59 protein-coding genes and 2 pseudogenes (1 of these 61 only partly in view) are annotated in these 54,609 nt (G+C 65.7%); 21 read left to right on the top strand and 40 right to left on the bottom strand.

The genetic code is table 11. The features are described 5' to 3' along the window. The 14 genes from EV671_RS14510 to EV671_RS14445 form a co-directional block, all read right to left on the bottom strand. Window positions 1–1,161, bottom strand: the 5' portion of a protein-coding gene (locus tag EV671_RS14510; protein ID WP_132572847.1) for an MBL fold metallo-hydrolase. It extends 201 nt beyond the left edge of the window; only the first 1,161 of its 1,362 coding nucleotides appear in the window; its start codon is at window positions 1,159–1,161; its stop codon lies beyond the left edge, outside the window. Beyond that, window positions 1,158–1,823, bottom strand: a complete 666-nt coding sequence (locus EV671_RS14505; RefSeq protein WP_132572844.1) for a methyltransferase family protein — start codon at window positions 1,821–1,823, stop codon at window positions 1,158–1,160. The genes EV671_RS14510 and EV671_RS14505 overlap by 4 nt, the downstream gene beginning before the upstream one ends. A gap of 21 nt (window positions 1,824–1,844) precedes the next feature. Beyond that, on the bottom strand, window positions 1,845–2,147 hold the full coding sequence (locus tag EV671_RS14500; protein WP_132572841.1) for a DUF2933 domain-containing protein: 303 nt from the start codon (window positions 2,145–2,147) through the stop codon (window positions 1,845–1,847). Between the two features lie 45 nt (window positions 2,148–2,192). Beyond that, window positions 2,193–2,642, bottom strand: a complete 450-nt coding sequence (locus tag EV671_RS14495) for a MerR family transcriptional regulator (RefSeq protein ID WP_132572838.1) — start codon at window positions 2,640–2,642, stop codon at window positions 2,193–2,195. Window positions 2,643–2,813: 171 nt separating this feature from the next. Beyond that, window positions 2,814–3,323 (bottom strand): hypothetical protein, encoded by a 510-nt coding sequence (locus EV671_RS14490; RefSeq protein WP_132572835.1) that lies wholly within the window; start codon window positions 3,321–3,323, stop codon window positions 2,814–2,816. A gap of 123 nt (window positions 3,324–3,446) precedes the next feature. After that, window positions 3,447–5,135 (bottom strand): DUF3141 domain-containing protein, encoded by a 1,689-nt coding sequence (locus tag EV671_RS14485; protein WP_132572832.1) that lies wholly within the window; start codon window positions 5,133–5,135, stop codon window positions 3,447–3,449. 12 nt (window positions 5,136–5,147) lie between these two features. Beyond that, entirely contained in the window at window positions 5,148–5,936 is a 789-nt protein-coding gene (gene ppk2, locus EV671_RS14480) for a polyphosphate kinase 2 (protein WP_132572829.1), read from the bottom strand. Window positions 5,937–5,959: 23 nt separating this feature from the next. Continuing rightward, window positions 5,960–6,277, bottom strand: a complete 318-nt coding sequence (locus tag EV671_RS14475) for a heavy-metal-associated domain-containing protein (RefSeq protein WP_132572826.1) — start codon at window positions 6,275–6,277, stop codon at window positions 5,960–5,962. A 34-nt stretch (window positions 6,278–6,311) separates the two neighbouring features. Next, window positions 6,312–7,457, bottom strand: coding sequence for a S1C family serine protease (locus EV671_RS14470; RefSeq protein ID WP_132572823.1), 1,146 nt, complete (start codon window positions 7,455–7,457; stop codon window positions 6,312–6,314). Window positions 7,458–7,484: 27 nt separating this feature from the next. Continuing rightward, window positions 7,485–8,207, bottom strand: a complete 723-nt coding sequence (locus EV671_RS14465) for a copper resistance protein B (protein WP_132572820.1) — start codon at window positions 8,205–8,207, stop codon at window positions 7,485–7,487. A 2-nt stretch (window positions 8,208–8,209) separates the two neighbouring features. Next, window positions 8,210–9,973: a copper resistance system multicopper oxidase gene (locus tag EV671_RS14460; protein WP_132572816.1), complete on the bottom strand. Its 1,764-nt coding sequence runs from the start codon at window positions 9,971–9,973 to the stop codon at window positions 8,210–8,212. Between the two features lie 27 nt (window positions 9,974–10,000). Next, window positions 10,001–10,285, bottom strand: coding sequence for a DUF2933 domain-containing protein (locus EV671_RS14455; RefSeq protein WP_132572813.1), 285 nt, complete (start codon window positions 10,283–10,285; stop codon window positions 10,001–10,003). A 38-nt stretch (window positions 10,286–10,323) separates the two neighbouring features. Continuing rightward, on the bottom strand, window positions 10,324–10,626 hold the full coding sequence (locus tag EV671_RS14450; RefSeq protein WP_132572810.1) for a hypothetical protein: 303 nt from the start codon (window positions 10,624–10,626) through the stop codon (window positions 10,324–10,326). Window positions 10,627–10,786: 160 nt separating this feature from the next. After that, a complete protein-coding gene (locus tag EV671_RS14445; protein WP_132572807.1) occupies window positions 10,787–11,179 on the bottom strand; it encodes a hypothetical protein in 393 nt (130 codons plus the stop codon). Between the two features lie 421 nt (window positions 11,180–11,600). On the opposite strand from EV671_RS14445, the gene EV671_RS27015 reads away from it, so the two are divergent. From EV671_RS27015 to EV671_RS14435, 4 genes and pseudogenes are all read left to right on the top strand, one after another. Further along, complete coding sequence (locus tag EV671_RS27015) at window positions 11,601–11,918, top strand: hypothetical protein (RefSeq protein ID WP_207911164.1); 318 nt, start codon at window positions 11,601–11,603, stop codon at window positions 11,916–11,918. Window positions 11,919–11,930: 12 nt separating this feature from the next. Continuing rightward, window positions 11,931–12,287, top strand: a pseudogene (locus EV671_RS27425) (DUF4396 domain-containing protein); the annotation flags it as partial. Next, on the top strand, window positions 12,279–13,742 hold the full coding sequence (locus EV671_RS27915; protein ID WP_338139939.1) for a multicopper oxidase family protein: 1,464 nt from the start codon (window positions 12,279–12,281) through the stop codon (window positions 13,740–13,742). The pseudogene EV671_RS27425 and the gene EV671_RS27915, both read left to right, overlap by 9 nt. A 65-nt stretch (window positions 13,743–13,807) precedes the next feature. Then, the gene (locus tag EV671_RS14435) at window positions 13,808–14,218 is read left to right on the top strand and encodes a DUF305 domain-containing protein (RefSeq protein ID WP_132572804.1); all 411 of its coding nucleotides are present in this window, start codon (window positions 13,808–13,810) and stop codon (window positions 14,216–14,218) included. A gap of 178 nt (window positions 14,219–14,396) precedes the next feature. Here EV671_RS14435 and EV671_RS14430 read toward each other — a convergent pair whose 3' ends face one another. The 13 genes from EV671_RS14430 to EV671_RS14370 form a co-directional block, all read right to left on the bottom strand. Then, entirely contained in the window at window positions 14,397–17,564 is a 3,168-nt protein-coding gene (locus EV671_RS14430) for an efflux RND transporter permease subunit (protein WP_132572801.1), read from the bottom strand. After that, window positions 17,561–19,045 (bottom strand): efflux RND transporter periplasmic adaptor subunit, encoded by a 1,485-nt coding sequence (locus EV671_RS14425; protein WP_132572798.1) that lies wholly within the window; start codon window positions 19,043–19,045, stop codon window positions 17,561–17,563. The genes EV671_RS14430 and EV671_RS14425 overlap by 4 nt, the downstream gene beginning before the upstream one ends. A gap of 11 nt (window positions 19,046–19,056) precedes the next feature. Continuing rightward, window positions 19,057–20,385, bottom strand: a complete 1,329-nt coding sequence (locus EV671_RS14420) for a TolC family protein (protein WP_243655721.1) — start codon at window positions 20,383–20,385, stop codon at window positions 19,057–19,059. A gap of 74 nt (window positions 20,386–20,459) precedes the next feature. Then, window positions 20,460–20,912 carry a hypothetical protein gene (locus EV671_RS14415; RefSeq protein ID WP_132572795.1) on the bottom strand — a complete coding sequence of 151 codons (453 nt, stop codon included), beginning with the start codon at window positions 20,910–20,912 and terminating at the stop codon, window positions 20,460–20,462. 77 nt (window positions 20,913–20,989) lie between these two features. Then, window positions 20,990–21,361, bottom strand: a complete 372-nt coding sequence (locus EV671_RS14410; protein WP_132572792.1) for a hypothetical protein — start codon at window positions 21,359–21,361, stop codon at window positions 20,990–20,992. Between the two features lie 71 nt (window positions 21,362–21,432). Then, window positions 21,433–23,856: a copper-transporting P-type ATPase gene (locus EV671_RS14405; RefSeq protein ID WP_132572789.1), complete on the bottom strand. Its 2,424-nt coding sequence runs from the start codon at window positions 23,854–23,856 to the stop codon at window positions 21,433–21,435. A 171-nt stretch (window positions 23,857–24,027) separates the two neighbouring features. Beyond that, window positions 24,028–24,387 (bottom strand): copper-binding protein, encoded by a 360-nt coding sequence (locus tag EV671_RS14400; protein WP_132572786.1) that lies wholly within the window; start codon window positions 24,385–24,387, stop codon window positions 24,028–24,030. A 10-nt stretch (window positions 24,388–24,397) separates the two neighbouring features. Continuing rightward, window positions 24,398–24,877, bottom strand: a complete 480-nt coding sequence (locus EV671_RS14395; RefSeq protein ID WP_132572783.1) for a DUF411 domain-containing protein — start codon at window positions 24,875–24,877, stop codon at window positions 24,398–24,400. Next, window positions 24,858–25,382 (bottom strand): cupredoxin domain-containing protein, encoded by a 525-nt coding sequence (locus EV671_RS14390; RefSeq protein WP_132572780.1) that lies wholly within the window; start codon window positions 25,380–25,382, stop codon window positions 24,858–24,860. The genes EV671_RS14395 and EV671_RS14390 overlap by 20 nt, the downstream gene beginning before the upstream one ends. Before the next feature lie 55 nt (window positions 25,383–25,437). Continuing rightward, window positions 25,438–26,847 carry a multicopper oxidase family protein gene (locus EV671_RS14385; RefSeq protein WP_132572777.1) on the bottom strand — a complete coding sequence of 470 codons (1,410 nt, stop codon included), beginning with the start codon at window positions 26,845–26,847 and terminating at the stop codon, window positions 25,438–25,440. A gap of 16 nt (window positions 26,848–26,863) precedes the next feature. After that, a complete protein-coding gene (locus EV671_RS14380; RefSeq protein ID WP_207911162.1) occupies window positions 26,864–28,261 on the bottom strand; it encodes a TolC family protein in 1,398 nt (465 codons plus the stop codon). 11 nt (window positions 28,262–28,272) lie between these two features. After that, the gene (locus EV671_RS14375; RefSeq protein WP_132572771.1) at window positions 28,273–28,680 is read right to left on the bottom strand and encodes a hypothetical protein; all 408 of its coding nucleotides are present in this window, start codon (window positions 28,678–28,680) and stop codon (window positions 28,273–28,275) included. 115 nt (window positions 28,681–28,795) lie between these two features. Then, window positions 28,796–29,215: a hypothetical protein gene (locus EV671_RS14370; protein WP_132572768.1), complete on the bottom strand. Its 420-nt coding sequence runs from the start codon at window positions 29,213–29,215 to the stop codon at window positions 28,796–28,798. Window positions 29,216–29,417: 202 nt separating this feature from the next. Between EV671_RS14370 and EV671_RS14365 the strand changes: the two genes are divergently transcribed. Both EV671_RS14365 and EV671_RS14360 read left to right on the top strand, forming a co-directional pair. Further along, a complete protein-coding gene (locus EV671_RS14365; protein WP_132572947.1) occupies window positions 29,418–30,098 on the top strand; it encodes a heavy metal response regulator transcription factor in 681 nt (226 codons plus the stop codon). 10 nt (window positions 30,099–30,108) lie between these two features. Next, on the top strand, window positions 30,109–31,464 hold the full coding sequence (locus EV671_RS14360; RefSeq protein ID WP_243655720.1) for a heavy metal sensor histidine kinase: 1,356 nt from the start codon (window positions 30,109–30,111) through the stop codon (window positions 31,462–31,464). 9 nt (window positions 31,465–31,473) lie between these two features. On the opposite strand, the gene EV671_RS14355 is transcribed toward EV671_RS14360, so the two are convergent. Continuing rightward, complete coding sequence (locus EV671_RS14355; RefSeq protein ID WP_132572765.1) at window positions 31,474–32,736, bottom strand: type II restriction endonuclease; 1,263 nt, start codon at window positions 32,734–32,736, stop codon at window positions 31,474–31,476. Window positions 32,737–32,911: 175 nt separating this feature from the next. Here EV671_RS14355 and EV671_RS14350 point away from each other — a divergent pair, with 175 nt between their 5' ends. Further along, entirely contained in the window at window positions 32,912–33,208 is a 297-nt protein-coding gene (locus tag EV671_RS14350) for a CopK family periplasmic copper-binding protein (RefSeq protein WP_132572762.1), read from the top strand. Window positions 33,209–33,353: 145 nt separating this feature from the next. On the opposite strand, the gene EV671_RS14345 is transcribed toward EV671_RS14350, so the two are convergent. Then, the gene (locus EV671_RS14345) at window positions 33,354–33,608 is read right to left on the bottom strand and encodes a heavy-metal-associated domain-containing protein (RefSeq protein WP_132572759.1); all 255 of its coding nucleotides are present in this window, start codon (window positions 33,606–33,608) and stop codon (window positions 33,354–33,356) included. 169 nt (window positions 33,609–33,777) lie between these two features. On the opposite strand from EV671_RS14345, the gene EV671_RS14340 reads away from it, so the two are divergent. From EV671_RS14340 to EV671_RS26780, 3 genes are read left to right on the top strand one after another with little or no spacing between them, the layout of a single operon-like run. Beyond that, window positions 33,778–36,180 (top strand): heavy metal translocating P-type ATPase, encoded by a 2,403-nt coding sequence (locus EV671_RS14340; RefSeq protein ID WP_132572756.1) that lies wholly within the window; start codon window positions 33,778–33,780, stop codon window positions 36,178–36,180. Between the two features lie 38 nt (window positions 36,181–36,218). Next, complete coding sequence (gene cueR, locus EV671_RS14335; protein WP_132572941.1) at window positions 36,219–36,677, top strand: Cu(I)-responsive transcriptional regulator; 459 nt, start codon at window positions 36,219–36,221, stop codon at window positions 36,675–36,677. Between the two features lie 38 nt (window positions 36,678–36,715). Further along, window positions 36,716–36,883 carry a hypothetical protein gene (locus EV671_RS26780; protein ID WP_165917577.1) on the top strand — a complete coding sequence of 56 codons (168 nt, stop codon included), beginning with the start codon at window positions 36,716–36,718 and terminating at the stop codon, window positions 36,881–36,883. Between the two features lie 13 nt (window positions 36,884–36,896). Here the strand turns inward: EV671_RS26780 and EV671_RS14330 are convergent, their stop codons facing one another. The 10 genes from EV671_RS14330 to EV671_RS14285 form a co-directional block, all read right to left on the bottom strand. Further along, on the bottom strand, window positions 36,897–37,448 hold the full coding sequence (locus EV671_RS14330) for a hypothetical protein (RefSeq protein WP_132572753.1): 552 nt from the start codon (window positions 37,446–37,448) through the stop codon (window positions 36,897–36,899). A 124-nt stretch (window positions 37,449–37,572) separates the two neighbouring features. Then, window positions 37,573–39,396: a 2Fe-2S iron-sulfur cluster-binding protein gene (locus tag EV671_RS14325; RefSeq protein WP_132572750.1), complete on the bottom strand. Its 1,824-nt coding sequence runs from the start codon at window positions 39,394–39,396 to the stop codon at window positions 37,573–37,575. Further along, window positions 39,393–40,085, bottom strand: coding sequence for a PepSY domain-containing protein (locus EV671_RS14320; protein WP_132572747.1), 693 nt, complete (start codon window positions 40,083–40,085; stop codon window positions 39,393–39,395). Before EV671_RS14320 ends, EV671_RS14325 begins: the two co-directional genes overlap by 4 nt. 79 nt (window positions 40,086–40,164) lie before the next feature. Then, window positions 40,165–42,876 (bottom strand): TonB-dependent receptor, encoded by a 2,712-nt coding sequence (locus EV671_RS14315; RefSeq protein WP_132572744.1) that lies wholly within the window; start codon window positions 42,874–42,876, stop codon window positions 40,165–40,167. 235 nt (window positions 42,877–43,111) lie between these two features. Next, the gene (locus tag EV671_RS14310) at window positions 43,112–43,537 is read right to left on the bottom strand and encodes a hypothetical protein (protein ID WP_165917576.1); all 426 of its coding nucleotides are present in this window, start codon (window positions 43,535–43,537) and stop codon (window positions 43,112–43,114) included. A 323-nt stretch (window positions 43,538–43,860) separates the two neighbouring features. Continuing rightward, window positions 43,861–44,160, bottom strand: a complete 300-nt coding sequence (locus EV671_RS14305) for a BPSL0761 family protein (RefSeq protein WP_132572738.1) — start codon at window positions 44,158–44,160, stop codon at window positions 43,861–43,863. 109 nt (window positions 44,161–44,269) lie between these two features. Next, complete coding sequence (locus EV671_RS14300; RefSeq protein ID WP_132572735.1) at window positions 44,270–44,542, bottom strand: hypothetical protein; 273 nt, start codon at window positions 44,540–44,542, stop codon at window positions 44,270–44,272. Window positions 44,543–44,601: 59 nt separating this feature from the next. After that, entirely contained in the window at window positions 44,602–45,189 is a 588-nt protein-coding gene (locus tag EV671_RS14295; RefSeq protein WP_132572732.1) for an RES family NAD+ phosphorylase, read from the bottom strand. A 7-nt stretch (window positions 45,190–45,196) separates the two neighbouring features. Then, window positions 45,197–45,511, bottom strand: a complete 315-nt coding sequence (locus EV671_RS14290; protein WP_132572729.1) for a MerR family transcriptional regulator — start codon at window positions 45,509–45,511, stop codon at window positions 45,197–45,199. A 168-nt stretch (window positions 45,512–45,679) separates the two neighbouring features. Further along, window positions 45,680–46,204: a hypothetical protein gene (locus EV671_RS14285; RefSeq protein WP_132572726.1), complete on the bottom strand. Its 525-nt coding sequence runs from the start codon at window positions 46,202–46,204 to the stop codon at window positions 45,680–45,682. 249 nt (window positions 46,205–46,453) lie between these two features. On the opposite strand from EV671_RS14285, the gene EV671_RS14280 reads away from it, so the two are divergent. After that, the gene (locus EV671_RS14280) at window positions 46,454–46,786 is read left to right on the top strand and encodes a helix-turn-helix domain-containing protein (protein ID WP_132572723.1); all 333 of its coding nucleotides are present in this window, start codon (window positions 46,454–46,456) and stop codon (window positions 46,784–46,786) included. Continuing rightward, window positions 46,783–47,049, top strand: a complete 267-nt coding sequence (locus tag EV671_RS27975; RefSeq protein WP_165917575.1) for a helix-turn-helix domain-containing protein — start codon at window positions 46,783–46,785, stop codon at window positions 47,047–47,049. The genes EV671_RS14280 and EV671_RS27975 overlap by 4 nt, the downstream gene beginning before the upstream one ends. Before the next feature lie 21 nt (window positions 47,050–47,070). Here the strand turns inward: EV671_RS27975 and EV671_RS14270 are convergent, their stop codons facing one another. Further along, window positions 47,071–47,406 carry a helix-turn-helix domain-containing protein gene (locus EV671_RS14270; protein ID WP_132572720.1) on the bottom strand — a complete coding sequence of 112 codons (336 nt, stop codon included), beginning with the start codon at window positions 47,404–47,406 and terminating at the stop codon, window positions 47,071–47,073. A 137-nt stretch (window positions 47,407–47,543) separates the two neighbouring features. On the opposite strand from EV671_RS14270, the gene EV671_RS14265 reads away from it, so the two are divergent. From EV671_RS14265 to EV671_RS27910, 9 genes and pseudogenes are all read left to right on the top strand, one after another. Continuing rightward, window positions 47,544–48,050, top strand: a complete 507-nt coding sequence (locus tag EV671_RS14265) for a hypothetical protein (protein WP_132572717.1) — start codon at window positions 47,544–47,546, stop codon at window positions 48,048–48,050. 2 nt (window positions 48,051–48,052) lie between these two features. Further along, the gene (locus EV671_RS14260) at window positions 48,053–48,424 is read left to right on the top strand and encodes a hypothetical protein (RefSeq protein WP_132572714.1); all 372 of its coding nucleotides are present in this window, start codon (window positions 48,053–48,055) and stop codon (window positions 48,422–48,424) included. Between the two features lie 32 nt (window positions 48,425–48,456). After that, window positions 48,457–49,137: an antitoxin Xre/MbcA/ParS toxin-binding domain-containing protein gene (locus EV671_RS14255; RefSeq protein WP_132572711.1), complete on the top strand. Its 681-nt coding sequence runs from the start codon at window positions 48,457–48,459 to the stop codon at window positions 49,135–49,137. 180 nt (window positions 49,138–49,317) lie between these two features. Beyond that, the gene (locus EV671_RS14250; RefSeq protein ID WP_132572708.1) at window positions 49,318–50,664 is read left to right on the top strand and encodes a hypothetical protein; all 1,347 of its coding nucleotides are present in this window, start codon (window positions 49,318–49,320) and stop codon (window positions 50,662–50,664) included. Further along, the gene (locus EV671_RS14245; protein WP_132572705.1) at window positions 50,661–50,981 is read left to right on the top strand and encodes a hypothetical protein; all 321 of its coding nucleotides are present in this window, start codon (window positions 50,661–50,663) and stop codon (window positions 50,979–50,981) included. Before EV671_RS14250 ends, EV671_RS14245 begins: the two co-directional genes overlap by 4 nt. A gap of 243 nt (window positions 50,982–51,224) precedes the next feature. Beyond that, the gene (locus EV671_RS14240; RefSeq protein WP_132572702.1) at window positions 51,225–51,728 is read left to right on the top strand and encodes a hypothetical protein; all 504 of its coding nucleotides are present in this window, start codon (window positions 51,225–51,227) and stop codon (window positions 51,726–51,728) included. 305 nt (window positions 51,729–52,033) lie between these two features. After that, window positions 52,034–53,080, top strand: coding sequence for a DNA-binding protein (locus tag EV671_RS14235; protein WP_132572699.1), 1,047 nt, complete (start codon window positions 52,034–52,036; stop codon window positions 53,078–53,080). A gap of 265 nt (window positions 53,081–53,345) precedes the next feature. Then, a complete protein-coding gene (locus EV671_RS14230) occupies window positions 53,346–54,350 on the top strand; it encodes a hypothetical protein (protein WP_132572696.1) in 1,005 nt (334 codons plus the stop codon). Window positions 54,351–54,515: 165 nt separating this feature from the next. Beyond that, window positions 54,516–54,609: pseudogene (locus EV671_RS27910) on the top strand (AAA family ATPase); the annotation flags it as partial.

The following is a 54,609-nucleotide window of genomic DNA, read 5'->3' as shown; positions in this document are numbered from 1 at the left end:
TACCACTTCCGCGTTCACTGGAACATCCTCGCCATGGATGCGCAGACTGCGCTCGCCGTTCTGCAGCCGCGCGCCGCGTGTCCCGCCGGCCTGGTACCCCGCGAGCACGACTGTGTTGCGGCGTTCGGGCGCCAGCGTCTTGAGGTGATGCAACACGCGTCCACCGGTGGCCATCCCGCTCGCGGAAACGATGACGGCCGGGTAGCGCAGCGTGTTGAGCGCGCGCGACTCCTCGACGGTTCGCACCATCTTCGCCACCTTGCACATGCCATCGCACTCCTCGGGCGACAGCCGGTGCTCGACACGGTGCCGGTGGTAGATCTCGGTCATGTCGATCGCCATCGGACTGTTCAGGAACACAGGCAGATTGGGAATCGCACCGCGTGTCTTGAGCCGGTAGAGCATGTACAAGAGCAACTGGGCTCGTCCGACCGCGAACGCCGGCACCACGACAATGCCGCCGCGCGAGGCAGTGCGCGTGATGGTCTCCGCCAGCACCGCCTCGGTGGCATGCGCCTCGTGCAGGCGGTCTCCGTAGGTGGACTCGACGACGACGTGATCGGCAGCGCAGATGTCCACGGGGGCGCGCATGATCGGATCGTCTGGCCGGCCGAGATCTCCCGAGAACAGCAGCGTCTCACCGCCGACCTTCAGTTCGATCGATGCTGCCCCGAGGATGTGACCGGCCGGTCGCAGCGTTACGGCAATACCGGGAATGACCTCGCGGGATTGCTCGAACGGCAGCGGTTCGAAGCGGCGCAGCGCACGCTCGGCGTCCTCCTCCGTGTACAGCGGCATCGCCGGCTGGTGCTTCGAGGTCTGGTGGCGGTTGGCGTATTCCGCATCCTCCTCCTGGATCCGCCCGCTGTCGGGCAGCAGCAGCTGGCACAACTCGATGGCCGATGGCGTGGCGAACACCGTCCCGCTGAATCCGCGCTTCACGAGCAGCGGCAACGCGCCGGAATGGTCGAGATGGGAGTGGGTCAGCACGACGGCATCGACATCGCGCGGCTCGAAGGGCAGCGCCTCCCAGTTCATCAAGCGCAACTGCTTGTAGCCCTGGAAGAGGCCGCAATCGACCAGCAATTTGCGGCCCTCGTGCTCGACGAGGTACTTGGAACCGGTGACGGTGCCGGCGGCACCGAGAAAGCTGAGTTTCATCCTTGCACTCCCGAGGCGGGCGCCGTGCCGAAGCGCGGGATCCAGCGCGGCGTCCGGGCCGCGTAGCTCTCCCACCCGGCGCCGAAGACACGCTGCGCGTCCTTCTCCTCGTTGATGGCGAGGCGCACATACATGAAGCACAGGATCGGGAACATTGCCAGCGTCAGGATCGTCGGCCACTGCAGCAGGAAGCCGAACATGACCGACACGAAGCCGATGTACTGCGGGTGGCGCACGCGCGCATAGGCGCCCGTCGTGGCCAGCGTGCCGCGTTTCTGGTTCGCGTAAAGCACGGCCCAGGCCGCCGACAGCAGCCAGAAGCCGCCGCCGATGAACACGAAGCTCAGCATGTGGAAGGGCCCGAAGTGCGGGTTAGCGCGCCAGCCGAACATCACCTCGAGCAAGTGACCGGCGTCGTGCGACAGAAAGTCGACGCCGGGGAAGCGCGTGCCGAGCCAGCCCGACAGCAGGTAGATGGTCAGCGGGTAGCCGTACATCTCCGTGAACAGCGCGACCAGGAAGCCCGAGAAGGCGCCGAACGAGCGCCAGTCGCGCGGGCTCTGGGGCTTGGCGAAGCTGAACGCGAAGATGATGAACACCAGCGAATTGATGATCACCAGCGACCACAGCCCGTAGGCCGGCGTTGAGGTGGAATGCTCCATGGCTATCCTCCTTGGGGAGATTCAGTGATGGTGATGGGCGGCCGGCGGCGTGCCGGTCGATGCGGGCGGCGGATCCTTGGCCGGTGCCGGCGCCGGGGCGTCGTCGGGTGCGTGCCCGGCATGACCGCCATGGTCGCCATGGCCATGGAACATGTGCAGCAACGGGCACGCGGCCAACAGCAGGAATGGCAATGCGCCCAGCAGATGGGCCCGGTGCTCGGTCAGCAAGAAGTACAAGGCGATGGCTGCGAAGCCACCCAACACCCAGGGCGCGGCTGCGCCGCGCATGTGGCGACCGGTGGGATGAGATCGATTTCGTTTCATGGTCGGCTCCTTGAAGTGGTGGAACTTGCTTGGGAAAGCCTGCGATCAGCGCCGTGGCGCTGCGGCGCGCCTGGCGCGATCGGGCGGCATATCTGCGGCCACGCCTTCGATCAGGCCGCACACTAGGGTCCCATCGGGCGCCCCGTCGGGCATCTGCTGCCATTCGTGCAGCGCCCGCTGCATGCGCATGTACAGATCGGCCATCGCGTCCAGTTCTTGTCGATGCCGTGCGATGCGCTCGCTGAGAAGCTCGCGCGCCCGGGGGCAGGGCAGATGGCCTTGCTCGCTCATGCTTAGCAGTTCCGCAACGTCGCCGAGCTTGAAGCCGAGCCCGACCGCGCTGCGGATGAAGCGCACGCGCGCCAGGGCGTCGTCGCCGAAGCGGCGATAGCCATTGGCCGTGCGAGCTTGCGGCTCGATCAGTCCGAGCCGCAGGTAGTGCCGCAGCGTGTCCGCCGTGATGCCCGCCATGCGGGCGCATTCGTTCAGTTTCATCGTCGTCTCGTGTGCGTGCGGTGGGGCGCAATACCCAACCTAAGCAAGCCTGTAAGCTTGGACCCAGGTGCGACACACAGGTCAAGCAGGCACCAGCGCCGGCCAGCCCGATGGGTTCGCGCAAGGCTCGGCCGACCGCATGCGGTGGCCGTCAGCGCGTCGAATGCCGTGTCAAATGCGCAGGCGCGCCGAGACGGAGAACAGGTTTTGCGGGGGCGGGGCCGCCGCAGCGGGTGGCGCATGCAGCCAGCGCTCATCGGGCGCAGCGGCCCGGACCTCGAGCACCCACTGAACAGGGACAACATCGAGTTGCACCGACGACCCAGGGTCGATCTGTTTGGTACCGTCCGCTGCCGTGGTTGCCGTGACGTAGACGGGCGGGTTGCAGCCCGCGTCGCAATCGTCATCGTCGGATGACGGGTCGCCTGCCTGCTCTGTGCTCGTATTGGTAATCGCACCCGCAGCGCCGTCCTGGCGTGCGCTGGCTGCGATGCGATCCGGTTCCGCATGCGAATGCTGCGCCTCGGACGAATGCGATGGAAGCGACATCCAACCGTGCGCGTGCGAGGCATGCGGCGCGATGTGTCCGGTGCACACCGTGCCGCCAATCACGCTCGCCGTGAAAAGCGCGAGGATCACGCTGCAAGCGATTCGTCGCCAGGTCGACTTCATCGTGCTCATGATCGGTGGGTGCGCCAGTGGTCCGTGTGGTGGATGTGCTCTAAGAACCAGGTTAAGCGTTCATGGGAACAAACCCTTGACGGAGATCAACCCAGCGACGAGATGCCGACATGCGTGTGCCCATCACGCCGGGTAGAGGCGCCTGAAGGCCGCCTCGGCCCATTGGTCGCGGGCGACGCGCCACGATTCGATCGCCTGCTCGGTCGCATGTGCAACAGCGCGCTCGGCGACATACCACGGATTGGCGTCGCGCTGCACGTCGCGCATCCCGCTGGCTTCGATCGCCGTGCGCAGCCACGGCAGCAGCGCGAGCACCGGCACCACGTGCTCGGACCAGACGATGCGGCTGGTTCGCATCGGGTGTAGCCGCTCCATGCCGAGCGCCAGCAGCGGAGCGGCCAGTTGCTGTACCAGCGGAGACAGCCACGTGCCGTAGAGCGCATCGAGCCGCTCTGACAGCGCCTGCACGCGCTCGAACCCGGGCGGGTTCGCCTCGAAGTGGATCTGCTCCAGCCGGCGCGGCTCGAACTGAGCGCCCGGCACGTCGTCCGGTCCAGCCGGGGCGTTGAGCTTCATTTCGTACAGGCCAGGTGGCAACGCCTCGATTGCCGCGCTGTGGTGCAGGATCGCTCGGTGCTCTCGGCGCGCCACGTCGGCCGATACGAAGATGCCCAGGTGCCCGACCTTGGGGTTGATCAGGTAGACGATGCGCTGCCCGGCCGCGACGAGCGCCTCGGTCGACGGATACACCGCGCGCAGCCAGCCCAGCGCCTGGTGAGGCGGCGTGATGTTGTCGCCCTCCGAGCTGAAGATGAGCATAGGCGTCCGGATGCGCGTCAGGTCAGCGCGGCAGCCGTGGTCGACGACGACTTCACCCTTCTCGAGTCGATTGCCGATGAACAGGTCTCGCACGATCGAGAGGATCTCTTCGCGACCGAGAAAGTAGTAGCCGTTCCACCAGCGCTCGAACTCGAGGAAACGCTCGCGCTCGGCATCCGGGCGCGCGAACAGCGTGTCGTACTTCTTGAACACGCCTTCGGGGCGCAAGGTCTCGAAGTTCTGCACCAGCCAGGCACCGTCGAAGCGCCCGCCTTCCAGGTCGGCGAGAAGATGCGTCGCCCACGCACCACCGGTGAAGCCGCCGGCCAGGCGCATCGGGTTGACGCCCGCCTCGCCGGCCCAGTACGACAGCGGCGAGCCGTTAAGCACCGCCAGGCCCGCGCGGCGCTCGCAATGCGACAGCGCCATCGTCACCGCCCAGCCGCCCTGGCAGTTGCCGTAGACGATCGGCGGCTTGCCACGGTGCCGTTGCGCGACGATGTCGATGAAGCGCGCCAGCGATCCGATGACGGCGCCGAGCGTCTGGCCTTCGACGGGTTCGGGGTCGAACACGACGAAGTAAACCGGGTGGCCTTCGAGCAGCGCCATCCCGACCTCGGAGTCGCGCTTGAAGCCGCCAATGCCAGGGCCGTGGCCGGCGCGCGGATCGACCACCAATACTGGCGCAGCGCCGCGCTTCACATGCTCCTCGAAGTGGTCGCTGCCGCAGCGCGTGACGCGCAAAAGCCGGTAGTTTGATGGTGGGTCGAACGTGTGGGCGTCCGCCGCCACCTCGGCCTCGAAGTGCAGCAGCGGCGGCATCCCGGCCGCCTCGTGCGCCTGCATGTTGTCGGCGCGCTGGCGCAGCGTGTCCATCGCCGCGACCCCGCGCCACCACGCATCGGCCGCGTAGCGTGTCCAGGCATCCAGTGGCCAAGGCGAAGGCTCGGGTGCGGGCGTGGACGGGTTGCTATCGATCAGGCGTGTATTCATGGTGTTCTCGCATCAGGCCAAGGCAGGTGGCGCCGCATCGACGGCCCAGTCGAGGACCACCGCCTCGTCCACCGCCAGCAGTTCCGGGTTCTTGTCGGGGTAGTGCAGGCGCCGCAGCACGTGCCGCATGAGGTTCAGCCGCGCCTGCTCCTTGTCGTCGGCGCGCACCACTGCCCACGGTGCGGCCGCGTGGTGGGTGTGGCGCAGCATCGCGTCGCGCGCCTTGCCGTAGGCCTTCCACTTCTTCTGCGCGACTTCGTCGATGGGGCTGAGCTTCCACTGCTTGAGCGGATTGCTGCGCCGGTCCTCGAGGCGCCGGGCCTGTTCCTTGCGCGAGATGTCGAGGTAGTACTTCAGCAGCTTCACGCCGGATCGCACCAGCATCTGTTCGAAGGCCGGTACGGTCTGCATGAACTCCTCGTACTCCTCGGCGGTGCAGAAGCCCATCACCCGCTCGACGCCGGCGCGGTTGTACCAACTGCGGTTGAACAGCGCGAACTCGCCGCGCGTCGGCAGCAGCGGCACGTAGCGCTGGAAGTACCACTGTCCCTGTTCGCGATCGGACGGCTTGCCCAGTGCGATGAAACGGGTCTCGCGCGGACTCAGGTGCTCGACAATGCGCTTGATGGTGCCGTCCTTGCCCGCCGCGTCGCGTCCCTCGAGCAGCAGCAAGATGCGGTCGCCGCAGCCGATGAAGTGACGCTGCAGCTTCACCAGCTCGATCTGCAGCAGGTGCAGTTGCGCGTCGTAGTCGGGCGCGTCGTTTCTCGCCTGGGCCTTGCTCTCGTTCTTCTTGTTCATTTCGATGTTCCTGGTGGCGCGGCTCAGCCGCAGCAGCAGCCGCCCGGCTTCTTCGGACCTGCGGCGTGACCGCAACCGCCGGCGTGCGCGTGGTCAGATGACGGCGGGCCCCCTGCTGCGATGGCCGCAGCAGGGGCGGCCGGATAGCCGGCTGCGTCCAGGGCCGCAGTCAGGGCGGCGAGCGTCGCAGCAGTATTCGCGGTCGTGGTCACGCGCGCGCGGCCGAGCGACAGGCTCACATCCACGCCACTGACACCCGGGACACGCTGCAGCACGCGCTTCACCGAGTCGACGCATGAGCCGCAGGTCATGCCCTTCACTTCGAGTTCAATCGTTTCCATGTCATGCCCTTTCGAGGTTGGAGCGGGAGTTCCTTCAGTCTTCAATGCGCCGCAGCGCCGGGCGCTGGCCGAGCGTGACGGCCAGCGTCACCCTCGCGCCGCGTCGTTCGATGTCCAGCTGTATCGAGCTGCCGGGTTTGCCGGCCGCCGCGAGTTGCGTCAGCGCGGCGCTGTCGGTCACGGGTCGGCCGTCGACCGCCTTGATCACGTCGCCCGGCCGCAGGCCACCACGATCCGCGGGGCCACGCGGCTCCACGGCCGCCACCAGCACGCCGCCGCGTACCGGCAACGACAGGTTGTCGGCCAGCGCTGTATCGACGTCCTGCGCCTGGATGCCCAGCCAGCCACGGCGCACGCGGCCGCCGGCCATCAACGCCTCGGCCACTGTGTCGACCAGATCGACAGGAATCGCGAAGCCGATGCCCACCGACCCTTCTGATCGGGTGTAGATCGCGGTGTTGATGCCGACCAGCTGTCCCGCCGTATCGACCAGCGCGCCGCCGGAGTTGCCGGGGTTGATCGACGCATCGGTCTGCACGAAGTTCTCGAACGTGTTGATGCCCAGGTGGTTGCGGCCGGTAGCGCTGACGATGCCTTGTGTGACGGTCTGGCCGACGCCAAACGGGTTGCCGATGGCCAGAACCACGTCGCCGATGTCGAGCGAGTTGCCGCCGCGGCGCTGGATCGCTGGCAGCTCGCGCGCCTCGACCCGCAGCACCGCGAGGTCGCTCTCAGGGTCGGCCCCGACCACACGCGCACGCAGCGGCGCGCGCTGGGGCAGCACGACCGCGATCTCGTCCGCTCCTTCGACCACATGGTAGTTGGTGACGATGTAGCCGTCGGGACGCCAGATCACGCCCGAGCCCAGGCTGGTGGCACGCTGCGGCACGCCTTCGCCGTAGTCGTGGCGCCGCTGGTCGAGCCACCCGCGGCCGCGCGGCATCTGCTTGGCGGTGTAAATGTTGACCACCGACGGCATCGCGATGCGCACTGCTGCGCTGTAGCTGGCGTGGGCGTCCGACGCGGGCATGGGCTGCTGCGCGACCGGCGACGCCACGGGTAGGCTCAGGTCGACCGCAGGGCCGGCCGGTGGTGCGTCCGGCCGGGTCAGCCACAGCAGGCTCCAGGCGAGGACGCCGGCGGCCACGGTCTGGCCGGTGAACCGGATCCAGCGTTGCATCACGTTCCTCCCTTTGCCGCCGCGTGTTCAGAAGACCAGCCGCACGCCGGCACGCACGACGGTCTCGTTCGCGCGTTCACCTGCGCTGCGCGCCGCATCTGCTGCGCCGCCATGCAGGTTGACGCGGCTGAGCGCGACGAAGGGCGCGACCTGGCGCGTGAACTCGTAGCGGGAGCCGAGACCGAACTGCGTGCGGTTGATGCCGCTGCCCAGGCCGATCGGCGTATCGCTGCGCGATGCCGCACCGAGCGCCGCAAACGGATAGACGATCCAGCGCTGCGTCAGCAGCATCTCGTGCCGGCCTTCGATGTCGAACAGCGCACGACCATCGCCAACGCTCAGCGTCGCGTCGAGGTCGAACAGGTACGGCGCCAGGCCGTTGAAGCCGAACACGGCGTAGTTGCGCGACACGCCGCCGATCGCGCGATCGACACGCACGCCGGCCACTGCGTCCCAGTAGTCGGCGATGCGGTAGCCATACATCAGGCGGCCCGAGGTCGGCTCGGCCACCGAGCGCGGCGACTCGCCCAGCAGTTGCCAGCGCAGGCGATGGGTATCGCCGCCCACGTAGCCTTCGGCCTCGACCGAGCGCTGGCTTTCGCCGCCAGCGCGACCGAAACCCGCCTCGATGCGCGTGTAGCTGAGCCAGTCGGCGGCCCGCGCGCCTGCAGCCACGGCTGCGAGCGACAGCCCTAACAAGACGGGCAAGACTGGCGCAAGCGTGCGCCCTACCGATTTGGAAAGACGCATGTTCAGCTCCTCGCCGGCAGGCCGTCGACGAGGAATGCCATCCCCATGCCGGCCATCGCGTGATAGAAAAGGTGGCAGTGGAAGACCCAGGCACCGGCCTCGTCGGCGGTGAAATCGGCCACTACCGTCTGCCCCGGGTTGACGATGAAGGTGTGCTTCAGCGCGCCCCGATCGCCTTGCCCGTTGACGAGACGGGCGAAGAAGCCGTGCAGGTGCATCGGGTGCTCCATCATGGTCTCGTTGACCATCGACAGGCGCACGCGCTGCCCGCGCTTGAGCTTGACCGGCTGCGCCTCGCCGAGCTTCTCGCCGTTGAGGGTCCAGATGTAGCGCCACATCACGCCGGTCAGGCGCACGCCCACTTCCAGCGGCGCCTCAGCAGATTCGTGACTGGAGGCTAGCGAACGCAGATCGGCGTAGGAGAGCTTGCGATACGCGCTTTGCGCGGCGGGCGGCATCGCGTGAGCGGGCTGCATCGTGTCGCCCATCACCATTGGCATGTCGTGACCGGCATGTGGGTCGGTCGCACCTGTTGGCGCGGTCTTCGCTCCGGGGCCGGCATGCGGTCCGGTGGCGGCCGGCGCTACGCCCGACGCCTCTCCATGCCCGGTGTGGCCCGCCATGTCCGCCAGCGTGCGCAGCGGCCGCTCGCGCAGCGGCGGTGCCTCAGCACGCATGCCCGCGCGCGGAGCCAGCGTGCCCAGCGCCATGCCGGTGCGTGCCATCGCCTCGGCAACGATCGGGTAGGCGCGCATCTCATAAGGCTGCACGATCACGTCGTAGGTCTCGCCGTTGCCGATGCGCAGTTCGTCGACCACCACCGGCTCGATGTTCTGGCCATCGGCCTGCACCACCGTCATGCGCAGTCCCGGAATGCGCACGTCCATGAAGGTCAGCGCGGTGCCGTTGATCAGGCGCAAGCGCACCCGCTCGCCGGGTTCAAACAGCGCCGTGTAGTTCTGGTCTGCGTCGTTGCCCTGCAGCAAGAACACCGTGTCCTCGGGACCGTCCGAGAGGTCGGTCGGATCCATGCGCATACGCATCCAGGCGAGTCGCTCGTCCATCACACGACGGCGTGCCGCGTTATCAGGAGCGTTCTGCAACTCGCGGTAGAAGTCGATCAGCGTGCGCTTGTGGTAGTTGTAGTAGCCGTCGATCTTCTTTAGGTTCCGGTACACGGCAGGCGGTGCGTCGGGCGTCCACTCGCTGATCAGGATTGCGTAGTCGCGGTCGAACTGGAACGGGTCGCGATGGCGCGGCAGGATCACCAACGGCGCATACATGCCCTCCGGTTCCTGCAGGCCCGAATGACTGTGGTACCAGTAGGTGCCGCTCTGCTGCACCGTGAAGCGGTATTCGAAGGAATCGCCGGGCTTGATCCCCGCAAAGCTGACACCGGGCACGCCATCCATGTTCGCCGGCACCTTCAGGCCGTGCCAGTGGATCGAAGTGTCCTCGCTCAGCTTATTGGTGACGCGCACGGTCACGGCGTCGCCTTCGTGGAAGCACAGCGTCGGCCCGGGCACCGTGCCGTTGATGGTCTTGGCCTTGCGGCGAATGCCGCCGAACTCAAGGTCGGTCTCTTCGATCGTCAGCTCGACCACCGTCTGAGGCACGAGCCGCGTGAGGTCGAATACGGGCATGCCGAAGGCGCGACGCGGCAGCGCGGCGAGCGCCACCAGCGAGCCGGCGCCGAGTCCGCCGAGCAGCGTGCGGCGGCTGAGCGTGGGCGGCGTCAGGGTCGCCGCAGCAGGGGAAGGTTTCATGATGTTGTCCTTGTGGTTGGACGGCGCTCAATGCATATGGCCGCCGGGGTCCTGTTTTGGCTCGGCGCGTGTGGGCGGTACGGGCTGTTCGTCGGATTGATGCCCGCCGTGGCCGTGGCCGCCGTGCCCGAAGAGGTGCATCAGTGGGCAGGCGAGCAGGATCAGGAACGGCGCGATCTGCAGCAAATGCGCGCTATGGCCGAAGAACAGCCAGCCCACCGCGACTGCGAGGCCAATCCATAGCAGCCATTGGTTGATGCGCGACCAGTTCGGCCCGCCTGGGGACTCGGGGTGTTGGTGATGCGTGGTCATTACGTTGCTCCTTGGGAAGCCGAGGACGGACCTCTGGCTCACCCCTGGTTCTTGTGGAACTTGGCGTGGTCGTGCCCCGCCTTCTTCTTGCTCGTGCTTGCCGAGGAAGCGGCACCATCCGCGGCGCAAGGCATCGTCGTGGCGGTCGCGCTCGTGCCCGTGTTGCGCTCGGCGCCGTGATCGTGTCGCTTCATCGCGCTCTTGGCGCAGTCACCTGACGTCATCGGCATCGACGCGGCCATCGCCGGCATGGGCGCGGACGCGGCGCGTTCCTGGGCCAGAGCCGGCACGGCAAACGCAGCGACAGCAAGGACGAACGAAAGAGTGTGAAGGTTCTTCATGGTTGATCTCCAAAGGACAAGCGATGTCGATGCGACTGCATACGCAGCACGCCGACGGTTGGGTGGGCTTCTTTGTCGGTCACGCACGTGGCGCGCAGCCACGGGTGCCTGTGCGGCGCAGCCCCAAGGGCAGTCCGCGAGGAAATGGACCTCGGAGGCGCTATAGCGCCAGTCGCAGGAAGAGGATCGAGATTGGCGGCGCGCCTTGCCGGTCGGGCGGCATGGCCGGCCAGAAGGCGGAGATCTGCGGCAGCACGGGCGCCGGCGCGATGCTCGCGAACAAGGGCAGTGCCGCCAGAGTCACCTTGTCGGGCGCGGACTGCGCACTCGGCACGGTGACCGAAGCCTTCTGGCAAAAGTCCTGGCAATTTCCCTTGGCGTGGTCGCCTTCATCCCCATCGTGATGATGCGACGACGCAGTTTGGGCTACCGCTTCAGCTCCCGGAGAGAAGCCCATTGCACACGCGTTCGCCACACCCGTCGCCACGCCGAACAGCCACACCAGCAGCAGGCGGGCTGCCCAGCGGCGTAGCTGTCGTCGGTGGCTAAACATGGAAGTCTCGTGGCAAATCAGGTGAGCATGGGACCGAGCTTAGGAGGCACGCTGGTTCCCGACGTTGATGAAGATCAACTCGCGTCGAATGCCTGCAGGCCGGTATGCGGCTCCGGCTGTCGTGCCCGCTTGACCAACGTGCTGACCCATGGGTTCAGCTTCCTTTCGCGCTTGGTGCGCCGGGGCCCGAACGAGATCGCCCATGACAAGCGGTTACCCGAGTCGTTGCACCCGTGGCATTAGTACAAGAACCAGTTTCGACCTGCTGTCCGCGCGAGCGCGTATCAATGAACTGTCTTTCGCGTCAGCTGAGGCGACGCATCAGTCATTTCCTACATGGCCGTAGCGCGTTCAACACCTTGGTGCGCGGGACCCGACTCCTAGCATTGGCGGCAGTTTGCGAGACCCCGCGCTTGAAGACGTGACGCTCGCGCCTCGCATCGACGTCAACGCGCTCGTGCAGACGGACCGCCGACACATGCTTATTCAGCCGATCGACTACTTCCTCGTTGTCTGGTTTCTTCTGGCCGGTGCGTCCACGCTCTTCGTGGCGTACGACCAGTTCCGCAACAACCCCGAGCCGACCGTCATGCGGTGGGGCTTCATCCTCGTCACGCTGTACATGGGTCCCTTCGGCCTGTTGCTGTACGTGATGTCGGACAAGGAGCCCCGGCCTGGCACGCACGAAACCTTCGTGGCCCCTCTATGGAGACAGGGTGTCGGATCGACGATCCACTGAGTCGCCGGAGACGCCACCGGCATCATCCTCGCCGCCGTCATCACCGCCGCCCTTGGCTTGCCGATGTGGGTCGATCTGATCGTCGAGTATGTCGCCGGCTTTGCATTCGGCCTTTTCATCTTCCAGTCGCTTTTCATGAAAAGCATGATGGGCGGCACCTACTGGGAGAACGTCCGCAAAAGCTTCGTCCCTGAGTTCATCAGCATGAATTTCATGATGGCCGGGATGGCGCCAGTCATGAGCCTGCTGATGATGGGCCGCGACATGCGCGCGATGGAGCCGACTGAGCTGCTGTTCTGGGGCGTTATGTCCCTGGGCGTGATGGCCGGCTTTGCCTTGGCCTACCCGGTCAATGTCTGGATGGTCGCCCAGAAGATGAAACACGGCCTGATGACCGAGCGCAAGCCTGGCAGCCGGTTTGAGGTGGGCGAGAAGGCCGGCGAGAGTGCGGGCAAGATGGCCGAGCACGAGGACCACTCTGCCCATGGGCACCAGGGCGCCATGCCCGCCCACGCGGCTCACGACGCTGCGAGCGCCGCTCCTGCGCCGCACTCGGCCGATCACGGTCACTCGGGCGCGCCCGCCATGGCCATGGCCGAGGCTGACAAGCCGCACGACGGCGCAGATAAAAGCAAGCCTGCTGGCGGGCACGCAGGCATGAAGCACGGCGGCGGCAAGCATGGCGGGCACGATGGCGCCATGTCCACCGACTTGACCCGCCCACAACTCGCGGCGGTGGGCGGGATCTCCGTGTTGCTGCTCCTCACAGGCATGGCGGCTCCAGCGAACTTCGTCAACATGAGCCTCAGTGCGCGCGACGTGGGCGGCGCCATCATGCCGCCGGGCATGATCATGGACCGCGACACGCCGGGCGAAGCGATGCGCGACATGGCCGCTGTGCCGCCGCGCTTCGTGACGGCAACCTACGGTCTCGACAAGCGCGGTGACCAGGAACTCACGCCTCGCATCGAGGACGGCGTCAAGGTCTTCGACCTGGAGACCTCCGTCATCCGATGGCAGATCCTGCCGAACGTCTCGATGGAGGCCTTCGCCTTCAACGGCCAGGTCCCGGGCCCGCGACTGCGCTTCAAGCAGGGTGACCGGGTACGCATCAACGTGACCAACCGCTTGCCCGAGTCCACCACGGTGCACTGGCACGGACTGGTGCTTCCCAATGTCATGGACGGCCCGGCGCGCGTCACGCAAATGCCGATCGGGAACGGCGAGCTCTACCGCTACGAGTTCACCGCCGTCCAGTCCGGCACCTACTTCTATCACTCGCACGACCACGTGGACCGGCAGCAGGCGCTGGGTCTGTATGGCGCGCTCATCATCGACCCGGCAACCCCCAAGGACGAGATCCCCGCGGACCACGAGTACACGCTGATGCTGCAGGAATGGCTCAAGCGCGAAGGGCTGACCTACCCGGCGATGCCGATGGAAGGTGGCATGCCGAACTACTTCACCATCAACGGGCGCGCCTTTCCCGAGACCGACACGATCAAGATGAAGGTCGGCGAGACGCTCAAAGTGCGCTTCATCGGCTCGAACAGCGGCTTCATCCATCCGATGCACATCCACGGCGGGCCGTTCGTCGTCGTGGCTCGCGACGGTGAAACACTGCCGCCTGCCGCCCGCTACAAGGCCGACACCGTCAACGTCGGTCCCGGCCAGCGCTACGACGTGATCTGGACGGCGCTCAAGCCGGGCAAGTGGATGATCCATTGCCACATCTCCCACCACACCACGAACAACAACGTGGAAACGAAAGGCGGTGGCGGTTTGATGATGCACATCGACGTCGAAGGCGATCCCGCCAGCTGAGCATCCCGGCCAGGCTGCGCAGCAGGTTCCTGGCCAAGTTTTTCCAACCACCCCAGGAGAGCACCATGAACCCGACCCGCCGTTGTATCCGCCTTGCCGTCGGCCTGAGCGTTTCAGTTCTCGCAACCCTGTCCGCTGGCAGCGCCAGCGCACAGAGCACCGCCTCGCCGGCAGCATCCGCCAGCGCACCGATGGACAAGAAGCCCATGACGGGCTCTCACGCGGACGTGTCCAAGGAGATGCACGGCACCATGATGAGCGGCATGGAGAGCATGAAGAACATGCCGATGAGCGGCGACCTCGACAAGGACTTCGCCATGATGATGAAGATGCACCATCAGCAGGCCATCGACATGGCCAAGCCCGAAGCAGAGCATGGCAAGTCGCCGGAGCTCAAGGCGATGGCGCGCAAGATCATCAAGGATCAGACCAAGGAAATCGCGCAGCTCGACGCGTGGATGAAGAAGCATCCGTGACGCACTAGCCGGCTTGCACTCATCCATGCCAGCCCGCTGAAATATCATTCGCCATCGGTCAGTCGACCCTCCGTCTAGCGGAGCGCGACCCGGATGGCAGATGCAGCTCCACGCTGCCGACGCCGGATGGCTCAAGCTCCCAGTTCTTCGAAGCCCTGCGCCGCAGGGCTTCTTCCTTTCAGGCGGCGGGGCCTTGCCCGGCCGGCGCGCCGGCCATGGCTGCTTTCCTGCGCGGCCGACGCATCAGCAGGTAGGCCGCTGGAATGACGAACAGGGACAGCAGCGGCGCCGTCACCATGCCGCCCAGCATGGGCGCTGCGATGCGGCTCATCACCTCCGAACCTGTTCCGCTGCCCCAGACGATGGGCACCAGGCCGGCCAGGATCACCGCCACCGTCATGGCCTTGGGTCGCACCCGAAGCACCGCGCCCTCGCGGATCGCATCCAGCAGTTCAGCCAACGTCAGCGCCGCGCCGTCGGGGCGCCGGTCCGCGACGGCATGCTTGAGGTAGATGAGCATGACGACGCCGAACTCGGCCGCCACGCCCGCCAGCGCGATGAAGCCGACGCCCGTCGCGATGGAGAGGTTGTAGCCCAGCAGGTACAGGAACCAGATGCCGCCCGTCAGCGCGAACGGCAAGGTCGCCATGATCAGTGCCGCCTCGTCCCATCGGCCGAAGGTCAGGTACAGCAGCACGAAGATGATCAGCAGCGTGGCCGGCACGACGACCTTGAGCCGGGCGTTGGCTCGCTCCAGGTACTCGAACTGGCCCGAATAGGCGACGCTGACACCCGGTTCCAGCTTCACCTGCCGGGCAACGGCGGCCCGCAGTTCGTTCGCCACTGACGCCAGGTCCCGGCCACGCACGTCGACGTAGACCCACCCGGAGGGCCGCGCGTTCTCGCTCTTGAGCATCGGCGGACCGTCCGTGATGACGACGGTCGCCACGGTCCCCAGCGTGATCTGCTGGCCCATCGGCGTGGAGATCGGCAGTTGCGTCAGCCGCTCGGGCGAGTCCCGCCACTCCCTGGGGTAGCGGATGTTGATGGGGAATCGCGCCAGGCCCTCGATAGTCTCCGAGACGTTCTCGCCGCCCACTGCACCCGCGACCACTGACTGGATTTCGGCGATGTTGAGCCCGTAGCGGCCAGCCGCCACGCGGTCGATACGCACGTCGATGTAGCGCCCGCCCGTGAGCCGTTCCGCCAGGGCCGACGTCACACCGGGGATGCCCTTGGCCACCTGTTCGACCTCGCTCGCAATCCGGTCGATGACGCGCAGGTCGCTGCCGGTCACCTTCACGCCGATGGGACTCTTGATCCCGGTGGCCAGCATGTCGATGCGGTTGCGGATGGGCGGGATCCAGATGTTGGACAGGCCAGGAATCCTGACCGCCTTGTCCAACTCTTCGACCAGACGGTCCGGCGTCATGCCGGCGCGCCACTGTTCGCGCGGCTTGAGCTTGACGGTCGTCTCGAACATTTCCAGGGGCGCAGGGTCGGTCGCGGTTTCGGCGCGGCCGGCCTTGCCGAAGACTCGCTCCACCTCAGGGACGGTCTTGATCATGCGGTTGCTCAGCTGCAGCAGCTCGGTGGCCCGCTGGGCGGACAGGCCCGGCAGCGCCGACGGCATGTAGAGCAGATCGCCTTCGTCCAGCCGCGGCAGAAACTCTCCGCCCAGTTGGCTGAGCGGCCAGGCCGTCGTCAACAGTGTCAGCACAGCGACGATCAGCGTCGTCTTCGGACGCCCGAGCACCCATTCCAGGCACGGCCGGTAGACGGCAATCAACGCCCGCGTGATCGGGTTCTTGTGCTCATTGGGGATGCGGCCGCGGATCCAAAAGCCCATCAGCACCGGTATCAGCGTGACCGACAGGCCCGCCGCCGCCGCCATCGCATAGGTCTTCGTGAACGCCAGCGGCCCGAACAGGCGCCCCTCCTGGGCTTCCAGCGTGAACACGGGCACGAAGGACAAGGTGATGATGAGCAGCGAGAAGAACAGCGCCGGCCCAACCTCCTCGGCCGCCTGCGTGATGACCTCCCAGTGCTCGGCGCCTTGGAGCGTTTTCCCAGGGTTCTGGTGCTGCCAGGCTTCCAGCTTCTTGTGCGCGTTCTCGATCATCACGACGGCCGCGTCCACCATCGCGCCGACGGCGATGGCGATGCCGCCCAGCGACATGATGTTGGCGTTGATGCCCTGGTACCGCATCACGAGGAAGGCCGTCATCACACCCAGCGGCAACGAGATGATGGCGACCAGCGCCGAGCGCAAATGCCACAGGAAGATGGCGCAGACGATCGCCACCACCAGGAATTCCTCGCCCAGCTTGGTCGTCAGGTTGCGAATGGCGCGCTCGATGAGCGCGCTGCGGTCGTAGGTCGTGACGATCTCGACGCCCTTGGGCAGGCTGCTCTGCAGTTCTGCAAGCTTGGCCTTGACCGCGGCGATGGTCTCCTGGGCGTTCTTGCCCGAGCGCAGGATCACCACGCCGCCCGCTACCTCGCCTTCGCCGTCCAGCTCCGCGATGCCGCGGCGCATCTCGGGTCCCTGCTGTACGACCGCGACGTCACCCAGCCTGACCGGCACGCCGCCACGCGACACCAGCGGGATCGCGCGGAAATCATCCAGCGTCTTCAGGTAGCCGCTGGCCCGCACCATGTACTCGGCGCCGGCAAGCTCCAGCACAGAGCCGCCCGACTCCTGGTTGGCCTGCATCACCGCGTCGCGGACCTGCGCCTGGTTCAGGCCGTAGCCCGCCAGCTTGATCGGGTTCACCACGACCTGGTACTGCTTGACCATGCCGCCGACGGAGGCGACCTCTGCCACATTGGGCAGGCTCTTCAGTTCGAACTTCAGGAACCAATCCTGCAGCGCACGCAGCTGTGCCAGGTCGTTCTTGCCGCTGCGGTCGACCAGCGCGTACTGGAAGATCCATCCCACCCCGGTCGCATCGGGCCCGAGGCTGGCCTTGGCCGTGGCAGGCAGCCGGCCCTGCACCTGGTTGAGGTATTCCAATACGCGCGACCGTGCCCAGTACAAGTCCGTGCCGTCTTCGAACAGCACGTACACGAAAGAGTCGCCGAAGAACGAGAAGCCGCGCACCGTCTTCGCGCCCGGCACGGACAGCATCGTCGTCGCCAGCGGATAGGTCACCTGGTTCTCGACGATCTGCGGCGCCTGCCCCGGGTAGGTCGTGCGGATGATGACCTGGACGTCGGACAGGTCGGGCAAGGCGTCGACGGGCGTGCTGCGCACCGCCCAGATGCCCCAGGCGGTCAGCATCAGCGTCGCCAGCAGCACGAGGAAGCGGCTCTTGACCGACCAGCGAATCAGGCGGGCGATCATCGCGACACCTCCTCGATGCGCGTGATGACGTAGTCGTCCCCCCGCTGCTCGAATGTGAACCGGACTTTCTGTTCGGGCTTGCGGCCTTGGGCCAGCTTGGGATCCGCCAGCTTGAAGGCCATGGTCATCGCCGGCCACTTCAAGCCAGGCACAGCCTCGTGCGCCAAAGTCATCTCCGTCGGCGAGACGTTCTGGATGACACCGGTCACCGAGAACGCCGCCGGCACCGTGGCGGCCGATGCCGCACCACCTGCCGCCGACGCGGCAGCCGCTGCGGGCAGGATGCCCTTGAGGCTGGCCTCGGAGTCGATCAGGAACTGCGCGGAGGCCACCACCTGCTGCCCGGCCGTCAGCCCTCCCAGGATGGCCAGCTTGTCGTCGACCTCCGCGCCCAGCTGCACCTCGACCGGGTGGAACTTGCCCGGCGCGTCGACGACATAGACGACTGCGCGCCGCCCGGTACGGATCACGGCTTCGCTCGGAACCAGCAGGGCTTCAAGCTCGCGGCCCTGGAGGCTCACCTGACCGGTCATGCCGGCCTTCAGGCGCTGCCCCGGATTGGGAACCTCCAGGCGCACCCGCACCGTGCGGGACTCTTTGTTGGCTTCGGGCAGGATGCTCACGACACGCGCCCGCCAGGTCTCGCCCGCGAACGCCGCCAGCCGGACCTCGGCGGATTGCCCGACCTGGGTGGTCCCGCTTTGCGCCTCCGGCACGGCCGCCTCGAGCCAGACCGTCGAGAGTCCGTTGATGCGCGCCAGGCTCATGCCGGCAGACACCGTCATGCCCTGGCGAACCATCAGTTCGGCGATCAGGCCACCCTGGGGCGCCGTCACCGTGTACCGGCCCTGGACATCCCCGCTGCGCTCGACCTGGTCGATGACCGTCGCCGGCATGCCGAGCAACTGCAGGCGCTGCCGGGCCGCTGCCAGCAGGGTTTCGTCTTTCAGGGCGCGCACGGCGAGGAACTCTCGTTGCGCGCCGATCCACTCCGGCAAGAGCAGGTCCACCAGGGGCGCGCCTGCCGCGATGACGTCGCCGGGCGCCCGGGCGTAGACGCGCTCGACGAAGCCGCCGGACCTGGCCTGCACGATGCTGACATCGCGGTCGTTGAGCTGCACCGTGCCCACCACATCGACGCTGGCGGCGAACCGGCCGCGCTCGACAGGTGCAGTGCGCAGGCCCAGCGACTGAATGGTCTGCCCGGACACCGTCACGCCGTTGTCGGCCTGACCGCCTTCGTCGGCGTACTTGGGCTGCAACTGCATGTCCATGAAGGGCGACTTGCCGGGCTTGGCGAACTTCTGTGTCGGCTGCATGGGGTCGTACCAGTACAGCACCTTGCGGTCAGGGGTTTCCGAGGCGCCCGGCCCCTGGGTATCGCCCGTCGAGTGTGAGCTGCGCCACTGTGAGGCGCCATAGCCGATCGCGATGCCGGCGGCCAGCAGCGTGAGCCCGGCGATGATCTTCTTCGTGTTCATGGTCGTGCTCCTCAGGGCGCGGTCAGGCTGTTCAGGCGGGCGATGAGGACATCGCGCTGCGCGGTCAGGTCAATCAGCCGCAGTCGGCTCTCCAGCACCTGGGCTCGCGCGCCGAGCACGTTGCTCAGGTCACCCTTGGCGGTTTGGTAGTTGGTCAGTGCCAGCGAGGCGCGCTCACGGCTCAGGCTGATGCCGGTGGACACCAGCCGTTCGATCTGGCGCTCCAAGGTGGACAGCTCTGCAGCGGCGTCATCCAACTCCTGCAGGTGGCGACGGGCCACGTCTTCCTGCTCCGCCTCGACACGCTGCGCCTCCAACTGCTTGGCCCGGATCTGCGGCTGCTGCCGGCGCTCCTTCTGCCACGGCAGGTCGAAGCTCAACTGCACCGACACCATGTCACCCCATTGCCGGCCGCGCCGGCTGTAGGCCACCTCCCAGCCCCAATCACCGCGGTTCTCCGCCTGTGCTTCGCTCATTTCGGCCTGCGCCATCTGCCGCATCGCCGGGTACAGCGCCAGCTCGGCGTGCCGGTCGAGATTGGCACGCAGCTGCTCCAAAGGGATGCGCAGGGTTGGCGGCGGGTCCGCGAGCGGTTCGTCGGCGCGGGCGCCCAGCCAGCGGCGCAGCGCGGACCGCGCCTTGAGGCGATCTCGTGCCAGCTCGTCCTGCCGATCCTTGAGGCCCAGGGCTTCCTGACGTGCCATCAACAGGTCCGTCGCTTGGGCGCTGCCGGCGGCGATGCGCGCGGGCAGGCTCTCCTGAAGTCGCTGGTTTTCGGCCAGCAATTCATCCAGCAGCGACTTGCGCTGGTCGGCCGACTGCGCAGCGATCCATGCCAGGCTGAGATCGAGCTGAAGCTGCAGCCGCTGAATCACCAGCAAGGCCCGTTCGCGTTCGGTGCGCGCCTGGGCGGTCTGCCGCTGCGCCTCTCGCTTGGCCGCGTTGGGCACGTCCTGCATCAGCGCAATGCGCTGCATCGTCATGAAGTCCCGCGTCAGGCTCCAGCGATCCATGCCGCTGACCGGCAGGCTCTCGACGCCGACCGACAGCTTCGGATCAGGCAGAGCGCCGGCTGACACCTGAACCGAGGCCGCTGCAGCGATCTGCAGCTGCTGTGCCGACAGTGCGGGGCTCTGGCCCTGCGCCAATGCGACCGCCTCACTGAAGCTGAGAGCTTGGGATGCGGCCGGTAAACATGCCAGAAAGGTGGCCAGCAGCAGGCCCGGGACTCGCCGCGCACGGGTAGCTGATGGGCACGTGGACGGGAACGCAGGCGGGAACGGTTTGGCCCGTTGGCCGCAGCACCGCCGCGCCATCGCAGCGGGATAAGAGATGTTCATGGTGGTCCTCGAAACTGAAAGCCGCAAACAGCCCGCCTACCGCGACAACGGCGCGGCAGACGCGTCTCAAGGCGTCAATTTCGGAGGACCTGCAGGGTGAGGTAGCGCGGTGGGAAGCCGGATCGCTCGTCCGGCTGGAGCGTGAAGCGGCCAGGCTCGGCTGCTTCCGGCACGATCAGGACGGGCGCCGCCACATAGGCCAACCCGATCAGCTGCACGGCGCTGGGCTTGAAGTCCTTAGCATGCGGCACCGAGGCCGCGGACCCGTCGTTGCTGCAATGCGCGCGGCACAGCTGCGGCGCCTTCTCGTCCATCGTGCCCGGCATCGCATGGCAGTCCGGCATCGAGGCCATCTCGGCCGCAGCACTCATCGCCATGCCGGATGCCTGCATCGCGGCCGCGTGGCTGGCGCCGAGTTTCGGACACGCGTACGCCGCCAGCGCAAGCTGGCTGAGCAGCAAGGTCGCAATGAAGCCGCCGATGATCCGGCGTCCCCAGGCTTTGACGATGCGTCTTGCGGCGAACATGGGCGTAGCCTAGCGCGGCCGAGAACAGCCGGATTTGCTACAGATCAAGATCCGGGCGAACGAGTGGCAGGCAAGCGTCACTTCTGCACCGAGAACGTCAGCTGGGCGTCCGTGCTGCCCTTGTTGGCCCACATCCAGCAGTAGTGCTGATCGATTGGTACCTCCAGGCGCGCCTCGGCAGAGGTCGCGCTTTGCAGCTTCGCCGGGAACTCGACCTTCTTGTCCTCGTGATAGTGAATGTTGAACTGCATCGGCTGGTCGGACTTGAAGGTCCAGGGCAGCGCCTGCCCCTTGGTCAGCTTGCTGCAGATCTCGACGAACTTGCCGGCCGCCACCGTCGCGCTGTGCTCGAAGCGGCCCTGCTCATTGAAGCGGATCTCGACAAGCTCTGCCCGTGCCTGCACGGCGATCATCAACATGGCAGCGCCTGCCAGGAGGGTGGGAATCATGGTGATCTTCAAGGGGTCTCCTTCGTTGTAGATGGGATCGTCGGGTGTCAGATCCGGTGTGAGATCGGGTGTCAGCCGCGACGCAGGCGCAGGGCATTGCCGATCACCGACGCGGAGCTCAGGCTCATCGCGAGAGCGGCAATCATCGGCGACAGCAGCCAGCCGGTCACCGGATACAGCAGCCCGGCCGCGAGGGGAATGCCCAGCGCGTTGTAGAGGAAGGCGAACATCAGGTTCTGCTTCATGTTGGCGACCGTCGCCTCCGACAGGTCACGCGCCACGGAGATGCCGCGCAGGTCGCCCTTGACCAGGGTCACCTGGGCGCTGTTCATGGCGACGTCGGTGCCGGTGCCCATGGCGATCCCGACATCCGCCTTGGCCAGCGCCGGCGCGTCGTTGATGCCGTCGCCCGCCATCGCAACCACCCGGCCCTCGGCCTGCAGCCGGTTGACGAGGTCCAGCTTGTCGGCCGGCTTCACCTCGCCGTGGACTTCGTCGATGCCAAGCCGGGTGCCGACCGCCTGCGCGGTGGTCATGCCGTCGCCCGTCGCCATGATGATGCGCAGGCCGGCGGCATGGAGCTGCTGCAGGGCCTCCGGCGTGCTGGCCTTGACCGGGTCGGAAACGGCCAGCAGGCCCAGCAACTGGCCGTCGGCGGCAAGGTACATCACGCTCGCGCCCTGGCTGCGCAGCGATTCGGCCTGCGCTTTCAGCGCCTCGACGCTGACGCCCGACTGCTCCATCAGCACGGTGTTGCCCAGCGCCAGCGTGCGGCCCGAAACCCGGCCCCGCACGCCGATACCGGACCCGGATTCGAATTCTTCTGCCTTCTCGAGCGCCAGCCCCTGGTCGCGCGCCGCCCGCACGATGGCATCCGCCAGCGGGTGTTCGCTGCCCTGGTCGAGGCTGCCTGCCAGCCGCAAGACCTCTTCCGCCTCGATGCCCGCAGCGGGCACCACCTTGTCGAAGACCGGACGGCCTTCGGTCAGCGTCCCGGTCTTGTCGATGATGAGCGTGTCCACCTTGCGCAGGTTCTCGATGGCCGCCGCGTCGCGGAACAGCACCCCGTTGGCCGCGCCACGTCCCGTGGCCACCATGATGGACATCGGCGTCGCCAATCCCAGCGCACAGGGGCAGGCGATGATCAGGACGGACACCGCATTGATCAGGCCGTACACCCAGCTGGGCTCCGGCCCCCAGATGCCCCAGGCCAAGAGCGTCAGCACGGCCACGCCCAGCACCGCCGCGACGAAGTAGCCGGCCACCTGGTCGGCCATGCGTTGCATGGGGGCTCGTGATCGCTGCGCCTCGGTCACCATCTGGACGATCTGCGACAGCATGGTGGAGGCGCCGACGCGTTCGGACCGCATGACCAGGGTGCCGCTCGTGTTGAGCGTCGCGCCGATGACGCGATCCCCCGCCTTCTTGACGATGGGTATCGGCTCACCCGTCAGCATCGACTCGTCAACCGAGCTGCTGCCTTCGACCACGAAACCGTCCGCCGGCACCTTCTCGCCCGGCCGCACCCGCAGCAGGTCACCCACGTGGACATGGGACAGCGGTATGTCGCTCTCGTTGCCCTTTGCATCGATGCGTCGCGCCGTCTTGGGCGCCAAGCCGAGCAAGGCCTTGATCGCGCCAGAGGTCTGCGACCTGGCCCGCAGTTCCAGCAGCTGCCCGAGCAGCGTCAGGGAGATGATGACGGCCGCCGCTTCGAAATACACCGCCACCCGTCCCATCGCCAGGAACGACTGCGGGAAGACCTCGGGCACGACGGTGGCCACGACGCTGTAGACGAACGCTGCGCCGGTTCCCAGGCTGATCAGGGTCCACATGTTCAGGCTGCGATTGACCAGGGACTGCCAGCCGCGCTGGAAGAACGGCCAACCCGCCCACAGCACGATGGGCAATGTGAGCACCAGCTCGATCCAGCTCTGGGTGCTCATCTCGAACCACTGCAGCCGGTGGCCGAGCATCGCGAGCACCGTCACCACCACGGTCAGCGGCAACGTGCCCCAGAAACGCCGCTGGAAGTCGTGGAGTTCCGGGTTGCCATCGTCCTCGAGGCTCGGCAGCAGCGGCTCCAGCGTCATGCCGCACTTGGGGCAGTTGCCGGGGTGGTCCTGCCGGATCTCCGGGTGCATCGGGCAGGTGTAGGTCGTGGCGCCGTCCTGGGTTTGAGTGCCGTCGCCCCCCGAGTGGGGCGGTGGCTCGGCCGGCACGTGGCCTGCCGCGGCGGGCGGATGGCGGACATGGTCACCGTGATGCCCGTGATGTGCAGGCTCAGAACCGTGCGCGGGATGCATCTGCGCCGTCGATGGCTCGCCAGCCCCGGCGAGCACGAGCGTCATGCCGCAGGTCGGGCAACGCCCCGGCTGGTCTTGCCGGACCTCGGGATGCATCGGGCAGGTATAGACCGGGGCGGACTGGCCAGCGGTGACGCCGCTCGCGCCCGGCCCGGTGTCCGCAGCGGGATGGTGATGCTGGTGCTTCATTCGGCTCCCCTGTCGCTGTGTGAAGTGGCGTCCAGCTCCACTGTGGACCTTGCCAACGTGGCAAGGTCAACCATTCGTTTGCGCGCGTGTCGTCGACTCCTGCACCGCTTCAACCGACCGTTCAGGACGGTGAAACGGCGTTCGAAGAGCGAGCCAGGGCGCTCGCGTGGACTACTTGCCGGCAGGCTGGATCTCGGTGACCACGATGGCGCCGTTGGCCTTCTCGGCCTTGAAGCGCACCTTGTCACCCGTCTTGACCTGGTCGAGCATGGCCGGGTCCTTGACCTGGAACACCATCGTCATGCCCGGCATTTCCAGGTTCTTGATCTCGCCATGCTTGATGGTGATCTTCTTGGTGTCCTTGTCGACCTTCTTGATCTCGCCGTCGGTCATCTCGGTCGCTGCGGCGCTGGCCGCCGGCATCTTGCTGTGGTCCATGGCCTGCGCCCGCGCCGGCAGGCTCAGCGTTGCGCCCACGGCCAGGGCAAGGCCAGCGAGGGTGGACAGGGTGAGTTTCTTGGATGCTTTCATGGGATCTCCTTCAGGGGTAGCGTTGATAAACACGGGTGCCGCCGTCTTTGGTCATCAGCAGCACTTCATAGGCGTCCTTGCGGCCGCCGTAGACGGGACCATCCATACCGGGTGAACCGATGGGCATGGCGGGAACAGCCAAGCCCAGGGCGTCGGGCTTTTCCTTGAGCAGGCGCTGGATCTCGCGTGCCGGCACGTGGCCTTCGACGACATAGCCAGCCACTTCGGCTGTGTGGCAGGACGCCAGGCCAGACGGCACACCGAGGCGGCGCCTTGCGCCGATGTTCCCGGTATCGCGTACTTGCACGCTCAAGCCGTTGGCACGCAGATGCTCCACCCAGAGCTTGCAGCAGCCGCAATTCGGGTCTTTCCAGACCGTCACCATCGGCGACTGCGAAGCGGCCTGCGCCCATGCGAATCGAGGAAGCATGGCCAAAGCCACGCCGCACAGCAGCATCTGGCGCCGGCTTTCAGTGCTTGTGGTCGGCATGGCCGTCAGGCTTGGCAGCGCCGGCCTTGCCGGCCACGTTCACGGCACCCTTCATGCCGGCGTCGTAGTGGCCCGGCTGCAGGCACGCAAAGTCGATCTTGCCCGCCTTGGTGAACTGCCACACGATCTCGCCGGTCTTGCCCGGGGCGACGGTGACCATGTTGGGATCCGCGTGCTCCATCTCCGGGTTCTTCTTCATGACCTCGTAGTGTTCCTTGAGCTCCTTCTCGGTGCCCAGCACCATCTCGTGCTTGAGCTGGCCCGAGTTCTTCACGACGAAGCGCACGGTTTCGTTTTGCTTCACGTCCACGCTTGACGGCGTGAAGCGCATCGCGTCCGTCATGTCGATCTGCACGGTTCGGGTGGCCTTGGCCGCAACGCCGGGCTTGCCGATGGCGTCGCTGTCGTGACCGTGGCCACCGGGATGGTTGCCACTGGCAAATGCCGCGCCTGAGCCAACGGCAAGGGTCAGAGCGGTGATGACGGAAAGGGACTTCAGTTTCATGGTTTTCCTTGGGAGCGCCGTGTGCACGGCTGTTGAATCAAAGACAGGGAAAAGATCAGTGCTCAGAATGACCCGTGGGCTTTCGGACGGTGACTTCGGCAGGCGGCGATGGCTTCTTGCGCGGCATGGACTGCCCGCCCTCGGCCGCGAACCGCGCCGGCTCAGGCAGTGCACCGGTCCACTCGAACGCGACTTCACCCCTGGGGTGCTGGTACCAGCCTGGGTTGCTGTAGTCGCCCGGCTTCTGGTTCTTGCGCACCTTCACGACCGAGAACATGCCGCCCATCTCGACGCCGCCGAACGGACCTTCGCCGGTCATCATGGGGATCGTGTTGTCGGGTAGCGGCATCTCCATTTCTGCCATGTCTGCCATACCCCGTTCCCCCATGACCATGTAATCGGGCACCAGTTTGGTGATCTTTCTGGAAACACTACGGTGATCGACTCCAATCATGGTGGGGACTTCGTGCCCCATCGCGTTCATCGTGTGGTGGCTCTTGTGGCAATGGAAGGCCCAATCGCCTTCCTCATCGGCAAGGAACTCGATCTGGCGCATCTGGCCGACGGCGATATCGGTCGTTACCTCATACCAGCGCGAGCTGATGGGTGTGGGCCCCCCGTCAGTACCTGTCACATGGAACTCATGTCCATGCAGGTGTATCGGATGGTTTGTCATGGTGAGGTTGCCAACCCGAATGCGCACTTTGTCGTTCTTGCGTACATTGAGCGTGTCAATGCCGGGGAATACTCGACTGTTCCAGCACCACAGATTGAAATTCAACATCGTCATGATCTTGGGTGTGGCCGTACCAGGATCGATGTCAAAGGCGTTGAGCAGAAAGCAGAAATCTCGGTCAACAGTGCTTATCAGCGGGTGCTTGGCCTTCGGATGGGTAATCCAGAAGCCCATCATTCCCATCGCCATTTGCGTCATTTCATCGGCATGGGGGTGGTACATGAAGGTGCCTGGACGCCGCGCAACGAATTCATAGACGAACGTCTTGCCCGGCTGGATCGACTTCTGATTCAGTCCGGCTACTCCATCCATACCATTCGGCAGGCGTTGCCCATGCCAGTGGATGCTCGTGTGTTCAGGCAACTTATTGGTGACGAACACTCGCACGCGGTCACCTTCGACCACCTCAATCGTGGGGCCGGGCGACTGGCCGTTGTAGCCCCACAGGTGCGCCTTCATCCCAGGGGCTAACTCGCGCACAACAGGCTCGGCCACCAGATGAAACTCCTTGACACCCTGGTTCATTCGCCAAGGTAAGGTCCAACCGTTGAGGGTCACGACAGGGTTGTACGGGCGCCCGGTCTCAGGCAGCAGCGGGGCACCTGTGTCTGGCGTCGTCTGTAGCACTGGCTCGGGCAGTGCAGCCATGGCCACGCGGCTCACGGAGGCTGCTGATACGGCCGCAGTAACCACCCCGGCATTGCGGAAAAAATCGCGTCGAGAAACCATCGTCAATCCTCCTGATTCAGTTGACAGCAGTGCTGTCGGATACGGGCTTGCCTACGAGAGCCATGTCGAGGTCGGCCTTAGCCATCCAGAAATCCCGCTGAGCTTCAATTGCGCCGTTAACGGCCGAGATTTGGGCTCGTGCATCGGCCAGCAGTTCGAACACGCTGATGAACATGCCGTTGTACAAAAGAACGTTCTCCTCGGAGATCCTTTTTGCCGTCGGCACGATGTCGTCGCGATAGTGGCGCGCGACGTCATAGCTGCTGTGATACCCAAGATAAGCTTGGCGGACTTCGGAGCGCGCTTCGATGGCGATCTGTGCGGCCCGCTGAACGCTGCGCATATAGAGCGCCTCACTACGGGCGACGCGTGCCGTGCCCCAATCAAATAGCGGCAACTCGAAGCTGACTGCGTATCCAGTTTGGCGAGGAGCGTCGTTGAAGGTGTTGCGCTGGTAGCCGAACTCCAGTACGTTGATCAGGCGCGTGACTTTGGTCAGGCCCAGGTTCTTGGCGGTCGCCTCAGCTTGCAGCTTGGCGGCCTGCACGTCCAGGCGCTGCGCCATCGCGACGTTCTCGATGTCGGGTTGGTCCTGCAGCGCTGCCGGCAGGTCCGGCAGGCGCTCGGGCAGCGTGAACTGCGTCTGCGTGCCCCACAGGCCCAACAAGCGGATGAGGTGCTCTCGCGAGCCGAGGCGGTTCTGCTCGGCACGCGCAAAATTCAACGCGGCCTCCGCGAAGAAGCCATGCTCACGGGCTTGTTGCAGCTTGCTCCAATTGCCCGCCAGGGTGAGGCGCTTGGCGAGTTCGGCGCCGGCGTCGGCGGTTTCGCGGACGTCGCGCATGTAGCGGGCGGTCTGCTCGGCAGCCACGGCGGCGTAGAACGCCTTGCGGGTCTGGGCAGCCAGCGACAGCATCTCCGACGACACGGCACGCTGCGTGGCGGCAAACCGCCGTGCCTCGAGCTGGCGCGTCAGTGGCAGCGCGATCAGGTGTGCCAGGTCGAAAGAAAAGCTGCGATCGATCTCGCGGGTATCCCCCTGGCGGACCTTGGCAAAGCTGAATCCCGGGTTCGGCAGCCGGCTGGCCTGGACGAGTTCGGCCTCGGCGATGCCCAGCTCCTGGAAGCTCGCCTGCAGGCCGCGGTTGTTCAGCAGCGCAATCTGCACCGCACTGTCGGCGTTCAGTGGCCGAGCCAGGAGTTCCGCCACACGGGTGGCGACGCGGTCCTGGTCGGCGGCTGTCTTGACGACCTCGACGTTTTGGCCGAGGTGCTGCTGGGCGGCGGACTGCACCGGCTGCATGCCGCCATCGGCGCTCAGGGTGGCGCAACCGGCGAGCAGCAGCGGGGAGGCGGCCAGCGCCACATTTCGCAGCCGTCGCAGGACGGGGTAAGACGGGTTTGTTGTGCTCATGCGGCGGGTCCTCATTTCATCTTGTGGCCTGCATGGCCTGCTGGCTGCGGCTTGCCTGCGTCCGGTTTGGCATCGGACTTGGTACCGGACGCTGGCGCGCTGGCAGCGTCGGGCGCATCCGGTTGGCGAGCTTCCTTGGCATATACCCGCCAGCCGCCAACCGTCGCCACGGTTTTGTTGGTCTCGACCCACGAGGCCGGCTCCGTGTCTGCATACGGGCGGTAGCCCTGGAGCGGCGAGCGGTAGACGAGAAGCGGGACGTCGGAGCGGGCGTCGGTCGGGTCGCCACGCTGCCCTGGGGCGGCTTGCACGGCTGAGGCGGCCGGATTTGGGGGCTGAGCTTGCGCGGTGGCCGACAGGGCGGTGGCCAGCATGGCGCACGCCACGGCCACGCGCTGTCGCGTAGAAATTTCGGTCATGGTGATCCTGCTGTTGAACGGCGGGGGGCGACGAGGATTCACGCTCGCGCGGACTTCATCGTCTGGGGAAGTTCAAAGCGAGCACGCACGCTGCCAATGCAGCGGCAAGCCGTGCTCAGGCGTGCAGGGATCGAGGGGGGCGGTCCAGCCTGCCGAGCAATACGCGGTCATGCGCGGTCGGCGTCGTGGCCACACCCACGGGGCGCGAGGGGATCACGTCGAAGTGCACCGCCGTCGACGCCATGGCCGTCAAATGGCAGCACGAGGCACAGGCACTGCATTTGTCCGCATGACCGGCCGTGCCGGATTTGGCAACCTCGGCATGGGCACCATCTGTAGAGCTGACATGGTCGTGACCATGACGACCGTGATCAGCCGCCGCCTTGTCGAGATGCTGAGCGGAACTTTGAGCCGCGGCGGCTTTGCCCTGATTGTGAGCGGGCCCGCAGGCTGTCATGGCATGGACGGCGTAGCCCTGCAGTGGCAGCGCCACTGCAAGGACCCACGTCAGCACGATGCGCAAGAGTTTGCTCATTTCCGGAGTCTAAGGTCTAAAAACGGAAAGACACTGTCGTGGTCAACATGACCATCCGAGGACTTGCCGTCCTCCGGGGCAGTGAGGCGCCGGAAGCCGGCGCGATGGAGTGAACTGTAAGGACAAGCCGCAGACTGCCGGCCGTCCCGCACATTACGAATTTGTCATCTATGGCGGATGCGCTTCCTCGCAAAATGCCTGGATGAAGCTGCTGGTGATCGAAGACGAGGTCAAACTGGCGGACTACCTTCGCAAGGGCCTGACCGAAGCGGGCTATGTCGTGGAGGTCGCCAACGACGGCATTGAAGGCCTGCATCTGGCCCTGGAAGGTGATCACGACCTGCTGTTGCTCGACAGCATGCTCCCAGGCATTGACGGGCTGAGCCTGCTCGCCACCCTGCGCCGCACCAAGCAGACGCCCGTGCTCATGCTGACGGCTCGCTCGGCCGTCGACGACCGGGTGCAAGGCCTGCAGACCGGCGCGGACGACTACCTGGGCAAGCCCTTCGCCTTCTCGGAACTGCTGGCCCGCATCCAGGTTCTGCTGCGACGTGCCGGCCCGCGCGGCGGCGTCGAGTCCACGACCTTGCAACTCGCCGATCTGGAGGTGGACCTGCTCAGGCGCAAGGCGGCCCGCGCCGGCCAGCGGCTGGACCTGACGGCCAAGGAGTTCAATCTGTTGACGCTGCTGTTGCGGCGCCAGGGTGAGGTGCTGTCGCGCACCGAGCTGGCCTCGCAGGTCTGGGACATGAACTTCGACAGCGAGACCAACGTCGTGGAAGTCGCGATCCGGCGGCTGCGCGGCAAGATTGACGTGCCATTCGAGCGACCCCTGTTGCACACCGTCAGGGGCATGGGTTACGTGCTTGAAGACCGGCCATGAAGGAGAGGCGGTGACCTTGCCGCTCGCTCACAACGCGCCTCGCGCGCTCGGCCAGCGTTTGTCCCTGTGGCTTGCGGCCCAGACCTTCCTGGGCTTGACGCTGGTCTCCACGGTGGTCTACCTGCTGACCGCCATTGACCTGGACAACCGGCAGACCGAATCGTTGCAGCAAAAGCGCGAGCTGATCGAGCATGTGCTCTCGGAGGCCCGCAGTGACCGGGACCTTGCAACGCTCAAGCACAAGCTCGACGACTTCTTCCTCGGCCACCGAGACCTGGCGCTGACCCTGCGCCATCCTGACGGCAGCATCCTTTATGACAACGCCGCCTCGGCGCATGCTTTCGGACGGATCAAGCGCAACACGTTCGAGCTGGCCTACTGGGAACCCGGTGGCGCAATGCTGGCCGCGGAGATGGTGCTGGACATCTCGCCAGACCAGAAGTTCCTGCGCCGACTCGGATTTACGCTGATGACGGCCGCCATGATCGGCGCCGCAATCGTGTCGGCAGGCAGTTTCCTGCTCGTGCGCCGCGGCCTTGGACCTGTCCGCCACCTGGTCGACCAGACGCGCCGCCTGGCCGCAGAGAAGCTGCATGAACGGCTGGACGGCTCCATGCAGCCGCAGGAATTGCAGCCCCTGGTGGACCAGTTCAACGCCTTGCTCGCCCGCCTGAGCCGCGCCTACGCCCAGCTCGAAGGCTTCAACGCGGACGTCGCGCATGAACTTCGCACGCCGCTGGCCACCCTCATCACGAGCACCGAGGTCGCGCTGCGGGATCCGTCCTTGCCGCATGCCACGGCCGACCTGCTGGGCTCCAACCTCGAGGAGCTGCGCCGCATGACCGGCATCGTCAACGACATGCTCTTCCTGTCGCATGCGAACAGTGGCGCCGTCGCCCGCCGCCAACCGGTGGCCAGCCTTGCGGCTCTTGCCGGCGACGTAGTGGACTACCACGAGGCCGCACTCGCCGAGGCTGGCCTGACCGTCGAGGTCCAGGGCGACGGTGCCGGCCAGGTTGACGCGTCCCTTCTCAAGCGCGCGCTCTCCAACCTCCTGGGAAACGCCACCCGCTACGCGGCCCCGAACTCCACAGTCATCGTGCGCATCGCGGCGCCGCAGTCCGGCATGCTCGAGCTGTCCGTGGCCAACCACGGTCCAAGCATTCCAGCGGAACACCTGCCTCGCCTGTTCGACCGCTTCTACCGTGCCGACCCTTCGCGCTCCCAGGCCAGCGTCAACCATGGCCTGGGCCTGTCCATCGTCGCCGCCATCGCCCGCATGCACGGCGGCGAGCCGTTCGCCGAGTCCAGCGATGAGAAGACCCGCGTCGGTTTGACAATGCAGCAGGCGCCCCGCGACCCTTGACGCGACCACCTACAGCGTCTGGGAGATCTCCATCAGCGGCTTCAAGCCGGTGCCAAAGCGCGCGATCGACTCGCGGTGCTGCTGCAGCTGGCTGTAAGGCAGGTAGCGGATACCCAGCTCCGACACGCGGGAAAATGCAGGCCGACGCAGCTGCTGCGCCACCTCGTCGCGGCGGTTGTCGGGCGCAACCAGGAACAGCGTGCTCTTGGCACCGACCTCCGTGCCCAAGGCCAGGTCCAGCATGCGCACGATGCCGGAATAGATGGAGGTGGAGTGCTCAACTTCGAACGCTGCGGCGACCGACTGCGTTGCCGGATCGACCCAGACCACATCGATCAGCTTGACCGCCTCGGCGCCGGCCTGGGCGCCGACCGGCAGCTGCGTCAGGCATCCGTCTCCCAGGGGCACACCCTGGTGGAGGCGGCCGCGATCGTTGGAGGCGATCCACACCGCATAGCCCAGCGACCGGCCCATGTCGCGCAACCAGCTCTGGATCTCGGTATGGCCTGTGTCGCTCTCCCGGTCCGCGACCCACTGCTTCTGCGCCGCGGCGGACTCCTGCCGGACCTTGTCGAGGTCCGCCTCCCACGCCCGCAAGCCGTCCACGTCGTCCGCGCGCGGCGGCGCCGGGTAGCGGCCGCTGCCCACGTCAAACAGCAACCCCGCGATGGCGCCAAAGTCGTTGGACAGTTGGGCCCGATGCTGGCTGTTGAGTCGGATTGCGCCTTCCCGCATGGACAGATAGTGGTCCCAGCGTCCCAGCTTCACGTTGCCGCCGGTGATCGCGTTGTAGCCCCTGACGATCGCCGTGTTGAATGGCATGACCAGCGTCGGGTGAATGAAATACAGCAGGTTGGCGACCGCCGGCCCGAGCCCCTTGATCTTGGACGCGTCGATTCGCTGGATCGCCGCGATGACCGCCTCGGCGGTGTCGCAGCAATCGCAGGCGTTGAGCAGGCGCGAGAACGCCCTCTGGTTGTCGCCGTTCTCGTAGATGTCGGGAATTCGCAGCTTGGGCTTCCACAGGAACGCATGGTCAGCGCCCTTGAAGATCTGGCGCTGCTCGGCCACCGACCCCACCACCGTCTCCAACGAGGAGCCGCGGTACTGGTTGCCGAAGGTCCCGGCGTCGATGTCGCGAACCACCTGACCGATGCCGCGCCGGATCGAACGGAAGTTCTTGAGCCGCTCCTCCCAGAGGAACCAGCTGTTGAAGCTGCTGTGCGGGTCGGCCTTCCAGTGGTCGATCAGGCGGGTGAGGCTGTCCGTCATGGTGTCAGGGCTGGCATCAGAGGCTGAGATAGGCAGATTGTCACAGGCAGTCGCGCGGTACCCGGGCCGCATGTTGAGATGACGAAACTGTCATGTAGCGGACCGTCGCATGTCGGGGTCGGATTTCTAGAGTTGCAGCGTGCTCAAGGCACTGCTTCCACGAAAGGATCCCACCATGAAGTCATTCGCCATCGCTCTCGCGATTTCCGCAGCTGCCACCGCCGCAGCCCCTGCCTTCGCCCACGATGCGCTGGAAACTTCCGGCGTTGTCAAATCCAAAGTTCAGCTGGTGGACGGCAGCACTCTCTATGTCTTCAAAGACGGAAAGATGGCTCGGGAAGACCGCTTCGGCCGCGCCGTGTTCCTCAAGCGTGGCGAGACCCTCACCACCGTCGACGGCTCCAAGATCGTCGCCGTCGGCAACGAGGTCGCCCGACTGGACGCGCTGCTGAAGGAAGGCCACAACGGCTGACGCCGCGCGCACGCAGGCTGGCGCTCCGCGCCGGCCGACCGCGGAGCCGGCCCAGAGCCGGCCCGAGCCGCTTTTGCACATCCCCAATGAGTCAGGGGCGTCGAACCGCAGTCCGACGCCCCGTTTCGCTCACCGCCAGTCGGGCTCAGCCGCAGCAGCAACCCTTCTTGCCGGTGGAAGGTGCAGCTTCCGCGGGCTGAGCAACCTCCACGGGCGAATAGCCCGCTTCCTTGATGGCCTCGAGCAGCTCCGTCGCGTCCGCCTCGGTAGGTTCGATCTGCACGCGATGCGATGCCACATCGATCGCCACCCGAGCGCCCTGGTCGACGCTCTTCACTGCCTTGGTGATGGTGCTGGCGCAATGGCCGCAGGTCATGTCGCTGACTTCAAACGTGATCATGGTGAATCTCCTGGTGAATCTGAGTCTTCACTGTCAAGCTTGCCACCGTGGGAGGGTCAAGGCCTGTTTGCGGATGGACACAATTGCGTTTGGGTGATCGCCCACGCTTGACTTTGCCACGATGGGAAGCTGGAGCATCTCGCCATCGCCACCACCCGGTCAGAGAAAAATGTCCACTTCCATCACCACTCCGGGGATAGCACCCCTCAGCTTCCAGGTCCGTGGCATGACTTGCGCATCCTGCGTGATGCGTGTCGAGAAGTCCCTCAAGGCCGTCGAGGGGGTGCAGGACGCGACCGTCAATCTGGCCACCGAGAAGGTCTCCGTGACAGCCGCACCTTCGGTCGGCGCCGCCCAGTTGACGGCCGCCGTTCAGAAGGCGGGGTATGACGTCGAGACCCGCGACGTCGCGTTGCAGATCGAAGGCATGACTTGCGCTTCCTGCGTCTCACGTGTCGAGAAGGCACTTCTCAAGGTACCCGGCGTGCTGAGCGCTTCGGTCAACCTCGCCACCGAGCGCGCCAATATCGGCGCAGTAACGTCGGTCAGCGACGAGACGCTCGTCGCCGCCATCGCGAAGGCCGGCTACAACGCCAGCCCGGTGACCGACATTTCGTTGCCGACGCAGCCAGCACGTGCAACGCCCGATTGGCTGCCTGTCGCATTTGGCGCCGGGCTGACCCTGCCGCTCGTGGCGCCCATGCTGTTGCAGCTGTTTGGCATTGACTGGATGCTGGACGGTTGGGTCCAGCTCGCGCTCGCCACGCCTGTGCAGTTCTGGCTCGGCGCGCGCTTCTATCGTGCCGGCTGGAAGGCGCTGCGCGCCGGCAGCGGCAACATGGACTTGCTCGTGGCCCTGGGCACCTCCGCTGCGTTCGGTCTTTCGGCCTACCTGCTGCTTCGTCACGGCCAGCACGGCATGCCGCACCTGTACTTCGAAGCGTCGGCCGCCGTGATCACGCTGGTCCTGCTTGGGAAGTGGCTCGAGGCGCGAGCCAAGCGCCACACCACGGCAGCGCTGCAGGCGCTGAACGAACTGCGGCCAGCCGTTGCGCGGGTACTGCGCGCCGACGTCGAGTCCGAGCTGCCGATCGGGCTGGTCCGCGTGGGTGACCTGGTCCGTGTGCGACCCGGCGACCGCCTGCCTGTAGACGGTGAAATCGTCGAAGGCAGCAGCCACGTCGACGAAGCGCTCATCACCGGAGAAAGCCTGCCCGTCGCCAAGTCGGTGGGCGACCACGTCACGGGCGGGTCGGTCAATGCCGAAGGCGTGCTCACCCTCAGGACCCTGGCCGTCGGCGCAGAAACCACGCTGGCGCGCATCATCCGGCTGGTCGAGAACGCCCAGGCCGCCAAGGCGCCGATCCAGCGCGTCGTCGACCGGGTCAGCGCGGTTTTCGTGCCGGTGGTGCTGGGCATCGCCTTGCTGACCCTCCTCGGCTGGGTCCTGGCGACGGGCAATTGGGAACAGGGGCTCATCAACGCCGTCGCGGTGCTGGTCATTGCCTGCCCTTGCGCGCTGGGACTGGCCACTCCTACCGCGATCATGGCCGGCACCGGCGTCGCCGCGCAGCATGGTGTGCTGATCAAGGACGCACAGTCCCTGGAAGTCGCGCACTCCGTCGACACGGTCGTCTTCGACAAGACGGGCACGCTGACCGTGGGGCGCCCCACGCTGGTCGAGGTCCGTGGTGCTCCGGGGGTGGAAGAGACGGAGGTCCTCAGCCTTTCGGCGGCGCTGCAGCGCCACAGCGAGCACCCCTTGGCACATGCTGTCATCGAGCGGGTGCGCGCTGATCGCCTCCCGGTGCCGGAAGCCCGCGATACGCAGGCGCTGCCCGGACGCGGCATGCAAGCCACCGTCAGAGGCCAGCGAGTCACCATCGGCAGCAACCGGCTGCTGGGTGAACTTGGCCTGGAACCCGGCGCGCTCGGGGAACAAGCCCGACGCCTCGAGGGTGAGGGTTGCAGCATCTCGTGGCTCATCCGCGAAACCGACGGCGCGAATGTGCTGCTCGGCCTGCTGGCCTTCGGAGACATGATCAAGGCCACCGCCAAACAGGCCGTGGACCGCCTGCATGCGCTGGGCATAGATACCGTGCTGCTGACTGGTGACACCCGAGGCAGCGCCCAGGCGGTCGGTCAGGCACTTGGCATCCGTCAGATCGAAGCCGAAGTCCTGCCCGGCGACAAGGCCGACACCGTGACGCGGCTGCGCGCCAGCGGCAGGACGGTGGCCATGGTCGGCGACGGCATCAACGATGCGCCGGCCCTGGCCGCGGCCGACGTGGGCATCGCGATGGCGACTGGCACCGATGTGGCGATGGAAACGGCCGGCATTACCTTGATGCGTGGTGACCCGACGCTGGTCGCTGCTTCCCTGGACATCTCCCGGCGGACCTACGCCACCATCAAGCGCGGCCTGTTCTGGGCCTTCATCTACAACCTCGTCGGCATCCCGCTGGCGGCATTCGGTTGGTTGAATCCGATGATGGCCGGGGCAGCGATGGCGCTCAGCAGTGTCAGCGTGGTCGCCAACGCGCTGACACTGCGCCGCTGGCAGGCGCGCTGAGTCGCAGATCAAGGAACAAGGAGCATTCGATGCAAGGCATGAACATCGGCCAGGCGGCAGAAGCGTCGGGCGTGACCGCCAAGATGATCCGGCACTATGAGCTGGTTGGCCTGCTGCCGGCTGCGCGGCGTACCGAGGCGGGCTACCGCCAGTACGGCGACAACGAGGTCCACACGCTGCGGTTCATCCGCCAGGCTCGCGACCTGGGCTTCTCCATTGCCGAGATCACCGAACTGGTCAGCCTGTGGCAGAACCGCCGCCGCTCCAGCCGCGTCGTGAAGGCGCTGGCCGAGTCGCACATCCAGGCGCTGGAGGCCAAGGCCCAGGAGTTGCTCGCGATGAAGGCGACGCTCGAGCACCTGGTTCATTGCTGCCACGGTGACGAACGGCCCGATTGCCCCATCATCGACACGCTGGCGGCTGATGTCGCTGCCCCGGAGCCAGAACCGGCATCCGATGCGCCACTGGGCCGGCGCAGGAAGACGCAGTTTCAATAAGGTGGGAACCCGTTTGTTCACCTTGCGCAAGGGACGGTATGTGGATTGAAGGCCACTGGTTCTCCAAAGACCTGCTCGGGCAGTTGATTCTGATCTGGCTCGTCGGCATCTGCATCGTCGCGGTGATCGTGTGGCGCCTGCGATGGAAGAGCGGGCCGTCCAAACGGGCCCCGGCGACCCGGCCAAAGCGCCGCAGCCGCCGGTGAGGCCTAAAGGCGCTTACGCCTGTTCGGTGTAAAGCAGTAACTGCAGGCCGAACAGCAGCAGCGGCAGCAGCCACGCCACCTCCAATGCCTGGGCTCGCTGGCCGCCCAGAACCGCCAAGGCCTTCGCGCTGGCCGCGACCCACAGCGACGCCGCAAAGAACCGGTGCTCCGTCATGACCAACGCCATGGACCCAGCCATGTTCTCGTGGGCGTGCATCCAGAACACCGCCCCGGTGAACGCAAGCGCGACCGGCACCGCCAGCTGCCACCAGCGGTTTTTCAGCTTGCCCCATTCGATCAAGCCCTGCACGACGCCTGCGATCATCATGGCGCTACCCTGCATCAGGTGCTGCCGCGCTTCGCCGGCATAGTTCTGCGGCACGGCACTGCCGTGTAGCCAGACGTCGGCAGCGCTCTCCAGTCCGTAGCCCACGAACAGCAGCGGCAGCAGGAAGTCGAGCCAACGCCAGTGAAGCACCGCGGTGCGGCGCAGCAACAGCAACAAGGCAGTGGCCGTGAAGAACGCGCCACCCAACCAGTGCACTTGCTCGGTACTGAGGTCCATCCGATCACCTCGCTCGGGTTACCCGGGACAGGCAGCGCTTGCGCCGCCCAAGCCCATGCTGCGCCAATGCCCCAACGCGCGGGCGCTACCGTCCTGAAGGAATTGAACCAAGTTGCGACAGGGTTCAGATCTTGAAGTCGTCGAACGCGACATGGTCGTCGGAGACGCCCAGTTCCCTCAGCATCGTCCGCGTCACCGTGAGCATCACCGGAGGGCCGCACAGGTAGAAGTCGCATCCCTGCAAGTCGGGGTGGGATTTCAACAACTGCTCCCTGACCACGTCGTGGACCATGCCTGCGGGAAGCTCTGCGCCACGCTCTTCCGACAGCACCAACTGCCAGTGGAAGTTCTCATGGCGCTCAGCGAGCGCCTGCATCTCCTCCACATAGGGCGCCTCGGCCGCCGTTCGTGCGCCGTACCAGAAGTGGATGGTCTCGGTCGCGCCCGATTCCAGCAGGTCGAGGATCATGGCGCGAAGCGGCGCCATGCCAGCCCCGCCACCGATGAAGACCTTCTCGCGCTGGCCGTGCTGGATCGCGAACTCACCGAACGGCCCGCTGTACTGCAGCCGGTCGCCGGCCTTGAGCCCGAAAACAAAGGCCGAGCCCTTGCCCGGGGGGTGGTTCTTGCCACCGCTGTGCTTGCCATGGCAGAAACGCACCAGCAGCGTCAGACGCCCGTCAGCCTGTTGCACCGGCGTCGACAGCGAATACGACCTGCGCAACAGGGAGCCGCTGGACCATTGCGCCGGCAGGTGCAGGCCGGCCCAGGCCGAGTGGTGCTCCTGGGGTGTCTCGATCTGGTGCTTGGCCATGCGGTAGGCCGGCACATGGATCTGGATATAGGCGCCTGGGCGGTACTCAGGACCTGGCTTGCCCTTAGGCCGCAGCACCACTTCGCGAAGGAAGGGCGACAAGGCACGAACCCGTTCCACCTCGGCCTCCTTGACGGTGCCGAGCTCAGCACCGCCTTTGACCTCCACATCGAGGTTGCGGTCCAGCTTGAGGTTGCATGCGAGCCGGCAGCCGGCTTCGATCCGGGGCGGCGAGATCAGCGCTCGATCCGCCGCGGTCGCGTCTGGCGCTGAACCCCGAACCCGCACCTCGCACAGGCCACAGGTCTGTCCGCCGCCGCAGTTGGATGGCAGCTGCAGGCCCTGCTGAGCGAGTGCGACGAAGACCGTATCACCTGAATGGGCGCGAAGGCTGCGCAGGCGACTGCCATCGGGGGCATGGACCATCAGCACCCGGGTCGATCGCCAGCGCTTCGGGATGAACTCCGCCGGGCTGAAGCTTGTGAACAGCAGCCAGATGCCGCTCAGCGCCAGCCAGAAACCGCCCACGGCCGCCGTGACCACCAGCGGGTTGTTGAAGTTCTCGCGCCCGGTGTAGTCCATGATATGCAGCATCCAGAACACATCGAACAACCGCCAGGTGCTGTTGCGATGCTCGAGCACGTCGCCCTGCTGGGACAGGTAGACGGTCGTGTCCTGCCCATCCGCGAACGCCACTCGCCACACCTTGCCTTCATGCGCGCGCGTCTCCAGCGATGGCTCGACGAGCTGGGCTGGACGGGCCGTGCCGGTGCCGGTGTACGACGCCTGCGCGAGCCGCCGTGCCAGCAATGCATCAAGTTCGACACGTTCACCGTTTCTTGCATCGATCAGCACCGTCGACTTCTCGCCGGTCAGCCGGTACACAGGGCGGTCCAGCAACCAGCCCGTCGTAACCGCCGCCGCCTGATCGCGTGCCGATGCCAACAGGGGTCCTACCGCGACGACATCGGATGGCCACGGCTGCTTGGCTGGCGCCGGCGCCCGGAACTCGCGACCCCGCACCTTCTCGGCGTCCAGCAGGCTCATGACGAAGCCGCTGGACATCCACAGCACCAGTTGCAGCCCGATCAGCAGGCCAATCCATTTGTGAATCTTGCGCATCCAGGGCGTCATGGCTGAGCCCTCCGGCGAAAGCTGTAGAACACCAGCCACGCGCCGCTCAGCGCGAAGACCAGGCCGACACCCGCGGCGACGCGCAGCAAGCTGTTGTTGACATCGGTCCGCTGGTCGTAATCCATGATGTGGAACATCCACAGGAAGTCAAACCAGCGCCACAGGTCATGACGACGGGCGAGCAGGTCGCCCGTGTCCGGGGAGAAGTACAGCGTGGTGTTGGCCCGGTCATCGAAGCGCACCGCCCACATGGGCACCGGGCGCTTGGCCACCTCCTGCGGTGCCTGGGTGATCCACGTGACCTCGCGGATCTCGGCCTCACCCTGGTAGATGTCCTTGGCGCGCGCCACCACCTGCTCGCGCGGCAGCGGGCTCAGCACGTCGCCCGTGCGCGCGTCCACGAGGCTGGCCTTGCCGCCACCCTTGAGCTCATAGACCTCCTTGCCGAGAAAGCGTTTGAGCTTGAACGATTCGAAGCCTGGGCGGATCTGGGCGAGCTGCGCAACGTCCAGCCGCTCAGCCTGCCGCTCCAGCGGTGCGTCCGAGACGTGGGCGAGATGGTCGCCATGGATCACTTCGAGGGAGATGGCCGTCATGTAGACGCCGCTGAGCATCCAGAGCAAGGCCTGGACGCCGATGACGAGGCCGATCCATTTATGGGCTCGGCGTACCCAGAAGGGCAGGTTCATAGAGGTTGTCTCACTGCGTTCATTCGTTCGTGAGGCGCCGCAGACCGAAGTCTGCAGCGCCGTGCCGCTTTGCCGAGGCCTACCAGCGATAGCCGGCGCGAACATGCCAACGGCGCCCCTGGAGGTCGTAGGTCATCGTGTCCGTGTTGGCGTCGGTATACGACTGGATGAACGGCGGCTTCTTGTCGAAGAGGTTGTCGACGCCGACTGCAAAGTCGAGCTGCTTGTTGAACGCGTACTTGACCTGCGCCGAGTGGTAGGTGACGGTGGGTGCCTTGGCGCCGATGTCCGTCGGGGCGGCGTTGATGTCATCCGCCGCGCCGATGTACTGCAACGTGTAGGACCCTGACCACGGCCCCTTGGCCACCGTCACCGAGCTGAGCGAGCGCCACTGCGTGTAGCTGCCACGGCCACCGGTGATCTTGCCGGTGTAGTCGATCGCATCAGCCCCTGGGAACGGCCGCACCTGGTAGTTCTTCAGGTAGGAGGCCTCGGCGTTGAGCGTCGTCATGAACCCCGCGACGTTGAACTCGTAGAGCGCGCCCACATCGAAGCCGGAGATCTTCTCGTCCGCCGCATTGACGGGCTGTGAAGAGAGGAAATCGATCTCGCCGGTCGTCTTGTTGCGGGTGAAGCTCGACGGGCTGCAGAAGATGTGCGCCAAGCCGGGCGTGTTGTAGCAAACGGCCAGCTTGGTCGACCCGGCCACGCTCTGGATCGCGTTGGTGATCTTGATGTTGTAGTAGTCCAGAGTCAGCGTCAGCGCCTTCGTCGGGGACCACACGACACCGGCGGTCATCGTCTTGGCGTCTTCCGGGCTCAGGGTCGGGTTGCCGCCCACCGTGGTGAGGATGGTGTTGCCGAGTTGCTTGTAGCCGGCAGGCACGCCGGCGGCCTGGCAGTTCTTCGAGACCACGGACGACGTCGGCAAGGTGCTCCAGTTGCTGCACGGGTCCGTCGTCGTCAGGTTGCCTTCCGACACGCCGCCGTACAGCTCGGGGATGTTGGGCACCCGGAACGCCGACGACACGTTGGAGCGCACCTTGAGGCCGGGCAGCACCTGCCAGTCCAGGCCGGCCTTGTAGGTGCTCTTGGAGCCGAACAGGCTGTAGTCGGAATAGCGCGCCGCGGTGTTGAACTGCAGCGACTCGACGAACGGCAGCTTCTTGAGCAGCGGCACGGCCAGCTCGGCATACACCTCGCGCGCCGTGTACTTGCCGGCGATCGGGTCCTGGCGGTTGGTGTTGGCCACGCCGAGGACGGTCAGGTTGTCAGGGTCTCGCCAGCCACTTTCCTTGCGCACCTCGGTGCCGGCAGCGAACCCGACCGTGCCGGCCGGCAGGTCGAAGAGCTCGCCGCTGATGTTGGCACTGACGCCTTTCTGGTCGTTGCCGCCGGTGTCCCGGGTCTTCATCATGATGTAGCGAAGCACCTCCGGCGTCACGTTGCCATAGCCCAGGTAGTTGCCGCAGGGGATGGCGGCACCGGCGGTGGTGCTGCACTTGCTGCGGTCCAGCGTCTGGTCCACGCGGTCCAGGTTGGCCACGTTCGTGGTGCTGTCCACGCCGGTGTTGCGCCCCCAGTTCACAGCCGCCGACCAGTCCCAGCTCTTGCCGAAGCTGCCCTTGGCGCCGGCCACGATCCGGAAGATGTTGGATTCCTGGCCGAAGGTGCGCGTACCGCCTTCTTCGAGACGCCGGCGCTCCAGCACCAGGCTCTGGCCAGTCGGGTTCGTCGGGTGGTTGGCCGCGATGTTGATCGGGCGGTAGACGCCCAGCGCACCCGGTGTGGCGAGTTGGTTGGACTCGCGATGCGAGAACAGCGCTTCTGTGAACAGCTGCGTGTCCTCCGCCAGATTTACCGTGCCAAAGGCGCTCAGGTTCAACCGCTTGATCGGGTTGACGGCATTGAGCGTCGGATTGCTGTTGTAGTTGTGCTTGGTGGCCGAGTACGTCTCGTAGAAGTTGGGGTCGCCACCCAGCGTCTGCTTGAAGTTGACGCGCCGCCCGTCGGCGAGCCGCGCCCGGCCACCAATGGTAGAGGAGCTGCCCACGCATGCGAGCTTGCCGTCCACTTCGGCCAGGCCGCAAGGCGCGCGCGTGGCCATGTTGATGGCGCCGCTTTCTGAATAGTTGATGCCGGTGACGAGGGATCCCGCCGCACCTTGAAGGCCATACGCGAGGTCGACGGCCATCTCTTCACCGTCCCCCCGGCTGGTCTGGCCATAGCGCACGGAGGCCTCGCCGCCCTTGATGCCGCTCTTGGTGATGATGTTGACCACGCCGGCGACGGCGTCCGCGCCGTAGATCGCCGAGGCGCCATCCTTGAGCACCTCGACGCGCTCGATCATGGCCACGGGGATCATGTTGAGGTCGACCGAGCTGTTGGCGCCGGTGCCCCCGTTGACGACGCGGCGGCCGTTGAGCAGGACCAGGGTGCGGTTGATGCCCAGGCCGCGCAGGTTGACCTGGGTCGTGCCGTAGCCGTTGCCCGTCCAGTAGGCGCTGGTCTGGTTGCCGGCCGTGCCGGCGGATGCAGGCAGGCGCTGCAACAGCGTCTCCGCGGAGATGGCGCCGGTGCGCTGGATGGTCTCCGCATCGATGACGGTGACCGGCCCCACGCCTGAGATCTGCGCCTGCTTCAGGTTGATCCGGCTGCCGGTGATCTGGACCTTCTCAAGGGAGGCAGGCTGGGCATCAGAGGAGGGAGGAGCGCTCTGTTGCGCGAATGCATGGCTGACGAAGAGCAGGACGGCCGTCGCAACGGCGGTGCGCGGGAGTTGTGTAGACATTGGGTGCATCCAGTACGGTGCCGTCCTGCCGCCACCAAGGGCGAAAACGGATCAGGCACCTTCGAACCGAGGTTCGCCGGCGAGCACATGGCGATGGACACGAGAAGAGTCGTTTGACGGGGAACCCGTGGGGATCAGGAGCTCCGGCAGCCACCGCATGCCACTCAGCCGACGCGTGGCCAGCTCGTCTCGGCATGCGCGTTCGCGCAGGCCGCCGGCTGGCGGTCGTGCTGAGTCAGCTGGTTCGGGGTGGCCGTTCCTGCCCGGAGCGCAGGAACTCAGCGCGCGGTCCACCAGGATCCGGCAGGACCAGATCGGCCAGCGGATGGTCAGCCGCCACCATGGCGAGTTCGGTCACCATGGACACGCAGGAACCGCAGCTCGTGCAGTGGTTGCAAGGCGAGGCATCGCAGCAGTGCTGCGTCTGTGCATCGGACTCTGTGGCAACCGGCTTCTTGCCAGCCGCCTTGGTGATCGGCGCTCTTGCATGGGCGCCCGAGAGCGCCGCATGCTTGCTCAGGGTCTTCGCTTCGGCGACCTGTCCAGACAGCTTCGCCTTCGCAACCGCGACGGTGGGGCAGAACAGCGACGTGGCCACGCTGGCAGTCGCGGGGACGAGCACCGCGAGCACGATCAGGAGCCAGAAGCCGAGGAGTTTCATGGAGAAGGTCACGGGATGCTGCATTGCACCAAGCGTGCATGGCCCTGTCTACCTAGGGTGTTCCCCTTGAAGATGCCGCGATCGCATGGCGCCCCCGGACTGCAATGCGACCCGGCCCCGCAAGAAAAAAACCCTCGGTTTTGGCCGAGGGCTGAACCTTCATCGCTGTCGGCGCTGAAGCCTGCCAGGGAGGTAAGCAGGGAGGCCAGCAGTGCCGGCCTCGATGGCGACTCTAGCAGCCACGCCACCACGAATCCAAACGGGGCATCCCGCAGCCGAGTTTCGTGCGCGTTGCGCAACGACCTTGCCCCAAGCTGAAACGCCTACCCATAGAAGTGCCTGAGCACGACGCCCAGGCTGTATCGACGCTGCTCGGAGCAATCTGCGCTCGTCCGAACGCGCAGGAACAGCAGCCGCGCCTTCATCAGCAGCGCCGCGTATTCATCAAGCTCGGCCAAATCCCAGGCGTTGAAACGCTGCAGGTACTCGACCGTCGGATAGCCGTCCAGGAGCTGAGCTGCTTCCTCTCGCCAAGACGATGGCAGCGAGGAGTCCCTGGAGAACTCGTCGAGCGTTTCACGCCCCCAGATCAAGTTTCTTCTGCGCTCGTCCGGCGTCGTCACGCGGCCTCCATGGAAAGCTTTGAGCACCTCAACATATCTGTGCTCAGGCCCATATCAACACTCTTGATATTCAAAGCGACGACGTGAGGCCGCCGGCCCCGCCGGCGCTTCACCCGCTCTTGCGACGCTGGGCGCCTGATGCCGAAATCTCGCTCGCAGGCGACGCGGCAGCAGCCTTGGCCAGAACGTTGGCTCTGGGCTTGGCAATGGCGAGCGGCTTGGGCGAGCCCGCCATGGCTCCGATGAAACGCTTCGGCTCTGTTGCCCTCAGCTCGGCAACCTGTTCGCGGGTGAGGCCCGTTGCCAAGACCCGCTCGGCCTTCTCCGCCAAGTCGGGGGAGATGGCGACGAACTTGCCTGGGGCAATGCGAACTCGTTTCATGCGTGAACTTTCGCAGAAAGCACCATGGCCGCAGCAAATGCCCCGCGGCCTTCAGCCGGCTACGCCGGCGGCAACACCTTGATCTGCGCACCACGAGCGACCTCAGCCACCACTGAATGAAGGTTGCCGGTGCCTGGCTCGACCAGGCGCTCGGCCCACTCGTAGCGAAGTCGTGCCAGCGCCGGACCGAAGACGGCCATGCAATCCATGCCGAACTGCTGGGCGGACTTGTAGATGATCCCCTCGAAACCACCGTCCCTCGCGCTCGCAGCCAGCTCCTGCGTGAGGTTGAAGCGCAGTGACTGCAGCACCGGCCACGACTGCGCCTGCGCCCGCAGGTCGAGCAGCCGGATGTGGCGTTGGACCGTCAGGCACAAGAGTTCCCGCTGGGCCAGCGAGGCGAAATCCATCGTCTCGAACTCGCGCCGCGCGAGGCATTCGTAGCCGGCGGTCTCGGGCCGCTCGGCAAAGTAGCCGACCAGTTCATCCGGAAGATCAAATCGGCCGCTCAGCGTGCCGGGTGGTGCCAGCCGGATTCGACCAGCCTTCTTGTCGCCGCGCCGCGGGGCGAAGCGTTGGACCCTGTACAGGGCCAAGGAGGGCGGCAGCACGTAGGCTGGCGCGTACTCAAGGTCTGTGAGATTCATTGAGGGCTCAGGTGCCCTCCGCTCCAGCCAACTCCAGCACCCGTGCCAACTTGCCCTGTTCGATGGCCTGGCGGGGCGTGCGCCCGTTCAGGCTGCCCAACGGGCTTTCGAGGAAGCCCAGCAGGGCCCAGCCGTCCGTCGTCGCCAGCGCGGCGCCGAGCTTCGGGATCGCATCCCAGAGCGCAGGCTCGAATTGCCAGCGCGGCAGCCGGAAGCCGCGGCGCGTTTGGGTCAAGCCGATGGCTCGTCCCTTGGCAATCCATGCGTTGATCGTGACTCGGGTCGTGCCGGCCAATTTGGCTGCCTCGTCGGTGTTCACCATGTCTTCAGCACTCAGGCGCTCCGTTCGGAACGCCAGGCTGCCCGAGAGGAGCGCCTTGGTTGCTGCTGCTGACACATAGGGAGACTGTCTTGCTGTCGGCGACCCCGTGCGGGGCCGCGTCGCGGAGGTAGTGGTTGCGGTCTGCTTCATGATTTCGCCCTGAAGGGGTCATGGAAGATTTCGGCCATCGACCTTGTCCGCGCCGAAGAAGCCGTTGGCTCTCAATTTGGGGAACCGGATGCGTGCCTGCGCCGCCAGCTTGCGCCAGACGTCCCGCGCCAACGCCCAGATCAAGAGCGCCGACTTGCTGGCGACCTTGGCGGCCTGACTGAGGTGGAAGACCAGCAGATGACGGACAACGCGGCGCTCTTCAACGGCGTGCCACGTCGCGTCGAGCGCCTCCATGACGGGGTTGAGCCGAAGCTGCTTGGCCTGACCGCCAATCCAAAACTCAATGTCCCGCCGGCCTTCCTGGCGGAAGGACGTTCTGGCCACGCGCCTTGCCACATCGTCCAACTCGACTCCGTCCAGGCTGAAGATGTGGCGCTGGCGCTTTACCTGCTGGAGCGCTCGGGCTGCCAAGCCGCGCGCCCGCCGGCCGTCGCCATGGCGGCTCTCACCACGCAGCAGGAGCAGCACGTCGTCAAGACGGGCGTCGTGCTCGGCAAAGCAATGGCGGAGACTGATGTCCATGACTGGCAGTCTAGGTTATTTCGGTTATCTCGTAAAGTTCGCAAGCCAAATTGGACGAGCGGTCACCGCCTACGGAGATTGGTAGTGGTGACGTTGACCGGCCGCAGCTACGGTGCTCAAGGCGCATGCAACGCCCACCACGCCGCCAGCTGGCGTACCCAAGATCGACTGATGCCGTGCTAACGCACCTTATCGGGTGTAGTCCTTTGAGGTGCGTGATGAGCCAATGCGGGCCGGAAACGACCCGCGATGAGTCCCAAGGCAACAGCACCCAAATTCGCCCAGGCGCTGCGCGCCGTGAGGATCGAGCGCGGCCTGTCGCAGGAAGATTTTTACGAGGTGTCCGGCCGCACCTACGTCAGTCGGCTCGAGAACGACGGCGCCGATCCCACCTTGGCCAAGACGGTCCAGCTGGCGCAAGTCCTGGACGTTCACCCGTTGACCCTGCTGACGCTGACGTTCTGCAACAAGGGCACGCCGGCCGAGGTCGAGCGGTTGCTGTCAGGCGTCCGCGACGAAATCGCCTCGTTCGACAAGCTGCGGTTGGACATGCGCCAGCGGCGTCCCCGCTCGGTAGCGTGACACCGGCGCGCAGGTCCCGTGCAGCCTACGCGGCGTTTCTGGAAGCGCTCATTCAGCTTCGTGAGCAAGCCGGCCTCAGTCACCAAGCGCTGGCCGGCAGACTCGGTGTGCCGGCAGCCAACGTAGCTGCGGGTGAGGCCGGCCAGCGTCGCGTTGACGTCCTTGAGCTTCAGCGATGGGCGTTCGCCTGTGGGTCATCCCTCACCGAGTTTATGGGCAGGCTGGACGAGTGCGTCGGCCGCAGACCCGACCGGCTGCACTGACCATCGGCGTTTTCCAGCGGCTCACTTCGACCGCACCACCCTCAGCATCTGACTCAGCACATGACGTGCACGGTTGCCCTTCGGGTGCACGATCCGCAGCCGCGGTCCACCCAGGCGAAGGAGCTCGTCGTCCAACTTGGACGTGAAATCAGCGAACTTCTCGTTCAACGCATCCAGCCAGTCGCGCAACTCGATGACATCGAGCCGCCTCTCGCCGCGTTCGACGTTGCTCACCGTGGCTTGGCTGTGGCCGAGCAGGTCCGCCAGGTCAGTCTGGCGCAGGCCGCGGGACTCGCGCAGCTCCCGGAGCATCTTCAGGAAGATCTTGTTGTGTCGGGTGTGCAGGGTCTTGGCCATGGGGACGCTTTTGAGCGGCGACACCGTATTCGAAGTTCAACCGTATTCGGAAACTGAATCTGACCACGACGTCCGAACAATGCGCGCCAGCTCAACCCTTCCACCGACGGATGGCACCATCCGCCGCTGCTTCCTGCATGTTTGTCTCCCACCCCGAGTACCAGTTTCCGATGCCGCCGGCCCTGGATCGTCCCGGCTCACAGCACTGGCGAATGGTCGAGTTGACGCTCCATGCCCCTTGGTTCTTGCTGTCGATGGAGATCGCCGACGCAGACGAACCCGAGTGCCGCATGACCCGCACCTTGTGCATCGCCTGGGATATCGACCTGGCAGAGCTGTTGCGATCACTGGATGCCTCGCAGGTCAAGGGCATCGTCTGCATGATGCCGGCCTGGCAATCACCGTCGGGCCAGTGGTCCTCACGGGAGGTCCGAGAGGTCTGGCTGCATCGCTCCGTCAGTGGTCAGCACGTCGCCCTGTACGACGTTTCGGGGGAGACGTTTGATTGTGGGCTCATCCCCGAGCACGTTGAACCTGTCCAAAGGGAGTTGCTGCTGAAGGTGGGCGTCGCCAACGCGAGCCCACCGGTTCCCAGGGCTCGAGGTTCGCGTCCGGCTAGCCGCGCCCGTAACCCGGAGGCCTGACGATGCCCTCAGAAAGCCGCGGCCTAGGATTCATGCTCGTCAACGAGCGTGACGTGCCACCGGTCGAGGAGCAGCCGGACATGAAGGTGCAATCCTGGCGGCTGGTGCGACTGCCTTGTGGAGACCGGCACCTCGTCACCCTGAGAAACGGCGGGATCGCCCGCGTGACGTCGGCCGTCGAATCCGTCGACCTTGCGAGCCGTACCGTGACCACGACGTCCGGCCGTCTGTACTCGCTCCTTGCGCCGCCAGAAGCTGGCCAACTGGAGAGGGGCGTGCTGCAAGCTGCTGCCGCGCAGCTCCTCGGCCGCACTGACACCCTCGATGTCAGCGACGCCACTTGGGAAGAAATGATCAGACGAGTCGCTACTTGAACACTCAATAGCTACTTCAAGGAGTTGAGGACATGGAACCTCTCGACATACGCCTGTTGGGCCGACCCTGGAGCGCCGAAGAAATGCACCGCCATCACGACTTGCCCGGGCGGCTGGAGATCGTCGGTGGCAAGCTGTGTCTTGACGACACCCAGCGGGCGCTTTTGCTGGGCGCGCTGCTCGAGCACGTCGGCGCCCGCCGCGCGGTGTCGCTGGGGTCTTTGCAAGTCTGGGAGGCAGCCATCGCCGAGCGTAGGGAGGAGGTCGATTGGGACGCCATGCGCGCCGTGGGTGCCGAGCAGTTCTGGCGGCCTGCGACCCAGCGCCTGTCCTTCAGCGAACGACTCGAGCTCAAGGCCGACGTCAGGAAGCTGCGCGCGGCCCGTGGACCGCGCCGCTCGACCCGCGCCTGCGCTGGCAGGATTCGCCGCAACAGGCCCAAGCCGGCCATCTCCAGCGAGATCCGTACCTTCTTGGTTGCCCAGCGCTCGCTGATGCGCCGGCTGGAGGCGTTCGCTGCCACCCCTGCTTATGCGCAGTTGCTCAATGTGTCCAGGATGCTCGGCGCCCACGACACTGAGGCATGGCTGGCTGACTGGCTCATCCAGCCTGCGGTCACCCTGGGCTGCACGCCGCTGGACCTCGTCGACCAGCCCGACGGCATCGCGTTGCTGAGCGACCACCTGACCAGGGTCGCGTACGGCACCTACTAGGGCATCGGGAAATGCCTAGGCGCGCGCCACCAGGCATCGATGCCGGCGGTCCTACACTCGGCCACCCCTAGAACAAGGTCAGGCGTCAGGCATCGCACCTGATGCCGGCGACAGGCATGCCAGGCAGGGAGGAAAAAGCCGGCAGAGTCTGAACGCCCGACCGCCGCGCCTTTTCATCGCATGCATCTCGCCAAGCGCAACATACCGCTTTACCTACGGAACAAGCGGGCCAACAAGGATGCCCGCTGGCTGCGTCGCCGCGCCAAGACCCTTGTCCGCGCGCTGCAGTCCGACCTGGCGCTGAGTGCGGCCTTCGGCCGACGTTCCGTGATTGTGCGGATGGTCGCTGGCATGGCACCGCAGCCCGCCAAGCCCACGAAGATCAAGCGCCGCGTCGGCTTCCGCTTGCCGCCGGGCTTCTCGGTCATGGAGTCGCCCGAACAGGCGCTGGGCAGCCTGTCTCATCTCGCTCGGGCCATGGCGTACGAGGGGCTGAACGACGTCTACATCGATTTCAGCCGGTTGACCCAGTACGACCTGGGCGCCAACGCGCTGCTGGATGTCCTCGTCGACGAACTGGACACGCAGGCTCGGCGCAGCAAGCGGGTGATCCGGTGGCGCGGCAACTTTCCCAGTGACCCGGCCCATGTCCGCTTCGTCCGGGCGCTCGGCGTCATCAAACGGCTGAAGGTCGAGCACGAGTACCTCTCCAAAGTCGACGGCGACCGGCTGCTGCTGTTCGATGAGCGCTGCAAGCACTACGTGCGGGCCATGCGCCCGCGGGAAGCCGACCGCAAGACGAAGGTCACGGTGAGGTTCTCCGACCACATCAACAAGTGCCTCAAAACCATCGGCCGCACCATGACGCCGGCGGCGCGCGGCCGGCTGTGCAACTACGTCGGCGAGATCCTGGACAACGTCGAGGAGCACTCCGGCATGTTCGACTGGTCCATCCAGGGGTACTTGGATACCCAGCTCGCCACCCCCATGTGTGAGATCACGATCTTCAATTTCGGGGCGAGCATTGCTGAGACGTTCGAACGGTTGCCCGACGGCCACTGGACGCGCGACCAGATTCAGACCTACATGGACCTGCACACCAAGAAGCGGCTCTTCGGGAAAACCTGGCGTAAGGAAGACCTGTACACCTTGCTGTCGCTGCAGGGCGGGGTCAGCACCAAGAACGTGTCCGCCGACAGCACCCGGGGCAACGGCTCAGGGGATCTGATCGAGTTTTTCCAGCGCGTACATTCGGAATGTTCGAACGGCGACTCGGCCCAGGCCCGCATGATCATCCTGTCCGGATCGACCTACATCGCCTTCGACGGCAAGTACAAGATGCTCACGAGCGAGACCGGTTTGAGGACGATTGCCTTCAACGACAAGAACGATCTGCGAGAGCGGCCCGATCCTACATATGTCCGTCAGCTTGCCGGGGTATCCTTCCCTGGTACGCTCATCAGCGTGAAGTTCCCCCTCTCGACAGCAAAGAGCACACAGGCCACTAGCACGGGAGACGCAACATGACAACCGCAAACTTGATCGATTTCGGCCGCATTGAAGGCCCGGTCTACACAGGCCGGGACAGGGGCGCGTCGCTTCGTCGCGACCTCGACTTGGATACCTTGGACTCCAACGGTTCGCCCGTGGAGGTCCGCATCCCGACGTCGACGTACACCATCAGCAGTTCTTTCTTCCTCGGCCTGTTCGGCCCGAGCGTGGTCCGTGCTGGTACGAAGGAAGCCTTCTACCGCCGGTTCCATTTCGATTCTCCCGAGTTTCTGCGTGAGGTGATGGACGGGTACGTCCTTCGCGCGCTTCAGAGCCGTAACCTCTTCAGCTGAGGCGCCGTCTTGACGACAGCTGCGGCGCCAGCCGCGCAGCCCGCCACAGCTGCAGCGCCCAACCCAGGTCTTCAATCCGCAACGAGCCCCGCGCCGCCAGCTCCAACTGCGGTCCCCGCGGCAGCGGCATCCACTCCCACATCGCCAGCCCAGCTCGTCCTGCCGGACGGCTGTTCGACCGTTGGCGGTGGCGCCCAGCAGGTGGTCATTTGTCAGCCGGCCCGGGAGAGCGCTTGGGACAAGATGCTGCCGACGGTTCCGGCGTTGTCGGTCAGCGTGCTTGCCTTGGCAGTGTCGCTGGGCACTCTGTTTTACAACCGCAAAAAGGACGGCCGGGCCCGACGTCAATCGATCGTTGATGACTTCTGGCTGCGCAAGGTCGTGGCACCGGTGTCCATCGAGCCTTTCCTAAAGTCCACAACCACGCTGTGCGCGACACTGCCGGACAGCAAGTGGGCCGCCAACGCCGTGCAGAGCTTTTGGACTGATCAGATGGAAGAGAGCGGGAAGCTCTCGGTCGCTTTCATGGCCTTCAACCTCATCGATCAGCCGTTGCGCGCGTCGATAACCGGGATGTTGGAAGAGATCGACGACGTGCTGGCCGAGTACTGCGGCGCGCTTCAGCACTCGGTGACAAACCAGGGAACTCCTCCACCCCCCGACAGGAACCAGGCGATCGAGGCCATTCAAGCTGTCTGCATGAAGGTCTACAGCGCCGTCAAGACGCACCAGGAAAACGTCGGTTGAACGTTGGCGGCAGCAGGCGAGTCCCGCGGGCCCGGCACCTTTTCCAGGTCTCATCAGTTCTGAGCGCCGTCTGCGCTGCCGCGTTGATGGCAGCGGACTCCCCATGCCGTTCGCCCCGCCTTCTCAACCTTGAGATTTTCAGGGTTTCGTGCGTCCAAAGCGCCCGCTGATGGAGTCCGAGTCCTAGCAGAACAGATAACTTCCAATTATCTAACGTGCCGGCCAGGAGGACGATTCGCCGTTGACGTGCATTTCGTGTTACGTAATACTGTCGTTACGTACCACATACGTAATTGGTGGCAGACATGGCGAGATCAGGCATCACGAAGCGCGAAGTGCAGGCGGCGAGACTGGCGTTGTTGAAGGCCGGGCACCACCCGTCCATTGATGCCATCCGCATTCACCTCGGTAACACCGGCTCAAAAAGCACCATCTCGCGCCTGGTCAAGGAAATCGAGGACGAAGAAGGTGGCGGGGGTAGTCAGGCACCACGGACCTCCGTCAGCGAGCAGCTGCAGGCATTGGTCAACAACCTGGCAGCCCGTCTGGAGCTCGAATCGCAAGAGCGCTTCGACGTGCTGAAGGAAGGGCACGCTGCAGAGGTCAAGCGCCTCACCGAGGCGCGTGAGAAAGCGCTGGCCGAGTCACAAGCCTCACTGCGCCAGGCTGAAGCCCGACAAGTAGAGGCGGCTGACGCCAAGGCAGCGGGGCTGCGCGTTCAGGGCGAGCTGGATGTCCTTCGCCTTGAGCACGCTCAGACGACGGGACAGTTGACGACGCAGGTGACCGCGCTGCAGGAACAGCTTGCTGCCGCCAAGGCCCATGCCGTGGAGCTCGGCAAGCAACACGAGCACGCCCACCAGGCGCTCGACCACTTCCGTGCGGCATCGAAGGAGCAGCGGGATCGCGAAGCACGTCAGCACGAGCAACAGTTGCAGTACCTGCAGCGAGAGGTAGCGACGGCGACTGAAGCGCTGGCCAGCAAACAGGGCGAACTTCGGACGGCGCTGCAGGAAAAGGTAGACGCCTTGGCGCTGCTGACCGCCGCGCGTGCTGAGCGCAGGCAGCTCGATGAGCAACTCCGTGACCTGAAGACGGCCGGTGAGCGCCTGGCGGTCCAGAACCAGCTCGTCGAAGACCTCCGCGCCCAAGCCCTTCAAGCCGTGCGGCAGTACGAAACCCTCCAATCAACGGCCGAGGCGCTCGAGCGCCGAAACGGCGAGCTTGAGCGGTTGTTGGCGGCCGCCGAGGCAGCCGCCCAGACGCAAGCCGACGTCGTGAAGGGCGTGCTGGAACGCATCGGGCAGTCGCCGGCGAGCAAGTCCAAAGGCAAGGCCGCGTCGACCGGCTGACACCTCATTGCTGGTGACCTTAACCCCATGTTTTGCACGTAAAACGACGCGGGCGGTTTTTGGCAAATATCGTAAGTTGTTGATTTAATTAGAAGCTGCGCCGTCTTAACCCCAGTTTTTGCACCGAAAACGACGCGGGCTATTTACCGAGCGGTCCTCGCACATCGTGATGCCCGTGGTCCGAAGCGATGCGCGCGGCGTTATCGTTGCCACGGCGTCATTCCGACGCCCTCCGGGGGACTGACTTGGTCATGGGATTTAGGACATGAGGACCAACGCCGAAGCTCAGTTCTGGCGCCAGATTCAAGACGTCGATACCGAACAACCCGACGACTTCTTCTACAGGGTCGATTCGTTGATGGGAGTACGCACCATCCGGCGAGATACGTTGCTTCGGCCCAGACGCTGGGACACAGGCGACCGGCACCCGCACGTTGAGCTGCTCGCCGCCGATGAGCGCCGCGCGCCCCACCAAGCCATCTTCCGTCTGTCCTTCTGGCGCACCTTCAAGGACGGCCTTCAGGACTGGCGCACTCGGGCATCGGAGCATCCAATGGTCTTGATGAGGGTCCCTCGCGGCACCGTTCATCGGTCCCTTGAGGGATGGACCTTCGCTGAGGACGATCACTTGCCCGGCCGAGCCGAGCTGATCTGGAAGGTGGGCGGCGTCGAAGAGGACAGCAGCGACTTCCATGTCGGCGGGGTGCTGCTGGAGCACGTGGAAGTCTTCGACGCGATCACCGGACGATGGGAGCCGTGGCATGCGAGCGCAGCGACGGTCGCCGACTCCGCAAGACTGACTGCCTCGGGGTGGTCGTCGATCGCAATCGACACGCGCCAGGGCGGCGCAGGCATGGCGTATTGGCAGGTGGTGCCGGAGTTCGCTCATCGTCCGGCGGACTGTCGGTATTGGTGCCTCATCACGCTTGACGAGAACATGCCGGGCACGCTCGGTGGCGAAAACGCGGCCCTGACACGCGTCATGTGGCATTTGCTGCCAGGACCGTTGCGGGAACTGGCCCACTGCCTAGCTGGCGTGCTGACCGTGACGCCGACGCGCGATCGAGTCTGGACGGAACAGCTCGACATTTCGTGGGTCCAGGACAAGGCGCCTTGGCCAGCGTTCTTCCGCAGAGCTCCTGAACCCAGACTCTTCCTTGAGCGCCGCATCCAGCTGAGCCAGGAGGAGGTGGCGAGGCTCATCAGGGAAGCGGGGCTAATCTCCGCCAGACCGGAGTACAAGCGGACTATTTGGAGGGAGCCGAGCTGACAGCCGCGGCATTCGGCGCCGCTGGCGCTTGCTCGCAAACCGATTGCCGAGGTCCAGCAAGGCGTCGCCGGCCACGGCGGCCACCTTGAGAAGGAGGCAGTGTTTTGCGCGGGCTTACCCTAGGTTCTTAACCCCAGTTCCTGCACCGAAACCGAGATCACCCCGGAGCGCAGTCGCCGCAGCCTGGAGCGCCGCCTGCGCGAGGCCCACATCGGTCAGTTCAAGCCGCTGGCCGACTTCGACTGGAGCTGGCCCGCGC

This window comes from Roseateles saccharophilus (assembly GCF_004342485.1).
Taxonomy (GTDB): domain Bacteria; phylum Pseudomonadota; class Gammaproteobacteria; order Burkholderiales; family Burkholderiaceae_C; genus Pelomonas; species Pelomonas saccharophila.
This window is presented reverse-complemented; position numbering and strand designations above follow the sequence as displayed.

What these genes read in the sequence shown, in the direction of transcription:
- EV671_RS14505 (WP_132572844.1), bottom strand. Translation starts at nt 1,823, where the DNA reads ATGGAGCATTCCACCTCAACGCCGGCCTACGGGCTGTGGTCGCTGGTG.
- EV671_RS14500 (WP_132572841.1), bottom strand. Translation starts at nt 2,147, where the DNA reads ATGAAACGAAATCGATCTCATCCCACCGGTCGCCACATGCGCGGCGCA.
- EV671_RS14495 (WP_132572838.1), bottom strand. Translation starts at nt 2,642, where the DNA reads ATGAAACTGAACGAATGCGCCCGCATGGCGGGCATCACGGCGGACACG.
- EV671_RS14490 (WP_132572835.1), bottom strand. Translation starts at nt 3,323, where the DNA reads ATGAGCACGATGAAGTCGACCTGGCGACGAATCGCTTGCAGCGTGATC.
- EV671_RS14485 (WP_132572832.1), bottom strand. Translation starts at nt 5,135, where the DNA reads ATGAATACACGCCTGATCGATAGCAACCCGTCCACGCCCGCACCCGAG.
- ppk2 (WP_132572829.1), bottom strand. Translation starts at nt 5,936, where the DNA reads ATGAACAAGAAGAACGAGAGCAAGGCCCAGGCGAGAAACGACGCGCCC.
- EV671_RS14475 (WP_132572826.1), bottom strand. Translation starts at nt 6,277, where the DNA reads ATGGAAACGATTGAACTCGAAGTGAAGGGCATGACCTGCGGCTCATGC.
- EV671_RS14470 (WP_132572823.1), bottom strand. Translation starts at nt 7,457, where the DNA reads ATGCAACGCTGGATCCGGTTCACCGGCCAGACCGTGGCCGCCGGCGTC.
- EV671_RS14465 (WP_132572820.1), bottom strand. Translation starts at nt 8,207, where the DNA reads ATGCGTCTTTCCAAATCGGTAGGGCGCACGCTTGCGCCAGTCTTGCCC.
- EV671_RS14460 (WP_132572816.1), bottom strand. Translation starts at nt 9,973, where the DNA reads ATGAAACCTTCCCCTGCTGCGGCGACCCTGACGCCGCCCACGCTCAGC.
- EV671_RS14455 (WP_132572813.1), bottom strand. Translation starts at nt 10,285, where the DNA reads ATGACCACGCATCACCAACACCCCGAGTCCCCAGGCGGGCCGAACTGG.
- EV671_RS14450 (WP_132572810.1), bottom strand. Translation starts at nt 10,626, where the DNA reads ATGAAGAACCTTCACACTCTTTCGTTCGTCCTTGCTGTCGCTGCGTTT.
- EV671_RS14445 (WP_132572807.1), bottom strand. Translation starts at nt 11,179, where the DNA reads ATGTTTAGCCACCGACGACAGCTACGCCGCTGGGCAGCCCGCCTGCTG.
- EV671_RS27915 (WP_338139939.1), top strand. Translation starts at nt 12,279, where the DNA reads ATGGTCGCCCAGAAGATGAAACACGGCCTGATGACCGAGCGCAAGCCT.
- EV671_RS14435 (WP_132572804.1), top strand. Translation starts at nt 13,808, where the DNA reads ATGAACCCGACCCGCCGTTGTATCCGCCTTGCCGTCGGCCTGAGCGTT.
- EV671_RS14430 (WP_132572801.1), bottom strand. Translation starts at nt 17,564, where the DNA reads ATGATCGCCCGCCTGATTCGCTGGTCGGTCAAGAGCCGCTTCCTCGTG.
- EV671_RS14425 (WP_132572798.1), bottom strand. Translation starts at nt 19,045, where the DNA reads ATGAACACGAAGAAGATCATCGCCGGGCTCACGCTGCTGGCCGCCGGC.
- EV671_RS14420 (WP_243655721.1), bottom strand. Translation starts at nt 20,385, where the DNA reads ATGAACATCTCTTATCCCGCTGCGATGGCGCGGCGGTGCTGCGGCCAA.
- EV671_RS14415 (WP_132572795.1), bottom strand. Translation starts at nt 20,912, where the DNA reads ATGTTCGCCGCAAGACGCATCGTCAAAGCCTGGGGACGCCGGATCATC.
- EV671_RS14410 (WP_132572792.1), bottom strand. Translation starts at nt 21,361, where the DNA reads ATGATTCCCACCCTCCTGGCAGGCGCTGCCATGTTGATGATCGCCGTG.
- EV671_RS14405 (WP_132572789.1), bottom strand. Translation starts at nt 23,856, where the DNA reads ATGAAGCACCAGCATCACCATCCCGCTGCGGACACCGGGCCGGGCGCG.
- EV671_RS14400 (WP_132572786.1), bottom strand. Translation starts at nt 24,387, where the DNA reads ATGAAAGCATCCAAGAAACTCACCCTGTCCACCCTCGCTGGCCTTGCC.
- EV671_RS14395 (WP_132572783.1), bottom strand. Translation starts at nt 24,877, where the DNA reads ATGCCGACCACAAGCACTGAAAGCCGGCGCCAGATGCTGCTGTGCGGC.
- EV671_RS14390 (WP_132572780.1), bottom strand. Translation starts at nt 25,382, where the DNA reads ATGAAACTGAAGTCCCTTTCCGTCATCACCGCTCTGACCCTTGCCGTT.
- EV671_RS14385 (WP_132572777.1), bottom strand. Translation starts at nt 26,847, where the DNA reads ATGGTTTCTCGACGCGATTTTTTCCGCAATGCCGGGGTGGTTACTGCG.
- EV671_RS14380 (WP_207911162.1), bottom strand. Translation starts at nt 28,261, where the DNA reads ATGAGCACAACAAACCCGTCTTACCCCGTCCTGCGACGGCTGCGAAAT.
- EV671_RS14375 (WP_132572771.1), bottom strand. Translation starts at nt 28,680, where the DNA reads ATGACCGAAATTTCTACGCGACAGCGCGTGGCCGTGGCGTGCGCCATG.
- EV671_RS14370 (WP_132572768.1), bottom strand. Translation starts at nt 29,215, where the DNA reads ATGAGCAAACTCTTGCGCATCGTGCTGACGTGGGTCCTTGCAGTGGCG.
- EV671_RS14365 (WP_132572947.1), top strand. Translation starts at nt 29,418, where the DNA reads ATGAAGCTGCTGGTGATCGAAGACGAGGTCAAACTGGCGGACTACCTT.
- EV671_RS14355 (WP_132572765.1), bottom strand. Translation starts at nt 32,736, where the DNA reads ATGACGGACAGCCTCACCCGCCTGATCGACCACTGGAAGGCCGACCCG.
- EV671_RS14350 (WP_132572762.1), top strand. Translation starts at nt 32,912, where the DNA reads ATGAAGTCATTCGCCATCGCTCTCGCGATTTCCGCAGCTGCCACCGCC.
- EV671_RS14345 (WP_132572759.1), bottom strand. Translation starts at nt 33,608, where the DNA reads ATGATCACGTTTGAAGTCAGCGACATGACCTGCGGCCATTGCGCCAGC.
- EV671_RS14340 (WP_132572756.1), top strand. Translation starts at nt 33,778, where the DNA reads ATGTCCACTTCCATCACCACTCCGGGGATAGCACCCCTCAGCTTCCAG.
- cueR (WP_132572941.1), top strand. Translation starts at nt 36,219, where the DNA reads ATGAACATCGGCCAGGCGGCAGAAGCGTCGGGCGTGACCGCCAAGATG.
- EV671_RS26780 (WP_165917577.1), top strand. Translation starts at nt 36,716, where the DNA reads ATGTGGATTGAAGGCCACTGGTTCTCCAAAGACCTGCTCGGGCAGTTG.
- EV671_RS14330 (WP_132572753.1), bottom strand. Translation starts at nt 37,448, where the DNA reads ATGGACCTCAGTACCGAGCAAGTGCACTGGTTGGGTGGCGCGTTCTTC.
- EV671_RS14325 (WP_132572750.1), bottom strand. Translation starts at nt 39,396, where the DNA reads ATGACGCCCTGGATGCGCAAGATTCACAAATGGATTGGCCTGCTGATC.
- EV671_RS14320 (WP_132572747.1), bottom strand. Translation starts at nt 40,085, where the DNA reads ATGAACCTGCCCTTCTGGGTACGCCGAGCCCATAAATGGATCGGCCTC.
- EV671_RS14315 (WP_132572744.1), bottom strand. Translation starts at nt 42,876, where the DNA reads ATGTCTACACAACTCCCGCGCACCGCCGTTGCGACGGCCGTCCTGCTC.
- EV671_RS14310 (WP_165917576.1), bottom strand. Translation starts at nt 43,537, where the DNA reads ATGAAACTCCTCGGCTTCTGGCTCCTGATCGTGCTCGCGGTGCTCGTC.
- EV671_RS14300 (WP_132572735.1), bottom strand. Translation starts at nt 44,542, where the DNA reads ATGAAACGAGTTCGCATTGCCCCAGGCAAGTTCGTCGCCATCTCCCCC.
- EV671_RS14295 (WP_132572732.1), bottom strand. Translation starts at nt 45,189, where the DNA reads ATGAATCTCACAGACCTTGAGTACGCGCCAGCCTACGTGCTGCCGCCC.
- EV671_RS14290 (WP_132572729.1), bottom strand. Translation starts at nt 45,511, where the DNA reads ATGGTGAACACCGACGAGGCAGCCAAATTGGCCGGCACGACCCGAGTC.
- EV671_RS14285 (WP_132572726.1), bottom strand. Translation starts at nt 46,204, where the DNA reads ATGGACATCAGTCTCCGCCATTGCTTTGCCGAGCACGACGCCCGTCTT.
- EV671_RS14280 (WP_132572723.1), top strand. Translation starts at nt 46,454, where the DNA reads ATGAGTCCCAAGGCAACAGCACCCAAATTCGCCCAGGCGCTGCGCGCC.
- EV671_RS14270 (WP_132572720.1), bottom strand. Translation starts at nt 47,406, where the DNA reads ATGGCCAAGACCCTGCACACCCGACACAACAAGATCTTCCTGAAGATG.
- EV671_RS14265 (WP_132572717.1), top strand. Translation starts at nt 47,544, where the DNA reads ATGTTTGTCTCCCACCCCGAGTACCAGTTTCCGATGCCGCCGGCCCTG.
- EV671_RS14260 (WP_132572714.1), top strand. Translation starts at nt 48,053, where the DNA reads ATGCCCTCAGAAAGCCGCGGCCTAGGATTCATGCTCGTCAACGAGCGT.
- EV671_RS14255 (WP_132572711.1), top strand. Translation starts at nt 48,457, where the DNA reads ATGGAACCTCTCGACATACGCCTGTTGGGCCGACCCTGGAGCGCCGAA.
- EV671_RS14250 (WP_132572708.1), top strand. Translation starts at nt 49,318, where the DNA reads ATGCATCTCGCCAAGCGCAACATACCGCTTTACCTACGGAACAAGCGG.
- EV671_RS14245 (WP_132572705.1), top strand. Translation starts at nt 50,661, where the DNA reads ATGACAACCGCAAACTTGATCGATTTCGGCCGCATTGAAGGCCCGGTC.
- EV671_RS14240 (WP_132572702.1), top strand. Translation starts at nt 51,225, where the DNA reads ATGCTGCCGACGGTTCCGGCGTTGTCGGTCAGCGTGCTTGCCTTGGCA.
- EV671_RS14235 (WP_132572699.1), top strand. Translation starts at nt 52,034, where the DNA reads ATGGCGAGATCAGGCATCACGAAGCGCGAAGTGCAGGCGGCGAGACTG.
- EV671_RS14230 (WP_132572696.1), top strand. Translation starts at nt 53,346, where the DNA reads ATGAGGACCAACGCCGAAGCTCAGTTCTGGCGCCAGATTCAAGACGTC.